Below are 55,883 nucleotides of genomic sequence, written 5' to 3'. Positions count from 1 at the left end.
AGGTCGAGGTCGGCGAGGGCGCCGACGCCACTGCCGTGAAGGCGGAGTCGTGACCGCACGCGTCGGAGTCATCACCTTCCCCGGCACGCTCGACGACCGCGACACCCAGCGCGCGGTCCGCACCGCCGGGCTGGAAGCCGTCCCGCTGTGGCACCGCGACAAGGACCTCAAGCAGGTCGACGCGGTGATCCTGCCGGGCGGCTTCTCCTATGGCGACTATCTGCGGGCCGGAGCGATCTCCCGCTTCTCCCCGGTAATGGAGTCGGTGATCGGCCAGGCGAAGGCCGGTATGCCGGTGCTTGGCATCTGCAATGGCTTCCAGGTACTCACCGAGACCCATCTCCTCCCCGGTGCGATGCTGCGGAACAACCACCTGCACTTCATCTGCCGTGATCAGAAGTTGCGAGTGGAAAACGCGGAGACCGCCTGGACCCGCTCCTATGAGCAGGGTCAGGAGATCAACATCCCGCTGAAGAACATCGACGGCCGCTATGTCGCCGATGAGCGCGTCCTCGATGAACTCGAGGCCGAGGGACGCGTCGTCTTCCGCTATCAGGAGCTCAACCCCAACGGCTCGCTCCGCGACATCGCCGGTATCTGCAATGCGGCGGGCAATGTCGTCGGCCTCATGCCCCACCCCGAGCACGCCGTCGAACCCCTGATCGGCACCGGTCGCACCGACGGTCTCGGATTCTTCACCTCGATCCTCAAGAGGCTGGTCAGCGCATGACCCTGGACACCACCAAGCACGCGGCGCAGACCCCGGAGGCCGAGCAGCCCTGGGCCGAGCTCGGTCTCAAGCAGGACGAGTACGAGCGCGTCCGCGCCATCCTGGGCCGCCGCCCCACCGGCGCCGAACTCGCGATGTACTCCGTCATGTGGTCCGAGCACTGCTCGTACAAGTCGAGCAAGGTCCATCTGCGGCAGTTCGGCGAGAAGGCCCCCGAGAGCGACGCCCTGCTCGTCGGCATCGGCGAGAACGCGGGCGTGGTCGACGTCGGCCAGGGCTACGCGGTCACCTTCAAGGTCGAGTCGCACAACCACCCCTCGTACGTCGAGCCCTACCAGGGCGCGGCCACCGGCGTCGGCGGCATCGTCCGCGACATCCTCGCCATGGGCGCCCGCCCGGTGGCCGTGATGGACCCGCTGCGCTTCGGTGCCGCCGACCACCCCGACACCAAGCGGGTGCTGCCCGGTGTGGTCGCGGGCATCGGCGGTTACGGCAACTGCCTGGGCCTGCCCAACATCGGCGGCGAGGTCGTCTTCGACCCGTGCTACCAGGGCAATCCGCTGGTCAACGCGTTGTGCGTGGGCGTGATGAAGCATGAGGACATCCACCTCGCCAAGGCGTCCGGCACCGGCAACAAGGTGATCCTCTACGGCGCCCGCACCGGTGGCGACGGCATCGGCGGCGTCTCCGTGCTGGCCTCGGAAACGTTCGATGACAGCAAGCCCACCAAGCGTCCCGCCGTCCAGGTCGGCGACCCCTTCCAGGAGAAGCTGCTCATCGAGTGCACCCTGGAGGTCTTCAAGGAGGACCTGGTCGAGGGCATCCAGGACCTCGGCGGCGCGGGCCTGTCCTGCGCCACCAGTGAGCTCGCCAGCGCCGGCTCCGGCGGCATGCGGGTCGAGCTCGACACCGTGCCGCTGCGCGACTCCTCGCTCTCCCCCGAGGAGATCCTGATGAGCGAGTCGCAGGAGCGCATGTGCGCGATCGTGAAGCCCGAGAAGGTCGACCGCTTCCTGGAGATCTGCGAGAAGTGGGACGTCATCGCCACCGTCATCGGTGAGGTCACCGACGGCGAGCGGCTGGAGATCTACTGGCACGGCGAGCAGATCGTGGACGTCCCGCCGCGCACCGTCGCCCACGAGGGCCCGGTCTACGAGCGCCCCTATGCCCGCCCCACGTGGCAGGACGCGCTCCAGGCCGACGACGCGGGCAAGCTGCCGCGCCCGGCCACGGCCGAGGAACTGCGCGAGCAGGTCCTCAAGGTGATCGGCTCCCCGAACCAGTCGTCCAAGTCCTGGATCACGGATCAGTACGACCGCTTCGTGCAGGGCAACACGGTCCTCGCCCAGCCCGAGGACTCCGGCATGGTCCGGGTGGACGAGGAGACGGGCCTCGGCGTGGCCGTCGCCACGGACGGCAACGGCCGCTACGCCAAGCTGGACCCGTACGCGGGGGCGCAGCTCGCGCTCGCCGAGTCGTACCGCAATGTGGCCGCGTCCGGCGCCAAGCCGCTGGCCATCTCCAACTGCCTCAACTTCGGCTCGCCGGAGGACCCCGCGGTCATGTGGCAGTTCGCGGAGGCCACCCGCGGCCTCGCGGACGGCTGTCTGACCCTGGGCACCCCGGTCACCGGCGGCAATGTGTCGCTGTACAACCAGACCGGGGAGGTGGCCATCCACCCGACGCCGGTCGTCGCCGTCCTCGGTGTGATCGACGATGTGGCCCGCCGCACCCCGATCGCCTTCGCGGAGGAGGGCCAGCTCCTTTACCTGCTGGGCGACACCGCGGCGGAACTGGGCGGCTCGGCCTGGTCCCAGGTGATCCACGACCACCTGGGCGGACTGCCGCCGAAGGTGGACCTGGAGCGGGAGCGGCTGCTCGCCGAGATCCTGATCTCGGCCTCGCGCGACGGCATGGTGGACGCGGCCCACGACCTGTCCGACGGCGGTCTGATCCAGGCGCTCGCCGAGTCGTGTCTGCGTGGGGACAAGGGCGCCCGGATCGTCGTCCCCGACGGTCTGGACCCCTTCGTCCTGCTGTTCTCCGAGTCCGCGGGCCGGGCGATCGTCGCCGTACCGCGCAGCGAGGAGGTCCGCTTCAACGACATGTGCGGGGCCCGGGGGCTTCCGGCCGCCCGTATCGGCGTGGTCGACGGCGACGCGATCGACGTCCAGGGGCAGTTCTCCATCCCGCTGGCCGAGCTGAGGGAGTCGTACGAGGCGACGATCCCGGGTCTGCTGGCCTGAGGACGCATGCCGTACGGCCCGCTCCCCGACGCCGGGGAGCGGGCCGTACGGTCCGTTCGGGCCTGGTGGGGCTCACTTCCCCCAGAAGGCATCGGTGGCGTCGATGTCCTCGACGCACTGGTCGATGTCGCTGATCTTCCCGCCGACGATGGTGAAGAACAGCCCGGTCTTCATGTCCAGCGTACGGTTGCCGCGCTCGGCGCGGACGCGGTGGCCGGAGATCACATGCCCGCGCCCGTCGGGCATCACCGTCTCCAGATCGACCCGCAGGGTGCCACCGGTCTCCTCGAACTCGGTGCGGTACAGCCGCATGCACGCGTCCCGGCCCTTGTGGTGTCCGGAGATCATGTTGTCACCGGGCACATGCTGCATGACGTCCGCCGTCAGCAGCGTGGAGAGGGTGTCCAGGTCGCCCTGCTGGAACGCGGTGCACGCCCGGCGCACCACGGCGGCATCGGGGTGCTCGCCCATGGTCAGTCACACCTTTCGTGCTGATTGGTGCCTCTCTATCCCCTTCCTCCATCCTCCGTCCGCCCCGCCGGGCTGTCGACATTCTTTGGGCTCGGTTCTCCCCCAGCTACCGCTGGGAGGTTCCCCCGGCCGGAAGTAGGCTCGGCGCCATGCCGCCTCGTGCCCGTGCCCGCAGCTATGACCCCGCCAAGACCAGGACCGCCGTGATCGCGCAGCTCCGGCAGGTGCGGAAGGTGGCCGGGGGGCTGGACGAGACCGCCCTGGGCGCCCCCACCCGGCTCGGCGACTGGACGGTCCGGGAGCTGATCGCGCATCTGGCGATGGCCGTGACGTCCGTCGTACGGCTCCTGGAGCGGCCCGCGCCGCCCGCGCGCGAGGTCACCGTCACCGGCTGGGCCTCGGCGGTGGCCGGGCATTCGGGGCCGATCGACGAGGAGACGCGGGCTCTCACGGCGGACGCGAAACCGGGCGAGCTGCTGGAGCGCGCCGAGGCCCGGTTCGCCGAGGTGGCCGCCGTCGCGCCCGCCGACCGGCTGCTGGCCGCCCGTGTCGGGGCGATGCGGCTGGACGACTACCTCGTCACCCGCTGTGTGGAGCTGGTGGTCCACGCCGACGATCTGGCGGCCGCCACCGGCGTCCCCGTGTCGCACGACCGCCAGGCGCTGGCCACCGCCACCCGCGTGCTCGCCGACGCCCTCGCGGCGCAGGCGCCCGGCGGCTCGGTCGAGGTCCGGATCCCGCCGTTCGCCGTGATCCAGTGCGTCGAGGGCCCCCGGCACACCCGTGGCACCCCGCCGAACGTCGTCGAGACCGATCCGCCGACCTGGATCCGCCTCGCCACGGGCCGTCTGACCTGGGCCGAGGCCCTGGAGTCCGCGCCGCTGACCGCGAGCGGCGACCGCGCCGACCTCTCCGCCCACCTTCCGGTGCTCGGCTGACGGGCCCGAGATGTGATCCTTGCCTCGGACAGGCATCCCCGCCCCCGGCCGTGCGCAGGTCGGGTGCGGGTCCCGGGGGTTCGCGAGCGGCGCCGAGAATGTGACTTACGCCCTCCTGACGGGTCCCTCGTTCGGAGGCACCGCTGAACTGGCCTAGACTCGATGACGTGCCACGTGGTGACGGACGACTCAGCCACGACCTGCTCCCCGGTGAGAAGGGCCCCCAGGACGCTTGCGGCGTCTTCGGAGTCTGGGCACCGGGAGAAGAGGTCGCCAAACTCACCTATTTCGGGCTGTACGCACTGCAGCACCGTGGACAGGAGTCCGCGGGCATCGCGGTGAGCAACGGCTCCCAGATTCTCGTCTTCAAGGACATGGGCCTGGTCTCACAGGTCTTCGACGAGACCTCCCTCGGCTCCCTCACGGGCCATATCGCGGTCGGTCACGCCCGCTACTCCACCACCGGAGCCTCGGTGTGGGAGAACGCGCAGCCGACGTTCCGGGCGACCGCCCACGGCTCGATCGCGCTGGGCCACAACGGGAACCTGGTCAACACCGCCGAGCTGGCGGAGCTGGTCGCGGCCCTGCCCCGCGACGGCGGCCGGGCCACCCAGGTGGCGGCCACCAACGACACCGACCTGATCACCGCCCTGCTCGCGGGCCAGGTGGACGAGGACGGCAAGCCGCTGACCGTCGAGCAGGCGGCCCCCATCGTCCTGCCCAAGGTCAAGGGCGCTTTCAGCCTCGTCTACATGGACGAGCACACGCTGTACGCGGCGCGCGACCCCCAGGGCATCCGCCCGCTGGTCCTCGGCCGCCTCGAGCGCGGCTGGGTGGTGGCCTCCGAGACCGCCGCCCTGGACATCGTGGGCGCGTCCTTCATCCGTGAGATCGAGCCCGGCGAGATGGTCGCCATCGACGAGAACGGGCTGCGCTCCACCGTCTTCGCCGAGGCCCGCCCCAAGGGCTGTGTCTTCGAGTACGTGTACCTGGCCCGCCCCGACACCGACATCGCGGGGCGGAACGTGTACCTCTCCCGGGTCGAGATGGGCCGCCGGCTGGCCAAGGAGGCCCCGGCCGAGGCCGACCTGGTCATAGCGACGCCCGAGTCCGGCACCCCGGCCGCCGTCGGCTACGCCGAGGCCAGCGGGATTCCGTACGGCTCCGGGCTGGTCAAGAACAGCTATGTGGGCCGGACCTTCATCCAGCCCTCGCAGACCATCCGGCAGCTCGGCATCCGGCTCAAGCTGAACCCCCTCAAGGAGGTCATCCGGGGCAAGCGCCTGGTGGTCGTCGACGACTCGATCGTCCGCGGCAACACCCAGCGCGCCCTGGTGCGGATGCTCCGCGAGGCCGGGGCCGCCGAGGTCCACATCCGGATCTCGTCCCCGCCGATCAAATGGCCGTGCTTCTTCGGCATAGATTTCGCCACCCGCGCCGAGCTGATCGCCAACGGTCTCTCGGTCGAGGAGATCGGCAAGTCGCTGGGCGCCGACTCGCTGGCGTACATCTCCACCGACGGCATGATCGAGGCGACCACGATCGCCAAGCCGAATCTGTGCCGGGCCTGCTTCGACGGTGAGTACCCGATGGACCTGCCGGATCCGGAGCTGCTGGGCAAGCACCTCCTGGAGTCCGAGACGCAAGGGCAGAGCAGCGGTGACGCCGACGGTGTGACGACGCTGACCGCCGGTGTCGGCGGCGCCGACGCCCTGCGCCGTCCCTGAGCGCCGCCTGCCCGTCATCCCCGATACGAAAGATCTCAACGTCATGTCCGAGTCCGGGTCCACCTACGCCGCCGCGGGCGTCGACATCGAGGCGGGCGACCGCGCCGTCGAGCTGATGAAGGAGTGGGTCAAGAAGGCGAGCCGGCCCGAGGTCGTGGGCGGCCTCGGCGGTTTCGCCGGGCTCTTCGACGCCTCCGCCCTGGCCCGCTACCAGCGTCCGCTGCTCGCCTCCGCCACCGACGGGGTCGGTACCAAGGTGGACATCGCCCGGCGGATGGGCGTGTACGACACCATCGGCCGCGACCTGGTCGGCATGGTCGTGGACGACCTGGTGGTCTGCGGTGCCGAGCCGCTGTTCATGACCGACTACATCTGCGTCGGCAAGGTCTACCCGGAGCGCGTCGCCGCCATCGTCAAGGGCATCGCCGAGGGCTGCACCCTCGCCGGCTGCGCCCTGGTGGGCGGCGAGACCGCCGAGCACCCGGGGCTGCTGGGCGCGGATGACTTCGATGTGGCCGGGGCCGGTACGGGCGTGGTCGAGGCCGATCGGGTACTGGGCGCGGATCGTATCCGAACGGGTGATGTGGTGATCGCCATGGCATCGTCCGGACTTCACTCGAACGGGTACTCACTCGTCCGCCATGTGCTCTTCGACCGGGCCGGCTGGGCGCTGGACCGCGAGGTACCGGAGCTCGGCCGGACGCTGGGGGAGGAGCTGCTGGAGCCCACCCGGATCTACTCGCTGGACTGCCTGGCCCTCACCCGCACCACCGATGTGCACGCCTTCTCGCACATCACCGGCGGCGGGCTCGCCAACAACCTCGCGCGGGTCATCCCCGACGGGCTGCGCGCGGTCGTGGACCGCTCGACCTGGACCCCCGGCGCGATCTTCGAGCTGGTCGGCGAGGCCGGCTCGGTCGAGCGCCTGGAGCTGGAGAAGACCCTCAACATGGGCGTTGGCATGATGGCCGTGGTCCCGGCGGACTCCGTGGATGTGGCGCTCACCACGCTCGCCGACCGCGGCGTCGATGCCTGGGTCAGCGGTGAGATCACCGCGCGCACGGCCGGGGACGCGGAGGCGGTGACGCTGACCGGTGACCATGCGGGCTGAGGCGGCCGCGCCGCCCGCGCGGACAGCACAGAAGCCGGCCCGAGGCGGGTGCCCCGGACCGGTGGAGGTGTGCGGCGATAAGCCGAGCGCCTGGAACGAGTGGTTCAGGCGCGGCGACGCTGCGGGGACGGATCGGACTGTTCGTCGTCCTCGTCCTCATCGTCGTTGTACAGATCCGCGTACTGTGCGTACGGGTCGTCGTCCAGCTCATCGTCCTCGAACCGCTCGCCATTCGGCGGCTGGTTCGATGTCGATGCGCCCAGCTCCTCGGCCAGGCGTGAGAGATCCGTCCCACCGCTGTTGTACTTCAGCTGGCGGGCGACCTTCGTCTGCTTGGCCTTGGCCCGGCCGCGCCCCATGGCTCGACCCCCTCAACGACGGGGCTCGACGGCCCCAGAGTCTTGACACGCGTTCACGTTCATAAATCGGAGCGGACTCTCAGAAGAGAGACCGGTCCGTAGGGCTTCAACGGTACCTGCTTCTGTGGCCATACGGTACGTCGCCCACACGACGTGCCACGAGGCAGAACCCGCGAGGAGCCCGTTCCTCGCTGGTCAGCTGCGATTTTAACGTGTCTTGTGCGCCGACCCGCCGACGGGCCGTGAGGGATCTCTCCCCGATGGCTCCCAGGGGGCTCTCATGTCCCCCGTACGCGGCCTCCGGCAAAGGATCCCGCACGGCCCGTCCGCACGGCCTCACATCGCTCCTCAGACGCTCTCAGGCGCTTCCCAAGGCCCTCGGGCGCCCCGTGGCCCATGCCGGTGGCATCTGCCCGGCCACGGCTCAGACCTCATGGCCCTCCGCCATCCGGTGCTCGGCCAGCCGGTCGGCGGCCGCGGCCGGCGGGATGCCGTCGGTCCGTGCCCGATCGAATATGGCCAACGTCGTGTCGAAGATCTTCGCCGCTTTGGCCTTGGCCCGGTCGAAGTCGAAACCGTGCAGCTCATCGGCCACCTGGATGACACCACCGGCGTTCACCACGTAGTCCGGCGCGTAGAGGATGCCGCGGCCGTCCAGGTCCTTCTCGACGCCCGGGTGGGCCAACTGGTTGTTGGCCGCGCCACACACCACCTTCGCGGTCAGGACGGGCACCGTGGCATCGTCCAGGGCGCCACCCAGCGCACACGGGGCGTAGACGTCCAGGTCGGCGCGGATCAGCGCCTCGGTGTCCCGGACCGCCTGGACGCGGGGGTGGCGGGCCAGCACGCGGTCCACCGACTCGGTGCGCACATCCGTGACCACGACCTCGGCGCCGTCCTCCAGCAGGTGCTCCACCAGGTGGTGGCCGACCTTGCCGACCCCCGCGATGCCGACCCGGCGGCCGCGCAGCGTGGGCGCGCCCCAGGACGCCTGGGCGCTCGCCCGCATCCCCTGGAAGACGCCGAAGGCGGTCAGCACCGAGGAGTCCCCGGCGCCGCCGTTCTCCGGGGAGCGGCCGGTGGTCCAGGGGCACTCCCGGGCGACGACGTCCATGTCGGCCACATAGGTGCCCACGTCACAGGCGGTGACGTAGCGACCGCCGAGGGAGGCCACGAAGCGGCCGTAGGCGAGCAGCAGCTTCTCGGTCTTGATCTCCTCGGGATCGCCGAGGATCACGGCCTTGCCACCACCGTGGTCGAGCCCGGCGAGCGCGTTCTTGTAGGACATGCCGCGGGCGAGGTTGAGCGCGTCGAGGAGCGCCGCTTCTTCGGGGTGCTCCTCGGAGGCGTAGGCGTGGAAGCGGGTGCCGCCGAGCGCCGGGCCCAGGGCGGTGGAGTGGATGGCGATGACGGCCTTCAGGCCGCTCTCCCGGTCCTGGCAGAGCAGCACCTGCTCATGCCCGCCGAGATCGGAGCGGAAGAGTGTCGAAAGCGGTGAGAGAGGGTTCGGCACGCGACTCTCCGTCGGACCGTCGGCGCTGACGGTGTGACGTACGTCGGTCACGGTGGTGACTCCCATAGGTCGGGGTAGACGCCCTCCTGGCTGGTGGGGAGGGCCGTGGGCAAGAGGGTAAGCCCTGGGGGCCCGGCGGATCGGCCATGTCCCCGACGAGTCCGTATGCCGAGCATGGGACGATGCCCTCAGGTGGGGGTAAGGGAGCCCCTGGCGGTGGTCTCAGCCTTGAGGGAGCGCGTGTGACCTTGGCGTCTTCGGTGATTGTCCCGTACGCGGCGTATCTCCGGGTCTATGAGCCACTGGCAGCGTTTCCGGAGCCGGAGAGATCGCACTGGGCGCGGTATGCCAAGCGCGATGACCTGCCGGGTGCGCAGGACGAGCTGCGCCGCTCGCTCGCGGACCTCCTGCCGGTCCCCCCGGTGGCGGTTCCGGTGCACGAGAGCGCGGACGCCTTCGTGGCGCTCGTGGACGGCGTCACCTGCGTCTGCCCGTGGCGCACCCGGCTGAGGGGCTGGCTGGCCCTGGAGGAGCTGCCGGAGCGCCTTCCCGGGCCCCTTCTGGACGCGGCCCTGCCCCCGGTGGTGCGCCGGCAGGCGGTGGCCGACTTCGAGCGGTGGCTGGAGCGCAACCCGGACGCCCGGCCGTGGATCCGCTCGGCCACCTGGCATGTGCCGGTGCGCTGGTTCGTGCTCTTCGGGGACGAGGAGCGCGAATTCACCAAGGGTGACGACGGTCTCATCCTCCGTTACCGCACCCCAATGGTCCAGGCCAGGCGCCGGGTGGCGCGTGGCCTTAAAGTGCTCAAGGAGTCTCTCGGCGAGGGGCCGCTGATCGACGGGCTGGTGGACGTCGGCCGGTGGCTCGAGGAGTTCCACCCCCGGTCGTTGGTCGAGCTGGACTACGGCGGTCTGGTGCACACGCTGCCGGCCGGGCAGCTGGAGGACGACCACTCGGCCGCGGATGTGGCGGAGGGCCTGGCGGCGCTGCGCGACGGGGACGGGGAGCGGGCGGGCGTCGCGTACGAGCGGCTGACCGACCGCTGGAGCGTGGTCCGCGGGCGGCAGAACGCGAGCTGAGCGCCCGGCCGGACGGGCGCCGGGCGACCGGTTGAGCGGTCCACCGGAACAGAGGGGACGTAGGTCCCGATCCGGGCCATTGCCTCAATCGTGACCTAAAGCACTGACTTCGGGCCTTGCGGTAATCACCCATCCTCGTGTCAAAATAGGACAAGGAGTCCGGTAGGGGCTCCTTCCGCCCAACTATGGGCGGATTCTTCGGTATTGCACTCCTTGACGGATCTGGTGACCCCTGATCCTGTTGTGACTGATCGTCACGGCCGTGTGACAGTCCGTTATGGCATGGTCCATCGGCTTCCGTCGAGGTTGGTCACCTGAGAGGGCAATTCCATCGGTTTGGCCGACGGGGCTGGACAGATGGTGTAGTTGTAGTGCCGAGGACAAGCCGTTCGTCCTATAACCGACTCGGCCCGCGTCCGCCATTTCGGGCAACGTGGGTCAAGGTGCAGAATTTAGAGGAAAGAACCGTGATGGTTCGGTTCTCCCGAGGAGGCCGCTCATGACCGCTCGCACCCCTGATGCCGAGCCGCTGCTGACCCCGGCTGAGGTTGCCACGATGTTCCGCGTGGACCCGAAGACGGTCACTCGCTGGGCGAAGGCAGGCAAGCTCACGTCGATCCGCACGCTCGGAGGGCATCGGCGCTACCGCGAAGCGGAGGTCCGTGCTCTTCTTGCGGGCATCCCGCAGCAGCGCAGCGAGGGCTGAACAACCGCATAACCGGGCATTTCCGGGCCCCCCAGCCCGGCTTTCGCCTGTATAGCTCCACCACGACGGGTGCCTGCCCCAACAGGCCCTCCACCGCTCGACATGGGTGCGTCGTTGATCGCGCTGGACTCCGCCGGGTCCGGCGCGATCTTTTTATGCCCTGGGGGCGGTCTTCCGGAGGGTGCCTCCAGGGGGTCCTCAAGTGCCTCTGGAAGCGCAATCGTTCGGGTTGTGCGGGGTGGTCCGCAAGGGGCTCGAGGAAGCTCGCGGAGAGCTTTCGGGGGGCTCGTGAGGGTCACGGACAGAGGGTGCAATTGCACATATTAAATTGACCCATGGTGAGCGGGGTGTAAGTTCCCTCACTCTGGAAACTCATTCGGTGACTCCCGTCACACTCCCCAACCCTTGCCCGGTGCCCAGTGATTGCGCTAAAAGGCAACTGCGGTAAGGGCTTACCGATTTGACGGTGGCGAGGCCGCCGTCGTCTCCTCGCGATCCTCGGGTCCGGCCCCGTCGCCCGCCTCGTCGGCCGCCGGGTGCTCCATCGCCAGCCGCAGCAGGCGATGGCAGATCGGACAGTGCCGGGTGAAGTGGCGGTTGCCCGCGGCGGCCGCCAGATGGGCGCGCAGCAGCGCCCTGGTCTCATGCTTCGCGGACGTCGTCATACGCCGCACCTCCCGCGCACCCCCGCGCACACCTTTTAGTTTGGGTACCTCTGTGTGTGGTGTGCCGTCAAGACGCGAAAGGCCCGGATCCATATCTGGATCCGGGCCTTCCGGTAAGCGGTCCTGACGGGATTTGAACCCGCGGCCTCCACCTTGACAGGGTGGCGAGCACTCCAAACTGCTCCACAGGACCAACAGTGACGCCTGCGGCTCCGCCGCCGGGCGCCGCGCCGTTGTGCGCTGCGATGCAGACTCTACAGCAGGTCAGGGGGTGCGGTCGAACTCGCGCCCGGCGGGGCCCCGGCGGTCCGCCGGAGCCTCCGGGACACCCTTACGGCGCCGCCGCGTCGATGGCCTTCACGATGCGCTTGTCGGACACCGGATAGGCCGTGCCGAGGGCGTGCGCGAAGTAGCTGACCCGCAGCTCCTCGATCATCCAGCGGATCTCCAGCGCCTCCTGGGGCACCGGGCGCCCCGCCGGGAACTGCTCCAGCAGCCACGCGTACTCGTCCCGCATCTCCCGCACCTTCGCCATCCGGGCGCGGTCCCGGTCGGCGTTGCCCGGAAGCTGCTGGAGCCGCCGGTCCACGGCCACCAGATAGCGCATGAGGTCCGGAAGCCGCCGTACGCCGTGCGCGGTCACGAAACCCGGCGTGATGAGCTCCGAGAGCTGCTCCCTGATGTCCGTGAGGGACGGCAGTAGCACCGGGCTGCTGGTGGCCTTGAGCCGCCGCTCGCACGACTGCCAGGCCGCCAGCACCTCCTGGACCTTGCGCACGGTGTCCAGCGTGGCGTCCATGATGTCGCCGCGGACGGCGTCGAAGAGCTTGCGGAACGATTCCTCGTCCCAGACCGGGCCGCCACGGGCCGCGATCAGCCGGTCGGCCGCCGCGGCCACGCAGTCGTCGAACAGCGCCCGCACACTGCCGTGCGGGCTGCTGGAGAGCGCCAGCTTGGCCTGGTTGGAGAGCTTGCCCTGGACGAACTTCGCGGGGTTGGACGGCAGCTGGAGCAGGATCAGCCGGCGCGTCCCCCGCCACATCGCCTCCCGCTGCTCGGCCTCGGTGTCGAAGAGCCGTACGGCCACCGACGCGCCCTCGTCCACGAGCGCCGGATACGCCTTCACCGGCTGGCCGCCGCGGCGCGTCTCGAAGGTGCGCGGCAGCGTGCCGACCGTCCACCGGGTCAGCCCGCCGCGCTGCTCGATCCCCTCGGCCTCCTTGGAGGACTCGAACGCCTTGGAGATCGCGGCCCGCGTCTTGGGCCGCAGCCGCTGCCGCAGCGCCTCCAGGTCCTTGTCCTCGGCCAGCTTGCGGCGCCGCTCGTCCACCACCCGGAAGGTGATCTTCAGGTGGTCGGGCACCTTCGTCAGGTCCCAGTCCTCCGGCTCGATCCGTACCCCCACCATCCGCGGGAGCTCCCGCCCCAGCGCCGCCGTCAGCGGCTCCTGGAGGGGGACAGCGCTTTCCAGGAAGCGCTTGGCGTAGTTGGGCGCCGGTACGTAGTGACGGCGGACCGGCTTGGGCAGCGAGCGGATCAGCTCGGTGACCAGATCCTCGCGCAGCCCCGGGATCTGCCAGTCGAAGCCGTCCGGGGTGACCTGGTTGAGCACCTGGAGCGGGATGTGGACGGTCACACCGTCCGCGTCCGCCCCCGGCTCGAACTGATAGGTCACCTTGAACTTGAGCCTCCCCTGGCGCCAGGAGTCCGGGTAGGCGTCCTTGGTGACGTTCTGCGCCTGCTCGTTGATGAGCATCGACTTCTCGAAGTTGAGAAGCTCCGGCTCCTCGCGCCGCTTGTGCTTCCACCACGAGTCGAAGTGCGCGCCGGAGACCACATGCTCGGGGATCCGCTGGTCGTAGAAGTCGAAGAGTGTCTCGTCGTCCACGAGGATGTCGCGGCGCCGGGCGCGGTGCTCCAGCTCCTCGACCTCGCCCAGCAGCTTGCGGTTGTCGTGGAAGAACTGGTGGTGGGTGCGCCAGTCGCCCTCCACCAGGGCGTTGCGGATGAACAGGTCGCGGCTGGTCTCGGGGTCGATCCGGCCGTAGTTGACCTTCCGCTGGGCGACGATCGGCACCCCGTAGAGCGTGACCCGCTCATAGGCCATCACCGCGGCCTGCTTCTGCTCCCAGTGCGGTTCGCTGTAGGTGCGCTTGACCAGGTGCTGGGCGAGCGGCTCGATCCACTCGGGCTCGATCCTCGCGTTGACCCGCGCCCACAGCCGGGACGTCTCCACCAGCTCCGCCGACATCACCCAGCGCGGCGGCTTCTTGAACAGCGCCGAGCCGGGGAAGACCGCGAACTTGGCGCTGCGCGCGCCCAGGTACTCGTTCTTGTCGGTGTCCTTGAGACCCACATGGGAGAGGAGCCCCGCCAGCAGCGACGTGTGGACGCGGTCGGGCGCCGCGTCCTGCTCGGACATGTGGATGTCCATGGTCCTGGCGACCGTGCGCAACTGGCTGTAGATGTCCTGCCATTCGCGTATGCGCAGGTAGTTGAGGTATTCATGGCGGCACATCCGGCGGAAGGCGGAGGAGGACAGCTCCTTCTGCCGCTCCCGGACGTAACGCCACAGATTGAGGAAGGCCAGGAAGTCGCTGGACTCGTCCTTGAAGCGGGCGTGGCTCTGGTCCGCCTGCTGCTGCTTGTCCGAGGGGCGCTCGCGCGGGTCCTGGATGGACAGCGCCGCCGCGATCACCATGACCTCGCGGACACAGCCGTTGCGATCCGCCTCCAGCACCATCCGGGCCAGCCGCGGGTCCACCGGCAGCTGGGCCAGCTTCCGGCCGACCTGGGTGAGCCGCTTGCGCGGGTCCTTCTGCTTGCTGTCCAGGGCGTGCAGCTCCTCCAGGAGCTGGATGCCGTCCTTGATGTTGCGGCGGTCCGGCGGGTCGATGAAGGGGAACTTCTCGATGTCGCCGAGGCCGGCGGCGGTCATCTGGAGGATGACGGAGGCCAGGTTGGTCCGCAGGATCTCGGCGTCGGTGAACTCCGGGCGGGTGACGAAGTCGTCCTCGGAGTACAGCCGGATACAGATGCCGTCGCTGGTCCGGCCGCAGCGGCCCTTGCGCTGATTGGCGCTGGCCTGGGAGATCGGCTCGATGGGCAGCCGCTGGACCTTGGTGCGATGGCTGTAGCGGGAGATCCGGGCGGTGCCCGGGTCGATCACATAGCGGATGCCGGGGACGGTCAGCGAGGTCTCGGCCACGTTCGTCGCCAGCACGATTCTGCGGCCGGTGTGTCTCTGGAAGACCCGGTGCTGCTCGGCGTGCGACAGCCGCGCGTACAGCGGGAGCACCTCGGTGACCGGGAGCTTCTTCTTGTTGAGCGCGTCGGCGGTGTCGCGGATCTCCCGCTCACCGGAGAGGAAGACCAGGATGTCGCCCGGCCCCTCGGCCTGGAGCTCGTCGACCGCGTCGCAGATCGCGGTGATCTGGTCCCGGTCGCTGTCCTCGCCGCCCTCCTCGAGCAGCGGGCGGTACCGCACCTCGACCGGATACGTACGCCCGCTGACCTCGACGATCGGCGCGTCGCCGAAATGGCGGGAGAAGCGCTCGGGGTCGATGGTGGCGGAGGTGATCACGACCTTGAGGTCGGGGCGGCGGGGCAGCAGCTGGGCCAGATAGCCGAGCAGGAAGTCGATGTTGAGGCTGCGCTCATGGGCCTCGTCGATGATGATCGTGTCGTACTGGCGCAGCTCGCGGTCGGTCTGGATCTCGGCGAGCAGAATGCCGTCGGTCATCAGCTTGACGTGGGTGTTCTGACCCACCTGATCGGTGAAGCGGACCTTCCAGCCGACGGACTCGCCGAGCGGCGACCGCATCTCCTCGGCGATGCGCTCGGCCACGGTGCGGGCCGCGATCCGGCGCGGCTGCGTATGGCCGATGAGGCCCTTGACGCCGCGCCCCAGCTCCAGGCAGATCTTGGGAATCTGGGTGGTCTTCCCGGAGCCGGTCTCACCCGCGACGATCACCACCTGGTGATCCCGGACGGCCTCGAGGATCGCGTCCTTCTTCTGGCTGACCGGCAGCTCTTCCGGATAGGTGATGGCCGGCACCGCGGCGCGGCGGTCCGCGACCCGCAGCTCGGCACGCGTCATCTCCTCGGCGATCTCGTCGAGCACGGCCGCACGGGCCTCGGGTTTACGGATCCGGCGCACACCGTCGAGCCGGCGTCCCAGCCGCTGCTGGTCGCGCAGCATCAGCTCGGGCAGCCGCTCCAGCAGGGCGGGCAGGGCGGGGGCAGGCGTGGTGGACATACGGACCCCAGGATCTCACCTCCGGAAAACGGCTGGCGAACCATTTCCGTCCGCGCCGCGTCGCGGGATATGTGCGATATGTACGGGCTCATCGCTTTAGCGTGATCTCATGGCCGATGACTTGGCGCAGCGCCCCGACCCCGAGCCCGAACGCCGATCACCGCGATTTGGGTGGAGGGCCTTCAAGCGCTCCCCCTACTTCCCCGCGACCGTCATCGTGCTGATCGTCTCCGCGGGCGCGGGGCTCTTCGCGGGCTCGTACACCTACGCCTTCGCGAACCCCACCCCCCGGAACGTCCCCACCGCCGTCGTGGTCCCCGATCACGGCGCCGCCCCGCTGAACCGGTTCCTCGCCGGGATGGAGCAGGCCCTCAACGCCTCCCTCCGGCTGCATCCCTACCCGACCTACGCCGAGGCCCGCCGGTCCCTGGAGGAGCAGCGGGTCTTCGCGGTCCTCCAGGTGCGCGGCCGCGGCGTGCGGATGGACGTGGCGAGCGCGGCCGGGGCGACCGTCGCCCAGGTGCTCGGCCAGGCCGCGGGCAAGGTCGGCCGGGTCTCCGGGGTGCCGGTCACGGTCAAGGACGTGAAACCGCTGCAGCCCGGCGATCCGCGCGGCCTCGCGGTCTTCTACATCTCGCTGGCCGCCACGATCATCGGCTTCCTCGGCGCCATCCAGCTCAGCGTGAACGCCTCCGCGCTCAACCCGGCCGAGCGGATCGCCTTCATGATCGCGTACGCCCTGCTCGGCGGGTTCACCATCGCGGCGATCGTCGACCAGGGGCTGGGCGCGCTCCAGCTCCCCTTCCCGGAGTCCTGGGCGATCCTGGCGCTGACGATGTTCACCTCGGGGCTGGTGTTCTCCATGTTCAACGTCCTCTTCGGGCGCTGGGCGCTCATCCCCACCTGGGGTCTGATGGTGCTCCTCGGCAACCCCTCCTCCGGCGGCGCCGTCTCCTGGCCCCTGCTCCCCTCCCTCCTCGGCACCATCGGCCGCTGGCTCCCGCCGGGCGCCTCGGTCAACGCCCAGCACACGGCGATCTACTTCCGCGCCCACCAGCACGCCTTTCCGTTCCTGGTGCTGGCGGCCTGGTGTCTGCTGTCCGCCGTGGTCTTCTGGACCTGGCGCCACCGCCACCCGGGCGGACGGCCGCCGAGGGCGACGCCGACGCGGTGCTGAGGGGGTTCCGGGGTCTGGGGGTCTGGGGGTGTCCGGCCGATCGTGACGCCTGCGGCGGGCTGCTCCCCTCCCGCCCCTCCCCGAAACCGGGGCGAAGCCCCAGGCCCCAGCCTGGGTTCCGCCCCAGGCCCGGGCGCGGGGTTTCGTCCCTGGCCCCGGTGCGGGGTTTCGTCCCTGGCCCCGGTGCGGGGCTCCTTCGCCCCTTCCCGCAGGGTCGATATGCGGTTCCGCCGCGTGGCGGGGCTTCGCCCCGGGCTCCAGGGTCCAGGGGCGGAGCCCCCCCCCGCGGCGGAGCCGCATATCGATAGGTGTCGGGAAGGGGCGGGGAGGGGAAAGATCCGCCGGACACCCCGGCACGCGGACACACGAAAAAGTCCCTCCCCTGCGATCAGGGGAGGGACTTCTCTACGGAGCGCCGAGCAGGCCTTGCACCTACATCCCTCGTTTGGAGACGAGTATCTTTCCTTAGACGACCGACGCATCAACTCCCGCCCGCTGGGGCGGCGTTGCGAGATCAACTATACCCCATCCGGGGGATCACAGCCGCCACAGCGGGGCGTCGTACCGCTCGGGCTGAGTCCCGATCAGCAGGGCTCGCAGATCGGTGCGTTGGACACCGCTCAGCCCGAGGACCTCGGTGAGACGGCGGAACGTGGTGTGGCTGACCCCGCGGGCGCGGGCCTCCTCCGCGAAGCGGGCGACCCCGGCGAGTACGGCCCTGGGCCGGAACGGACCCTCGGGCGCCACCCCGAACCGCGCGGCCTTCTCCCGCTCGTAGTCGATCTCCGAGGAGCCGCAGATCTCCCGGCAGTGCCGCTCCGCCTCGGCGAGTCCGGTCGTGTCGGCGATGGCCCCGGCCAGCCGGTTCCGGCGGAACGCGGTGTCGAGATCCGCCTCATGGACCACGGCCCCGTCGTCCGTCAGGGGAATGGTGAGCCCCGCGTCCCGTACCTCGCACAGCCCGCGCACCCCCCGCGCCGCGGCCGTGAGCATGCCGGTGGCCTCCGACGGATGCCACTCCATGACGGGCCCGATGGGCGCGACATCGTCGGCGGTCAGGGTGTGGACCACCGCCTCCAGCCGTTCGTGCAACAGCTCCACCGGAATCTCCCCGTCCAGCCCGGGCCCGGTGACCAGCAGCCGGACCTCCGCGTTCACCTGCGCACACGCGGCGAGCGACAGCGCGTCCCCGAGCGGGCTCCGCAGCGTCGGCTCATCGCCGTGCGCGAGGATGTCGCCGCCCACGTCCAGCAGGTCGATCGACGCCGGGGCCAGGTGCTCGATCAGCTCCTCCAACTGCCGGACCATGCCCTCCACGCCGTGGTGGGGGTCGAGCAGGGCGAAGGTGTGCGGCAGCGCGGCGGCCAGACGGGGCAGCGTGGACCCGGCGGGCGCCACCGGCTTCGCGTCCTCGGGCACGGCGTACACGCTCGGCGTCAGCGCCCGCAGACCGGTGAAGTCGGCCGCTGCCCGGGGCCCGGGGACGGGGTCGACGAGCAGCCGGTCCCAGGCGTACGTCAGGACCACCGCCCGGTCATCGCCCGTCCCGCGCCCGTACAGAGCCCGGTCGAGCACCGCGGCGGCAACGGCGTCCCCGCCTCCTCCGCCCGCCACGATCAGCCGCGTCATCCGCCCAGCGTACGGCGGGACCGGACGATACCGTCGGACGAGACGCGGCGGTCGTCAGTGCGCGGTGAGCCCGCCGTCGACCACGAGCTCCGAGCCGGTGACGAACGACGACTCGTCGCTCGCGAGGAAGAGCATCGCCGGCGCGATCTCGTCCGCCCGGCCCGCGCGGGCCATCGGCGTCCGTACGATGTCCGGCTGCTGATCGCCCTGCTCGTCCAGGAGGTCCTGGATCATCGGAGTGGTGATCACCCCCGGGTGCACCGAGTTGACCCGGACGTTGTCGCGCGCGTACTCGACCGCAGCGGTCTTCGACAGCAGCCGGACGGCGCCCTTCGACGCCTGGTACGCGGCCGCCGCACCGCTGCCCACCAGCCCCAGCACCGAGGACGTGTTGATCACCGACCCCCTGCCGCTCGCGCGCAGCAGCGGCATGGCCGCCTTCATCCCCAGCCAGGTGCCCTTCTGGTTCACCTCGATGACGCGGTCCCAGGACGCCTCATCGGTGCCCTCGATGCCCGGCCAGTCCAGGATCCCGGCGATGTTGACCAGCACGTCCAGGCGGCCGAAGCGCTCCCGTACGGTGGCGATCACATCGCCCCACGCCTCCGCCGAGGAGACGTCCAGCACGGCCGAGGTCACGTCGGTGCCACCGCGCTCCTCGATCCGTTCCTCCAGGGCCTTCAGCGGCCCCCGGGCCACATCGGTGAGGAGCAGCCGTGCTCCCTCCTGTGCGAAGAGTTCGGCGGTCGCCGCGCCGATCCCTCCCGTCGCTCCGGTGATCAGGGCGACTTTGCCGTGCAGACGTCCAGACATTCCAGCTATTCCAGACATGGGTGCTCCGTTCCTCGTCTCGCTCTCGACCTGAGATCCGACCCGCGTATCGACCCGAATCCCGACCAAGTCTGCGCAGGTCAGCGAGGGTCAACCAGGACGCACGCCGCCTGGGTGCGGCACACCCAGGCGGCGATACGGGAACGAGGCCGACGGGCCTGTCAGACGGTCTGGGATTTCACCTCGGCCTCCTCCGGTCCCTCCGGTTCCTCCGGTTCCTCCGGAGGCTCGCGGTCTTTGCGGACGGCCGGGTTGGTCTCGGGAGCGGCCGCCACGGCGAAGACCGTGACCGCTCCCATGCCGATGAGGAACAGCGCGATCGGCCAGGACGCGCCCGCCCAGGCGAGCAGCGCGGTGGCGATGATGGGGGAGAACCCGCCGACGATCATCGACGCGAGCTCATGCCCCAGGGCGAGCCCGCTGTAGGCCACCCGGCTGGCGAAGAGTTCGGTGAAGAACGCCGGCTGGGTGCCGATCATCGCCCCATGGCCGATGACGACCGCCACGAAGATCGCCACGAAGATCAGCACCGGATTGCGCGTGTCGAACATCGCGAAGAACGGATAAGCCCAGACGATCACCGCGATCGCGCCCCCGATATACACCGGGCGGCGCCCGACGCGGTCGGAGAGCGCCCCGAACATCGGCATCGCGAACGACTCGAACAGCATCCCCACCACGAGCGCGGCCAGCACCACCCCCTTGCCCACCCCGACCTCGGCGGCGTAGGAGAGGCTGAAGGTGAGGAAGAGATAGCTCGCACCGGTTTCGGCGACCCGCGCCCCGAAGGCGATCAGTATCGACTTGGGGTGGGTGCGGATGACGTCGAGGAGCGGCGGGGTGGACTTCTTCGGCTCCGACTCCTTCTCCCGGAACGCGGGCGTCTCCATGATCCGGAGCCGGATCAGCAGCCCGACGGCGGTGAGCAGGATGCCGACCACGAACGGAACGCGCCATCCCCAGGCGAGGAAGGACTCCTTGGTGGTCACCGCCTGGGCGAGCGCGTAGGCGGAGGCGGAGAGGACGAATCCGAGCCCCACACCGGTCTGGCTCCAGGCCGAGTAGAAGCCGCGGCGGTGGCTCGGCGCGTGTTCGCTGACGATCAGCACCCCGCCGCCCCACTCACCGCCGACGGCGATGCCCTGCACGATCCGCAGCGCTATCAGCAGCACCGGAGCCCAGACCCCGATGGTGGCGTAGGTGGGCAGCAGGCCGATCAGACAGGTCGCGACGCCCATGATCACCAGCGTGGTCACCAGCATCGACTTACGGCCGATCCGGTCACCGAAGTGCCCGAAGACGATGCCGCCGAGCGGCCGGGCGAGGAACCCCACCGCGTTGGTGCCGAAGGCGGCGATCGTTCCCACGAGCGGATCGAAGGTCGGGAAGAAGAGGGAGTTGAAGACGAGCGCGGCGGCCGTGCCGTAGAGGAAGAAGTCGTACCACTCCAATGCGCTACCGAACAAACTTGCGATCGCTGCCTTGCGTACTTCGCGCGGGGTGCCCTTCACGTCTGCCATGTCGGCTCTCCAATGGCCGCTTCGAATGGGATCAAGACCTGCGGCTCGGGTGTGTTGGGGGATTGTTCGCCGCTGGTTCTCGTGGCGGGAATGGCGGCGTTCCGCTCACCGGGACAGGGCGCGAACCGACGGCCTTCCGCTACTCAGGAGAGCTGCGCCCGTACGCCTCTCGCACGTCCCACGTTCGTGGGATTGGCATACTTTCATGCCTTACTCTCCGCTTTGCCTGGTCACGCTCGTCTCGGTGTCGGTCCCGTCCAGGGGCCCGTGACGAAGGAGAAGCAGAGCTCAGAGGCGCCCGCTTCCCACGAAGCCACCCGCGCCGACGAGGGCGTGCCCGGCTACGAGGTGGTCGCCCTGCCCAATGAGAACGTCCCGAACTTCCAGCGGCGCACGGTGTACTGCCCGCCGGGGAAGAAGGTCATCGGCGACGGTGCCGGGGCCCGGGGCGAGAGCGCCGTCCTCGTCGGCAGCTTCCCCACCGATGACGCGAGGGGCTGGATCGGGCTGGGCCGCCAGACCACCACCGGCAACGTGGGCATCAGCGTCTTCGCGATCTGCGCCTACGCCTGATCGTTCATACGGGACAAGAGCGCCCCGCGGGCGTCGCAGGCAATGAAGAAGCCCCCTCCGGATGGACGGGAGGGGGCGGTGCCCTGGTGGGGGCGGCGGTGGCCGTGGCCGACCGTCCGCCCCGAGGCTCACTCCGGCGTGCTGACCGGGCCGACGAAGGTGCCCGGGTGGGTGGCGCCCGACTGGTCCTGCAGCGCGCCGCCGTACGGCCACTGCAGCGAGAGGTTCCCGCGCTCGTTCGGCGGGGTGATCACGACCTGGTCCGGCGCGAACTTCTTGTCGTCGTCGCGGGTCGACGCCAGGAAGGTGATGTCGAAGCCGACCCGCCCGCCGGCGTCGACCCGGACCGGCTTCGGCTTGGCGTCGGTGCGCCGCAGGTCCCAGGTCTCGCCGTGCTCGGTCTGGAGCTGGACGCCCGGGAAGCCGACCATGGTGCAGTCGGTGCTGCCGGTGTTCTTCAACACCACCCGGGCGGTCTGCTGCCCGTCGTAGTCCATGTCCGGACCGCCCTCGAAGTTCGACCACGCGGCCTCCAGGTGGTCGCTGGTGCAGCGGCTCGCCGACGAGGAGCCGCCCGAGGCGCCCGCCTTGGTGTCGATGCCCTCACCGGAGCCGCCGGCCGAGTTCGAGCCACCGCCCGAGCCCCCCGACGTACCGTTCGTCGCGCTCGCCGACGCCGAGCCCCCCTTGGCGCCGCTGTCGGATTCGCCGCCTCCGCAGGCCGTGAGCGAGAACGCGGCAGCGGCGATCAGCGAGGCGACGGCGACGGTACGGGTGCGGCGGAGAACGGTCGTGCGCGACATGGGATCCCCCCGGGGATGCTTGACGTGTGGGCCGAGGCCGCGGTGCGTTGTCCACGGTACGTTCCGCGTCCTGGGAACAACCCTGTTCGTCACCGCTGCTGATCGGCTAACCCACGGCTAACACGCCGCTGCCGCGCTTGACGCGGCGTTCCCCCGCGGCCACGAAGAAACCCCCTCCGGATGCACCGGGAGGGGGCTTTGCCCTGGTGAGGGCTGCGGTGGCTGGGGCCGGGGTCGAACCGGCGACCTTCCGCTTTTCAGGCGGGGCGGGGTGCTTCCTGGGGGCCGTTTCGCCTGGCTCGGCGGTCCGCTGACGTCCGCTGCTGGCGTCGGCGTACGCGCCCGTTGGCGTCAGACGGGGCCATCTGACCAGAGCCGTAGCCGCTTCAACACGCATACGATCTCCCTGTTCGGACCTGCACTCGCCGACACGTCTACGGGCGGTCACCCACGGCGGTGGTGCCGCCATTTCATTGCGGCCGAACGTAGGCGCGCTGTCCAGACGTCTGGGGAGTCCCCCGCGATCTCATTCCACAGCGCTGCGTTCGCGTCGGCGAAAAGATCCACGGCTGTGGGAGGTGCTGTGGCCCAGGCGGGGATGCCTTGTCCAATTTCTTCGGCTTGGGCCGGGCTGTGTCCGGAGGCGATGAGCCAGATGATCCAGTAGGCGGTGTCGAGCCAGGCGGCTCCTCGGGTGGCCCATCCCCAGTCGACAAGGCGGGCTCGGTCACCGGTGATGAGGACGTTGTGGTTGTTCCAGTCAGTGTGGAGCAGGGCATCGCCTGCGAACGCTTCTGCATCGGCAGGGTGGGTGACGTACTTGGACAGGCGCTGTTCCGCTTGGCGGAGATCGACGTTGGGGCAGGGCATGTCGTCAAGCCTGCGTAGGGCTTGGACGACCTTCGGGATGTCCGGTGAGCCGGGAGAGTAGTCGGCGTGATGGCCGTCGAGTAGTTCGAAGCCGAGGATGTCCCAACCTTCGACGACGAGGTGGAAGAGCATGCGGGGCGCCAGGGGTGTGACATACGGGTTGATATCCGCCTCGCGTCGCTGGGTCCAGACCCAACGGTGATCGCTTTCCAGTCCCTTGAGAAAGACGGTCCCGCCGGTGGTGTGGACGCGTGCCGAAAGAGCGCTGTTCCTGCCGGCGGTAACCGCCTCGGCCTCAAGGACCGTGCCCGTCTCGGCCTCAATCGCGCTACGGACCGAGCGGGGAAGGTCGTCGAAGGCAACGGGGGTCGGGGCCATGACGGAAAGGCTTCCAGACGGGACGTGCGCACGGGGCCTTCCGGCGCACGAACACGTCGGAAGGCCCCGCCACGGGTGATCAGTTGTAGGGGTTGTCGTCGCCGCAGCCAGGAGTGGCGGCCCGGGCGAAGGTGTCGACGTCGTCGAGGATCACGATGTCCTCTTTGAAGTCAGCATCTCTGGGGCGGGGCGGCGTGATCTCGACCATCACCGTTGTCATGGTTCAGCTTCCTTTCGCGGTGTGTTGGCAGTAGATGTGCAGTGGTGCCTTCGCCTCCTGGTAGACCTTGGCCAGCGGCCTGCATACCCGGCAGGTGCCGGAGAGCTGGCAGCCGGAGCAGCCACCGGTGCGAAGCATCAGGGAATCGGCGATTCCGCTAAGGCGGCTGAGGCCCTCGACTCCTTCGGTCAGCAAAGGAATCACGTTGTCGCGGCCGACCTTGCAGATGGACGCCATGCCGTGTGGGTCGACGTGGAAGAAGGTGTGGCCGGCGTTGCAGCCGCGGAACGGTTCACGGTCGGTGAGGAAGTCGGGTGCCTGGGAAGCGAGGGTCTCGGCACCGCCGTAGATGGTCGGGGACATATGGGTGTACTCGCGGTACGGCAGGGCGTACTGGTCCGCGAAGGCACGCATTCGGTCGTGCTCGTGGGCGTTGTGCCGTGTGATGATCAGCGCCAGATCGAGTGGCAGCCCGGCCTCACGGGCGGCGTTCAGGCCCTTCATGAACATCCGGTACGCACCCTTGCGGCGGGTGAGTCCGTCGTAAGACTCCTCTGTGGCGCCGTAGAGGCTGAGCGTGATCCGATTCGGGCGGCGCTCCGTGAGCAAGGCGAGGTTCTTCCGGGCCGCGAGACGGGAGCCGTTGGTGAGGATCTCGACCATCATGCCCAGTTCGTGCGCCCGCCGGTATGTCTCGGGGAACAGCTTGTCGATCATTGGCTCGCCGCCGGTGAGCTGAAGCCACAGCACGCCGGCGTCATGGATGACCTGCGGCAGCCGTTCTCGCTCGGACCATTCGAGCCCCGAGAACCGCTTGAGACCTAGGTAGCAATGCTCGCAGTCGTAGTTGCAGCCCAGGTTCAGCTCGTACGACGCACGTCCGTAGCCGTGCGGCGAGGAGGAGCGGACGAGGACGGTATCGCGCGGCAGCCGTTCGTCGAGGCTTAGACCCCATACCTTCCGGGACACGTCCACCAGCCAACCGGGCGATGCCGCACCGGAGGCTACGGCCGTCTCCAACTCCCGGTACGCGGTGGCCGGGAGCCGGGCGGCTTTGGCGCTGCCGGGACGTACGAGGAGGTGATGGTCGAGGAATGGAGCGGCGATCAGCTCATGCACGGGTTTCCTCCTTCGGCGTGACGAGAGCCAGGCGGGCCCAGACGGTTTTGCCGATGGGGTTGCGGGCGCGGTGTCCCATCTCCTTGGCAAGCGCGGAGACGAGTTGGAGACCTCGGCCGTGCTCGTCCTCATCGCTGGTCTCCATGAGGCGGGGCAACCGACGGCTGAGGGCGTCGGAGACCTCAACCAGGCACGTGGCGCCTTCGCCGCTCAGGCGCACTTCGAAGCGGTGACCGTGCCTGTGGCCGTGCCGCACGGCATTGGTCGCCAACTCGCTGCAGACCAGGACCGTACGGTCGATGTCTTCGCGTCCGTAGCCCCAGCTCAGCAGGGTTTTGTCGACCAGGCTCCGGACGAGGCGGACGCACCTGGGCGTGGAGGTGAATTGCATCGCCCAGCGCTGGGCGGTGGTGTGCTGCTGGTTGTCGTTGGTCATCGGGAGCATTGCGTCCCCTCGTCGCGGGTGGTTCCAGGGGGCCAGCTCATCGCAACGGTCGTCACTGAAACAGGTCATGGTGATTACCCAACGTGGGTAAAATCGTCAGCGCTTGACCGCTCGGACAGCCCGCTGCCGCGGGGCGAGGGAGAGGGGCACGAGTGTCAGCACCGCAGCCTCATCGACTGCTGCCACCAGCCTTGTTGGCCAGCCCTGAGTGGCAGGACGCATGGCCAGAAGCGCGACTTCACCCGCATCTTCCAGCTGGTCAAGCTCAAGGCAGGGATCTATCCCTCGCGCATCGCCGCCCTTTGCGGCATGACGCCCAGCAGAGTCGGCGAGATCATGGCTGGACGTCGTGGTCTGGCCCACATCGATGTGATCGAGAGAGTCGCCGATGGGCTGCGCATCCCCGGCGCGATGTTGGGCCTGGCACATCGGCCCTGGGAGATTCCCGCATCGACTCCGGAGGGCGAGCGGATCCAGGTATCCGAGCCACGGCTTGCACAGGGGACAACGGCTACCGGTCCTGCTGCTGGGGAGAGCCTGGATGACCTACTGCCTCTGGCCGACTCACAGGTCACCCGCTCCACGCTCGCCGCGCTGCGCTCCTCAGTGGAGGACTACTGGCGTCGCGACGACCAACACGGTGGTGCACCACTGCGGCCTGCGGTCGTCGGAAGTCTGACCTACGTAACGCAGGTGATGCGGCACGCGGGGGAGGCACTGGGCCGGGACCTGCGGTCCCTCGCCGCAGAGCTGGCGCGCCTCGCGGGCTGGGCGTATTTCGACGCCTGCCAGTACAGCACGGCGCGTATCTACTTCAGCCAGGCCCTCAGCCTCTCGCGGGAGCAGGAAGATCGCCTCTTCGTGGCCAATGTGCTGTCCTGCATGAGCCTGCAGGCCACTTATGACGGCAACCCGTCAGAGGCCATCGCTCTCGCCTGCAAGGCTCAGGACGTCACTCGGGCAGTGGGTGACCAGCCTCTGGTGATGTCCATGCTGCACATGCGCGAAGCGTTCGCCCACGCCACCCTTCGCGACGCCTCCGCCTGCAACCAGGCCATCGACCGTTCCCGCGACTCCTTCGAATGCGCACGCGGCCGGACGGACGAGGCGCCCTCCTGGGTGCGCTATTTCGACGAGACCAAGCTCATCGTCGACACCGGAATCGCCCTGGCCCGTCTTGGCGAGGCACCACGAGCCGAACCTCTCATCGCCGAGGGACTGCGCCGGGAAACATCCGGACAGCAGCGCGGACGGGCCCTGCACGCCTTCTGGCTCGCCAGCACCCAACTCGAGCAGGGCAAGCTCGGCGACGCGTGTCACAGCGCCGGACTCGCACTCGAGCTGAGCACCGTGATCGACTCTCCTAGGGTCGCTGGGCATGTCCATGAATTCCACCGCCGTCTGGCTCCGTATGCCCGCGAGGCGCCGGTGATCAGGTTCGAGCAGCGGATGCGAGAGTCACTTGGCTAGCCGGCGCTCTTGGTGGCCTCGTCCAGCAGCAGATACAGCAGACCGACCAGACTGCCGCTGCTGACGATCTCGCGGCGGTCGATCATCCCCCTTATCTCCGAGAGGGGGATCCACTCGATCCGGTCCGATTCGTTCAGCTCTGTCGGCGGCCCGGTGTAGGTGGCCCCATCGGCGCGGAAGACATGGTGCTCGGAGTCGGTGATCCCGTTCGCGGGCTGCGCGTACACCAGGGGCTTCATCGCCTCGACCCGCCAGCCGGTCTCTTCTTCGACCTCGCGGGCGGCGGCCTGCTCCGGGGTCTCGCCGGGCTCGATGAGTCCCATGGGCAGTTCCCAGCCCCAGGCGTCCGTGATGAACCGGTGGCGCCACATCATCAGGACGCGTTTGTGGTCATCGACCACGGCGGCGACGGCGAGGTGTCGCATGCGTACGACGTGGTGTTCCCAGCGGCGCCCGTCGGGCTGCTGTACGTCGACCAGCCACAGGTTGACCCAAGGGTTGCTGTAGATCTGCCGTTCGCCGTGGACGGTCCACCGCATGAACCCACTCCCCTTCGTCGATGCGGTGCCCAGCATGTCACTCCCTGGGCCTGTGCTCTTACGGTGCGTGCCGTGGGTGTTACGGGGCAACGAAGAAGCCCCTCCGGATGGACCGGGAGGGGGCTATGCCCTGATGGTGGATGGGGCCGGGGTCGAACCGGCGACCTTCCGCTTTTCAGGTCGAGCAGGGCCGCTGCCGGTGCCCGTTTCGCCTGGCTAGGCGGTCCGCTGACATCCGCTGCTGGCGTCGGCGTACGCGGCCGTTGGCGTCACGGCTGGCGTCAGACGATCTCTTCGTCCCGAACTACAGGCGGGGCGGTCGTTGAGGTCTGGTGGGCTGGTCGGTCGGCTGTCTGGAGCGGCTGATAGTCGGTCGCGGTCTCGCTGGTTGCTGCACTTCGATGCTGTACAGCCTGGCCACCGCCTTACAAGTTCGGGCACAGACGCGTGGCCACCCATGGCCGCCAAGGTCGTAGACGCCGGTTGGGCTCGCCCGATGCCGCTGCGGTCCGTGGACGTCGATGTCAACTGTTGATGTAAGCTGCGATGTTGCAGCAACGCGCAAACGGCTCCGGAGGGCCCGTCGGTTCCAGGCGTCTGCGCAGGTCATGAAACTTTGGCTGATCGATTAGCAGTGGCCCGTCCACAGATGGTCCACGGACGTGGCCGCCCAGCGTCTCCTTGACACGACCTACGGGCGTGACGGTCGCTGAGATCTGCCAAGCACTTCAGGGCAGGCGTCTGAGCCTGTGGGCCGTCATCTGCCGCAGCGCCCGGCAAGGTGGTCCAGGGCAGCAGCCAAGCACCACCCGAGCCGGAACAACCTCAATTTCTGCTCTGAAAAAGCGAGTTCACAGCATCGCTTGAAGGTCCGCGGGACATTATGCGCGGCATGAAGGCGGAGATAAAGCGGAAGTTGGCCTTGGGGAGCGGCGCGTTCGGCGTGGTGTTCTTCGTCGCGGTTCTCATCTGGGGGCCGTGGATCTTCGAGGGCCATCACGTCCGGGACAGCGGGCTCGCTCCTTCGGCAGGGATCATCGTGACGGGGTTCCGGACCATGCTCGTCGCCACGGCGGCTGGCGGGATCGCCGGGCTCGGACTGTACTACACGCACCGCAACCACCGGCATGCCGAGAAATTGTACGAGCACAGCCAGGAGCAGTTCGCGCATGTGCGCGAGAAGGACCGTGAGCAGGCGGAGCTGGCTCGTGAAGGGCAGGTCGCCGAGAGATATGTAGAGGCGATCAAGTTGTTGGGGTCGGAGGACATGACCGAGCGGCTCGGTGGTATCTACTCGCTGGAGCGGATCATGCGGGACTCCGAGAAGGACCACGACGCCGTGGTGAAAGTCCTCGCCGCCTTTGTTCGCCTTCGCGCTCCGCTACCTTCGGACGAGGAGGCGGAAGAGGCCGGCGCAGCCCCGTGCCCTGCCGATGACGTTCAGGCGGTCATGACCGTTCTAGGGAATCGACCCGTCCGTCGCGAAGAATTCAGGATCAACTTGGCGTCGACGGATCTTCGCGGCGCGAATCTCGACGACTGTCACTTCAAGCGCGCTGTTTTCAAAGGTTCCAGATTGGACGGAATTCATGCGATCCGTGTGGATCTAGAAAACGCGTGGATTCAGGGGGCGAGTCTTTGTGATGCCTATCTGCTTGAAGGGAATCTGGACGATGCGTCCGGCTATCACACGCTGTTCACAGGGGCGAACCTGCTTCGGTCCACTCTGCGTGGAGCCATGCTCCTGCACTCCCAGTTCACCGACGCAGGCTTGACGTGGGCGAACATGGACGGCGCAAATTTCAGTTACTCAGAGATGTGGCGCGTCAATCTCTATCGCAGTACTTCCAGCGCCGCCGATTTCATGGGAGTCGACCTCTGGGAAGCCGATCTCAATGAGGCGGACCTGCGAGGTTCGCAGCTCTGGTTCGCTCATAATTTGACGACAGGGCAGCTGGAACACGCGCTCATCGACGATTCCACCCGACTTCCTCAAGCCCTGAATAAAGCCGCTTGGATGCAGGAGATGCTGTTTGTCCAGGGCTCACCTGAGGAGCAATGCGAGAGTGTCGAGTAGGAGGTGCATCGACGGCAATGGGGAAGCCGCCTACAGCCTCAGCGCTCTCATGCACGAACAGGGGAGAACGACAGAAGCCGAGACGTGGCTTCGCTCGGCGGCCGAAAGCGGCGAAGGTGAAGCTCTCTACACGCTGGGTGCTGCTCGCGAAGAGAAAACAGCACAGGGAAGCCGAACTCTGGCTGTGGGAGGCGTCCCGTGAACGAGTCGACGACGCAGACAAACTCCTCGACGCGGTCATCCGGCTGCGTGAGACTGGTCGGGACGTCGAAGAGCTGAGGCAGGAGGCGGAGAACGATCGCAGTGATGCAGCCTTCGCCCTGGGGGAACTCCTCAAGTCCCTCGATGAGACGAAAGAAGCTGATATCTGGTGGCGTCGGGCTGCTACCAAGGACTGTCCAACAAGTGATCGGAGGAGTTAGGGCAGTGTTACGCGCTTATAGCGCAGTTTGCGAAAACGCTACGCCCGAGCTGTCGCTTAAGGATAAACTCGCGAAGTCGACACTGCGGCTAGTCCTCCGCAAGACGTGGCCTTCCGAGCGCACCATCTCTCTCCCGCCCCTCGCCGTCTCCGACCTCCGCGCCCACCAGGAGCGTCAGGCGCAGGAGTGGGCGGCGGTCGGCATGGCCTGGCAGGAAAACGGGCTGGTCTTCCCGTCCCGGATCGGGACCCCGTACGAGCCGGACAACCTGCGCCGGAGCTGGGACTCGGTAAGGAAGCGGCTCGGCCTGGATCTGCGCTTCCATGATCTCCGCCACACCTGTATCACGCTGCTGCTGGATCTTGGCGTCCCCGTGCACGTCGTCCAGCAGATCGGCGGGCATAGTGATCACGGGGTGACCATGCAGGTCTACGCCCATGCCTCGCTAGACGAGCAGCGGAAGGCGCTCGGCCGCCTGGAGGGCATGCTTTCGTAGCCCCACGGTGATTAGGCGGACCAGCTTTCGCAGCACAAGCCCCCGCGTTACGAACGGGAGCTTGTGCTGCGGATCGGCATGCGTCAGGCCGACGGGAGACTTGGGGCTTCTACACGTCGCCATCCTGTTGACGCATCCCAGCAGACGGCCGTCCGCCACTCGCCGATCTTGCCCAGCCATACGGTCGTAACCTCCGATGGCAGGTCCGGAGCCGTCGTAGGGAGTTCGCCGTCTCTCCACAGGGAGAGGAAAGGGCCTAAGGAACTCCGGTGTAGCCAAACGAACGCATGGCGGCGGCCTGCGCCCGAGCGAGCCAGCTTGTCCAGAACGTCTCTTTGCGGGGCATCTGTGAGAAAGTCGGTCAGCAAGCTGACCATGTCAGCGTCGCCCGGGACCGTGAAACCGCGCAGCGCGGACAGCAAGATCTCTGGAGGCTGTGTCGACGGCATGGTCTTGGCCTGGTGCACCCCAAGTGAGATGAGCTTGTGTCGCGGGTTCTCCGTCGGCGCGAACGGGTAGCTGAAGTCTCGATGTGCGTCAACTCGGTGCACGCCCATGGCTTCCAACTCCAGCAGCGCAGGACCAACGGCCTGGCGCAGCAACTTGTAGGGGCCCCGACGAGTTCGCCTACCGTCTTCTCTCCGCTGGCCCCAGATGGCGCTGTCTTCGTCAACCAAGAGCGCCCAAGTCTCTTGCAAGCCGTCATGGACGCGGGAGGAGGATGCCGAGAAGAACCGAGTGCGCGCAGCCTCGTCTGCTATCGCGTCCCGATCAGCCCACTGCACAACCTCTACGGCTTCTCGTCCTGAAGCGGGTAGCACCCAGAAGTCGTGTACTTTCTCCAGCGCACCAACGTCGTAACGCTCGGTCGGTGCCCCCAGGGCCGTGCCGACGATGTTCCTGGCCATTCGCTCTTCGTAGCGTTCCGGACGCTCTCCGTCCTGGTTTCCCATTTTGCTTGTCTATCGGAGGATCAATGGTGACTGCCACCGGTTTCCGGTAAGGGACCAACGCGGTGCGTAACGGGAAGCACTCAGTATTGACAGGTCTAGGCCCATGCCTCGCTCGACGAGCAGCGGAAGGCGCTCGGCCGCCTGGAGGACCGGCTGGCGTAGATCCGGTGATCCGGCGCCGTTGGCGTCAGCCGTAGGTGTCACAGGCAACGAAGAAGCCCCCTGCCGGACGGACCGGGAGGGGGCTTTGCCCAGTTCAGGGCTGCGGTGGCTGGGGCCGGGGTCGAACCGGCGACCTTCCGCTTTTCAGGCGGACGCTCGTACCAACTGAGCTACCCAGCCGCAGCGGTCCTGACGGGATTTGAACCCGCGGCCTCCACCTTGACAGGGTGGCGAGCACTCCAAACTGCTCCACAGGACCTTGCGTGTACGAGCACGAGTCTCGCACATGTGGGGTGCGCTCCCAACGGGATTCCCCGTCGTGGATTCGCACTCCTTGCGATCTTCGAACCGGGGCCTTGATTTTTCTCCGCCGCGTCGATGTCGCTGGATCAGCGTATCAGACCTCCGGCCGTGTTCTGACCGCTCACCGGGCGGGCCGGGCCTCGGCCGGGCGCGGCTGATCTCCGCCGGTCTCGGCCCGGGTCAGGGGCGGCCGCCGCGTTCCAGGGGGATCTTTTCGCCCGCCTCGATCGCGACCGGCAGCCGGTTCTCGGTGGGGGGCAGGGGGCAGGTCGCGAGGTCGGTGTAGGCGCAGGGGAGGTTGGTGGCGCGGTTGAAGTCGAGGGTGACGCGGCCGGCCTCGTCGGGGGCGTCGAACTGGAGGGAGCGGTTCGCGGCGTACGTGGTCACGCCCGAGGTCGCGTCGGTGAGGAGCACCATCAGGCTGCCGGGCCGCTTGCCGTTGAAGGCGGTGAGCCGGAACGTCTCGCCGTCCAGTTCGAACTCGACCTGCCCTGGCGCGTCGTAGACGTGCTCGAGACCCTCCGCCACGGCGCCCACGGTGATCGCGCGCGGCTCGTCGAAGGGGAGGTAGCGGCCGGCGCGGACCCAGCGGGGGTCGGGGGCGTAGGCGGGGGTGCGGGTGAAGGCGGTGCGGAGGGGGTTGCCGGGGTGGCGGGGGCGGACGATGTCGTGGCCGCCGCGCTTGGCGACCTCGATCACCGCGTCGCCGTACCCCGCGTACACGCTGGCCCGCTCGGCGAGCACCCCGAAGACGTACCGCCCGTGCACCGCCGTGCCGTCGATCGTCAGCTCCTCGCCGTCGGCGAGCTCGACCACCACGCCCTCCGGGCCGCTGGACCAGGCCCCGGGGGCGTCCTCGAAGCGGGTCGGCTCCGGGCTCAGCCAGCGCAGGCTGGTGATGGCGAGAAATCCATGGGGGTCGGCGAGCGCCCGCTCATGGGCGCGGTGCCAGCGCTCCCATTCCTCGGCGAAGCTCACCCGGTCGACGTCCTGGACGGTCATCTGCGCTCCCTCGCGTGGGGCCTGCGGCGGGTCCGGTGCCGTTGCGTACGTACAACCGCGTGGGGGAGGGAGACATTCCGGGAGGCGCGGGAGGCGCGGGAGGTGCGGGGCCGCCGTGCGGCGCGCAGAAGAAAAGTCACCGGCAGGTACGTTCCGACCTGCGGTGACTCAAAGAAGGTGGTGCCCCCAACGGGATTCGAACCCGTGCTACCGCCTTGAAAGGGCGGCGTCCTGGGCCACTAGACGATGAGGGCCGATGGCCCACCTGGGCGCCTTGCGGCGCTTTCGGGGACGCGAGAAGCATATGGGATGCCGGTGAGGTTCGCCAAAACGGTTTACGGAGTGGTGGGCGTCGGTGTCGCCCCCGGGCGGTTCTCGGCCGGCAGATGACGGCTGACCTCGGCCTTCGCCAGGCCCAGACCGCCCAGATCGATCTCGTCCCACGCTTGGAGCCGTCGCGTGTCCCGGTCCAGATAGAGGACCGACGCCTGCACCGTGTCCGGTGTGCCGTCGTCCACCGCGCGCAGCCCGCTGCCGCCCGTCGACCCCTCCGTCATCAGCCGGGTGCCGCCGGGGAGCACCTCCGTACGGCGGTGATGGACATGGCCGGTGAGGGCGAGCGGCACGGTGCCGTCGGTCTCGCGGGCGGCGATCGGGTTGTGGGCGAGGGCGATGTCGACCGGGGCGCCGGCGGCCCCGCGGTCCCGGATCGCCTCGGCGAGCCGCCGTCCGGCGCTGTGCTCGGCCGCGTCACCGGCAGCCGCGGCGGAGCGGTCGGGGGTGAACTGCGGATCGCCGATGCCCGCGAACCGCAGCCCGGCGACGGTGGTCACATCGCCGTTGTCCACGACGTGCGCCCCCTTGCGCTTGGCCAGGTAGCGCTGGGTCGACGCCGAGTCGTGGTTGCCGCGCACCCAGACGTAGGGGGCGCCGAGGTCGGAGACGGGATCGAGGAAGCCGTTCTCGGCGGAGGTGCCGTGGTCCATCGTGTCGCCCGTGTCGATGATCACGCTGACCTTGTACTGCCGCACCAGCGATTGCACGATGTGCCACGCGGCCGGATTGAGGTGGACGTCCGAGATGTGCAGCACCCGCATGGTGGTCGGATCGGGCTGGTACGCGGGGAGCGTCGAGGTCGCCTCGTAGAGCTGGGTGACATTGGTCACCAGCCGGGCCAACTCCCGCTGGTAGACGTCGAAGTCGGTCACGATGCTGCGCGCGTTGCCCACCACCGAGGGGGCGCTGGAGAGCAGCCCGGAGTAGCGCGGCTCCAGGACGGAATTCGGGTTCCACGTGGCGTAGACGGCGCCGCCGGAGGCGGTCAGCAGCGTGAGCGCGAGCCCTCCGGCGGCCAGCGCCCGGCGCGGGCGGCGGTAGACCGCCAGGCCCAGCGCGGTGGCGCCGAAGACCACGGCGACGCAGGAGCGGACCGCGAGGCCGAGGGTGCCGCGGGTGACGTCGCTCGCGACCTCGTCCTGCAGGCCGGAGAGCCGCTCGGGGTGGTCGACGAGGGCCTGGGACCGTATGGGGTCGAGCCGGTCCACGTCCACGTCCAGGCGGAGCGGGGCGTGGTGGCTTTTCAGCTCGAGCGCGCCCAGCGGGGCCACGTTGATCTTGGTGCCGCCGGTGAGGGACGGCCGCAGCGCCATCCGCGTGTCCATCGGGCCCACGGAGATGTGGACGCTGCCGACCACCAGGAGTCCGATCCAGGCGCCGAGGACGGTCACGGCGGCCAGCCCGGCGGCGCGGACGAGGGGGCGGGGGCGCGCGGTGGGGTCGAGCGCCGTGGGGTCGAACGGCGCGGGGTCGAACGGCGTGGAGGCGACCGCCGTGCGATCGGGGGAAGCGGCGGGGGAGGAGGTCTGCGAAGGGCGGCGGAAGCGGCGAAGAAGCGGGGAGACGGCCACGGTGCCCGCGCGCTGAGCGGTGGCACGGAGCAGCCGGAGCGGTTCGCGGGCCATTGGTCCCGTATGCCCGTCCGCGCGGGGGCGTATGCCTGGGCGGCGCGGGGGTGGGTCCGCGCCGGGTGGTGGGTGCGCCGGGCGGTGGTGCGCCGGGCGGCCGGAGGCGTCCGGCGCGGATACCTCGGCGCCGACGGCTCCTTTCCGGGCCCGGCTGCCCGACAATGGCCTCGTGCTGGAGATGACGCGCGAGGAGTTCGAGGAACTGGTCGCCGAGGCGCTGGACCGGATCCCGCCGGAGCTGACACGGCTCATGGACAACGTCGCCGTGTTCGTGGAGGACGAGCCACCGGCGGACGATCCCGAGCTGCTCGGGCTCTACGAGGGGACGCCGCTCACCGACCGGGGTGAGTGGTACGCGGGCGTCCTGCCGGACCGGATCACGGTCTACCGGGGTCCGACGCTGCGACTGAGCGAGACGCGGGAGGACGTCGTCCAGGAGACCGAGGTGACCGTGGTCCACGAGATCGCGCACCACTTCGGGATCGACGACGCGCGGCTGCACGCGCTCGGGTACGGCTGATCCTCGGCTACGGCCTGATGCGGGCTCCCGCGGGCTCCAGCGGGCTCCGGCGGGCTCCTGCGGGCTCCTGTGGACCCCGGGCCCGCCGGCCGATGTCCGCCCCCTGCTACGCCTGACGCCGGACCCGCGGTCTACGCGAGGGGCCGGGTCCGTACCGCATGCGTGTCCTGGGCGGGGCGGGGCCAGTTGGGCAGGGCGTCACATCCCTGCCGTCTGGAGGTGTCCCGCGCATGCCCGGATCCCCCGTGCCCGGATCCCCCGCTCCTCGCACCGCCCGTTCTCCCCGGGCCCCCCGTCCTCCCCGGAACCCCCGGTCTTCCCGGAACCCCCGGCGCGCTCCCCGCGCCGCCGTGCGCGGGGCGGCGGTCGCGGCGCTCGTGGCCGCCGCCATGGCGCTGGGCGGCTGCATGAGCATCTCCGACGACCCCGAGCGGCCGGACAAACACCGCGGATCCCACCAGAAGGGCGAGGCGGCGGACACCGGCGGCGCCGTGGTGCGGTCGGACGGCAAGGGGCGTGCGTACGCGGACTCCGACCGGGACGAGAAGGACGGGAAGGGGAAGAAGGGCGGGAAGGGGAAGAAGAAGGACGGCGAGGACCGGTCGGCCTCGGCCTCCGCGACCGACCCCGAGGCCGAGCCCTCGGCCCCGCCCGGTAAGAAGGGCGCCCCGCACCACCGCCCGGCCCCCTCCGCCCCGCCGCAGCCGGGCGGCGCCACCCCGTCCGACGCGCCGCCCGCGCCCCGGCCGTCGAGCCCGCCGCCGAGCGCGCCGGACCCGAAGCCGACCGATCCCGAGCCCCCGACCGCGCCCGCCTCTCCGTCGGACCAGCCCGCGGGATAGGGCCCGTACGCACAGGGCCCGTACTCACAGGCCCGTACTCATCGGGCACGTACTCATCGGACCCGTACGCACAGGGCCCGTACTCATCGGACCCGGCCGACCCGACACAGCCACCGACCAGGGCCCCAGCCGCCGCCGACCGGCGCGGACGGAGTGAATTTGCTCTTGAGGGGTGAGGGTGCGTATGGTGGTAGATCGTTTGATCCCATTTGCCCGGCGCCTCGTAGAAGTGCGCCGCGAGGCGCGTTCCTTGCCATCCCGTGGCTGACCGCATAGAGGCGGTCGTTTGCGACAACACACGGAGTTTGGGCGCGTGCCGAGACTCCGGAAGGTTTCGCATTTCGCATGTCCGTTTCCACTGATCACGCCGTCATGCCCGCCCTCGACGAGACGAGCGAGCTGACCGCCCCGGCCGAGCCGTCTCAGCAGGACGCGCAGGCAGAGCAGGCCAGCCAGACGGCGTCCACGGTCTCAACGGCGTCAACAGCGTCATCCGAGCAAGCCGCCACGGAAGCCCCCGACACCCCTAAGGCGCCCGACATCACATTCGCCGACCTCGGCCTCTCCGAGCAGATCGTCCGCAAGCTGGCGCAGAACGGCGTCACCACGCCCTTCCCGATCCAGGCCGCGACGATCCCCGACGCCCTCGCCGGACGCGACATCCTCGGCCGCGGCCGTACCGGCTCCGGCAAGACCCTCTCGTTCGGCCTTCCGCTGCTGACCACGCTGGCCGGCGGCCACACCGAGAAGAAGCGCCCCCGTGGGCTGATCCTCACGCCGACCCGCGAGCTCGCGATGCAGGTGAGCGACGCGCTCCAGCCTTACGGCGATGTCCTCGGCCTCAAGCTCAAGGTCGTCTGCGGCGGCACCTCGATGGGCAATCAGATCTACGCGCTGGAGCGCGGCGTGGACATCCTCGTCGCCACCCCGGGCCGACTGCGCGACATCATCGAGCGCGGTGCCGCGTCCCTGGACAAGGTGCAGATCGCGGTCCTCGACGAGGCCGACCAGATGGCGGACATGGGCTTCCTGCCCGAGGTCACCGAGATCCTCGACCTGGTGCCGCGGGGCGGGCAGCGGCTGCTGTTCTCCGCGACGCTGGAGAACGAGATCGACTCCCTGGTCAAGCGCTACCTGGTCGACCCGGTCACCCACGAGGTCGACCCGTCCCAGGGCGCCGTCACGACCATGACCCACCACGTGCTCGTGGTGAAGCCGAAGGACAAGGCCCCGGTCACCGCCGCCATCGCGGCGCGCAAGGGCCGCACCATCATCTTCGTCCGCACCCAGCTGGGCTGCGACCGCGTCGCCGAGCAGCTGTGCGACGCGGGCGTACGCGCCGACGCGCTGCACGGCGGTATGACGCAGGGCGCGCGCACCCGCACCCTGGCCGACTTCAAGGACGGGTACGTCAATGTGCTCGTCGCCACGGACGTCGCCGCGCGCGGTATCCACGTGGACGGCATCGACCTGGTGCTGAACGTGGACCCGGCCGGTGACCACAAGGACTACCTGCACCGCTCCGGCCGTACGGCCCGGGCGGGCCAGAGCGGCACCGTCGTCTCGCTGGCCCTGCCGCACCAGCGCCGCCAGATCTTCCGGCTGATGGAGGACGCGGGCGTCGACGCCTCGCGTCACATCGTCGGCGGCGGCGGAGCCTTCGACGAGGACGTGGCCCGGATCACGGGCGCGCGTTCGCTCACCGAGGTGCAGGCGGAGGCGGCCTCGAACGCGGCCAAGCAGGCCGAGCGCGAGGCGCAGGACCTCACCCGGGAGCTGGAGCGCGTGCAGCGGCGCGCGGCCGAGCTCCGCGAGGAGGCCGACCGGCTGTCCGCGCGGGTGGCGCGCGAGCGCGGCGAGACGGTGGCACCGGCGGAGTCCGCGGCCGCGACCGCGGCCGAGGCCGGGGCGGACACGGTGGCCGAGGCCGCCGCTGTGACGCTGCCCGCGCAGCGCACGGCGGAGCCCGCGACCGTGCCCGCCGTGAAGGGCGCGGGGGCCGCGGAGGCCGCCGAGGGCCTGGGTGACGGCGAGGCGCCGCGTCGCTCCTCGTACGACCGCCGGGACAACGACCGGGGCCGGGACGACCGGGGTGGGCGTTCGTACGACCGCCGGGACGGCGACCGCGACCGCGGCTTCAACCGCGACCGGCGGGATGACCGCCGGGACGACCGTGGCGGCTTCAACCGCCGGGACGACCGGGGTGGGCGTTCGTACGACCGCCGGGACGGCGACCGCGACCGCGGCTTCAACCGCGACCGGCGCGATGACCGCCGGGACGACCGTCGCGACGACCGCTTCGGCCGCGACCGGGACCGTGACCGGGACCGCCGGGACAACGACCGCGGCTTCGGCCGGGACCGCCGCGACGACCGCTCGTTCGGCCGCGACCGCCGGGATGACCGTGGCGGCTTCAACCGCCGTGACGACCGTGGCGGCAACCGTCCGTACGAGCGCCGCGACGACCGCGGCTTCGGCCGGGACCGCCGGGAGAACGACCGTGGTGGCCGCTCCTTCGAGCGCCGCGACCACACCAACCACCGTGGCGGGGACCGTCCGTTCAACCGGGACCGTCGTGACGACCGTCCGGCCCGCCGTGACGACCACCGGGGCGGTGCCACCGGCGGCGGCCGTTCGTACGAGCGCTCCCACAGCTCGCACGACAGGTCCTTCGACCGCCGCGCCGACAAGCCGCGCTGGAAGCGCAACGGCTGATCGGGCAGTGCGGAGGGCCGTGCAACACCACGCTGTTGCACGGCCTTTCGCTCCCGGAGGGTATTGGCTCGGGTGTTGGCCCCTGGCCGAGCTATGCTGCGGGGGTGCGGGTCATTAGCTCAATTGGCAGAGCAGTGGACTTTTAATCCATTGGTTCAGGGTTCGAGCCCCTGATGACCCACCTCGGAAACCGCAGGCGCCACCGGCGACCTGCGGTTTCCTCGTTCCTGAGGATCCCGCCGCGCAGCCTTCCGCGGCCCGGGGCCGGGGGTTCTCACCCCCGTCGTACAGAAGATCGAGTCTCACTCGACCGGCGCTTGAGCAGATGCCGAACGGTACTCGAGCGCAGAGCCTGAACCTGCTGCGTCTGGCCCGCTGCTCGGTAACGCGTAAGGAGACTCCTCGTGCGACTCGCGACAACGATCCGGGGTTTGATCCCCGTCATGGCGCTGGCGGTATCGGCATGGGCGGTCTCCGCTCCGGCGTCCGCCGAAGGAAAGGGAGGCGGCGGAGGGGAGGGCGAGAAGGCGGCCCCGGTACCTTGCGGGGACGCGGCGGCGCTGGTCACCGCGGTGGGCGAGGCCAACAGCTCGGCCTCGGGAGGGTCCGTCGTCCTGTCCACGGGGTGTGTGTACACGCTGGGGTCCGCGGCGTACACCGGCCCCAACGGCGCTGATGGGCTGCCGCTCATCACCCGTGACGTGACCATCACCGGGACCCTGGCGACCATCAGACGCAGTGCGTCCGCGGCGGACTTCCGGATCGCGGAGATCGCGCCCGGCGGAAGCCTCACGGTCAACGGCGTGACCTTCTCGGGCGGCCGGGCGACCTCGGGGGCGGGCACCGACGGCGGTGGCATCCTCGACGGGGGCTCGCTGCGGCTGATCCAGTCCACGGTCACGGGCAACACCGCGAGCAACGTCGGCGGGGGTATCGAGATCGCCTCGGGCGGCTCGGCGGTGCTTTCGGCCACGGATGTGACGCAAAATTCCGCGGGGGACGGCGGCGGTATTCACATCAGTACGTCGGCCACTCTCAGCGTCTCGGGCGGCAACATTTCCGACAATACCGCGGACAGCTCGGGTGGCGGCGTCAGTAACTGGGGAACGACGCTGTTGAGTGCCGTCACGGTCGCGCGGAACAGGACCACCAACTTCGAGGGCGGCGGCATCTCCACCTCGATCGGAGATCTCACGATCAACGGCAGCCGGGTGACCGAGAACACCGCCGGCAGTTTCGGCGGCGGTATCGCCAATATGGGCAGCGCACTGCGCGTGCAGGCCACCACCGTATCCGGGAATACCGCCACGCTGAACGGCGGCGGTTTGTTTCAGCACGCGGGCACCACACAAATGACCGGCGACACCGTCACCGGTAATACGGCCAATGGCGGCCAGGGCGGTGGGATCTTCACCGACGGCGGCTCGATCGCGCTCTCCGCGACCACGGTCACCGGGAACAACCCGAACCAGTGCGTACCGGCCCTCGCGGGATGCTGAAAGAAGCATGACAAGACCGCTGAAACGACACGGCTGAACGCCGCGGCGCCCCCGGATGACCTGCTTCCGGGGGCGCCATGTGCTCGACCGCGAGACCGACCGTCAGTGCTTGCAGTCCTTCTTCGCCTTGGCCTTGTGGTGCTTCTTGGCCTTGTGCTGGTCCTTGGCCTTGTGCTGTTCCTTGGCCTTGTGGTGCTTCTTGGCCTTGTGCTGTTCCTTGGCCTTGTGCTGCTTCTTCGGCTCCTCCTTGTGCACGACCACGACCGGGCTCGGCTCGGCGATGGCGATGTTCGCGCAGTCGGAGCCGATGTTGGTCTCGCCCGTCGGGGCGGCCACGGCGCTGATCACGGTGACGCCGGTGGCCGTGTCGCAGTCGTTGGCCTGGATCGGCGTGGCGTTGTAACCGCTGGCGAAGTTGACGCAGTCCGAGCCGATGTTGAGTTCGCCGGTGGGCGCGGTGCCGGCGACGTTGGTGGTCGCGCCGGTGGCCGTGTCACAGAGGTTTCGCTGAGCCCCGCTGGACTGCGGGAAGAGGCCATGGGCACTCGCGCTAGCGGCGCCGCCGACCACCATTGTGCCCGCGGCCGCCGCGGCCATGAGAGCTGCCTTCTTGCCGATCTGCATTGTTCTGGTGCCTCCATATCGGGTTCTCCGCGAAAATTCCGCAGACATCTCTTGAACGAGATTTCCGCAATCCGGGATCCGGGAGTATCGGAAGCATCACCCATCCGCCACAGTAAAGGTATATTCAGCCGGTGCGGAAGTCGGTGGAGTTCTTTGCGCCGAGTCGTGCGACGTTCGTGAAAAAGAAAAGATGAACGCGGCCCCGAAGAAATGTCTCCAAGGCCGCGTTCATGTCGAGCAGGTGTTTCCGGAGCTCGCTGGCGAGTTCTGGGGTTCGATGCTTCAGGGCCGTTGATTCTTTCCCTGGCCACTGCTCTTGGCGCTCTTCGTGCCGTTCGCGCTCTTCCCCTGACTTCCGTTCTGGGGGTCGGCGCCGGCCGCATTGACGCAGGTGGTCTCGTTGGTGACCTCGGAGCCGGGACCGATCGTGATCGGGCCGGTCACGGAGGTGGTCTGGCAGTCGTTCGTCTGCCTCGTCACGCCACCCGACTCACTGACGTTGACGCAGTTGGTCCCGTTCTTGATTTCGGATCCGGGGGCCAGCGCGACGGTGATCGGACCGATGACGGAGTGGGTACGGCAGCGGTTCTCCTGCGTCGTCACACCCGATTCGGCGGTGTTGACACAGTCGGTCTGGTTGCTGATCTCGGTCGGGCCGGCCACCACGGTGACGGTGCCGATGACGGAGCTGGTGGTGCAGCGATTGCTCTGTGTCCCGCCGTTGGCGCCGGCCGAGCGGCTGGGACCGGGTTCGGTGGCGTCGGCTCCGCCCGCACCGCCGATGAGCAGCGCGCCCACGGTCGCCGCAAGAAGCGCCGTCCTTTTGCGCTTGTGCATAAAGAGCCTCCAATCGGGCTTCGGGTGTGGCGCGCTCGGCGCCGTCACCGAAAGCCACTTTCATGGCAGCGGCCCTGGAAGGGAGGCTTCCAGGGCCGCGATTCCCAACGGGGGGGATGCCTCATGGTGTTACCGCGGGCGGGAACACCATGAAAGGGTCAGCGACTCACGGGTTGTCGTTGACGGCGATGTTCGCGCACTTGGAGCCGATGTTGGTCTCACCCGTCGGAGCGGCCACGGCGCTGATAATGGTGGGACCGGTGGCCGTGTCGCAGTCGTTGGCCTGGACCACCGTAGTGGCGCTGCTGTTGGTGAAGTTGAGGCAGTCCGAGCCGATGTTGAGTTCGCCGGTGGGCGCGGTGCCGGCGACGTCGGTGGTCGCGCCGGTGGCTGTGTCACAGCTGTTGAGCTGCGCGATGAAGTCGTCGTTGTTGTTGGCCAGGGCACCGCCCGCACCACCGATGACCAGAGCGCCGGCGGCCGCGGTCAGGAGAACTGCCTTCTTGCCGATGTTCACTTAATTCCTCCGTCTGGGTTGCTCCGCGAATTCACGGACGCATGACACAACGAAGCTCATCACTTAAGGCTTCGGGCCGCCAGTCAGCTTCACCCGTCCGGCATAGTGCGGCTCTTCCGGTGCGTGTTATCCGAGAATCCCGCTAAAGGGGACCAATGCGAGCTCCATTTGGCCCAGCGGAATCTGAATCCCTTTTATGAGGAGGGGAGGAGGGTGGCTGCCGGGCCGTGGTGGGGCGGGGGCGAGGCGGGGACGCGGGGGTGGCTCCCGGAGGCTCGGCTGCCGGGCAACGGCCGTCCAACGTCCGGACGGGGGCGGCGTGGTGACGGGGTGGTGGCGGGGCGGTGGATCGCCGATGACCGCGTGGCGGCCGGATGACGGCCGGGAGACGGCCCCGCGCCGGCCCACCGGGGCGCCCTGCCCCCGGCCCCCGGACTTGTTCGACCGGTCGGACGAGTGATACATCCAGGCTCTACGACGCAGGAGTGAGTGAGGCACGGTCACACCGACAGCTTCGCCGAACCGCAGCGCGGCGTGTGTTCACGCCGCTACGCTAAGTGCGCGAAGTGGTCGCCCGGGGGGCGCGGCGAATCAACGCCGGGAGGCGGGAGGAGAGACATGGGGCACTCACGAGGGGAAGGGACCCCGGCCGAGCTGATGGACGGGCTGCTCGCCCGTGCGCAGAACGGCTTCGAGATCGGCGAGGCGGTGCTGGCCCAGGCGCGCAGCGCCCTGATGCACCAGTCCGAGCTGCGGTCCTGCCGGCAGTGCAATGAGCGGTGCGGCCGGCTCGGGTACAGCACCTACCGGCATGTCTTCCTGCTCCCCGACGGCAGCAGCCTGCTGCTGTGGGAACTGGAGCACAACACGGGCGAGGGCAACCGCCCGCTGTACGAGCTCTACGCGGACGAGGACGCCCTGACGCTGGCCGAGCGCCGCGTCCATGAGCGCCTCGGTGGCGCCCGCTGGGAGGAGCTCGACGGGTTACCGCTGTGGCTCCCGGACCAGCTGCTGCACACGGCCGAGCCGGTGGAGAGCTCCCGTGCGTATGTGGCCGACAATTCGGCCGACCACGCCCGTCGCGTCCTGCGCCGCGCGGAGAACCCCGACCGTCCGGGCGAGGAGACCGAGCGGCTGCTGGCCACCGCGTTCGCCCATGACATCGCCCTCGCGCCCAAGCCCCGGCGCCGCTCCGGCGGTCCCGACGCGACCTGGTGCCGCTTCTACGAGCACGCCTTCCTGCTCGTAGGAGGGGACGAGATCGTGCTGTGGGAGCTGGAGCACAATCTGACCCGGGACGGCCGACTGGTGTGCGAGGTGTACCTCGACGAGGTTTCGGCGGAGCTCGCGGCGGACCGCCACGCCCGCGCGCTGGGCGTCGACCTCTGACGTACGCGGCACCTCCGACGCACGCGGTCTCGGGCGTCGACCTTTTTGACGTACGCGGTACCTCCGACGCACGCGATACCTGACGCTTCCGTAGCCCGCCTGTCGCGGCCCTGACGTGCACCCCACCCGCCCAGCACCCGCTTGGCCGACACCGGCTCGCCTGGCGGCCCGTCAGCCGGAAGCCTGGTGACGACGGTGACCGCCGTGACGACGGTGACGCCGTGACGCTGTGACGACGGCGGGACGCGGACCAGGGAAGCGAGAGAAGCCGGTGCGGGTGCGAGGGAGCAGGGCTCGTACAGGCGCCCGTACGGAGGGCCGTACGGAGCGGCGTACGGTCTGGCCCCGGCTGAGCCGCCCGCTCGCCCGCCGCCGCCCCGCCACCCGCCTCCGTACGCTCATCGACACCGGCGCCGCGGCCGGTGCCGCCGCCAACGCGTCCGCCGGGTCCGCCGGGGGGTCCGCTCCGGCCGAGGAGAGCGGTAAGGAGCCCCCGGGCCGCCGTATGGCCCGCTGGGTCCCCGCCGTCCTCGTCCTCGGCGGCATCGCCTTCGACCTGGCCGCCCCGCCCGGCTACACCGCCTCGCCCTTCTTCGCCGCCGCCCCCTTGGTCGCCGCGGCGCTCTTACCGCTGCGTCAGACCATCGTCACGGCCGTCGTCGCGGTCCTCACCACCTGTCTGCTGGCGGAGTTGCACGGGGTGAGGGACCCGACCCAGGCGGCCACCGAGATCATCACGGTGGCGACCGTGACCGCGCTGGCGGTGGTGATCAACCGCGTCGTACGCCGCAGCTACCACCGGCTCGCCTCGGCGCGCGGTGTCGCGGAGGCGGCCCAGCGCGCCGTCCTGCCCGCGCCGCCCGCCCGGCTCGCCGGGCTGGAGATCGCCGCGCGCTATGTACCGGCGGAGAAGTACGCGGCGATCGGCGGTGACCTGTACGCGGTCCAGGACACCCCGCACGGCGTACGGCTGACCGTCGGGGACGTACGCGGCAAGGGGCTGGGGGCCGTGGAGGTCGTGGCGATCCTCCTGGGCTGCTTCCGGGAGGCGGCGGAGCAGGAGACGACCCTGGAGGCGCTCGTGGGCCGCCTGGAGCGGGCGCTGCGGCGCGAGGGTGCCCGGCGGGCCGACCTGGAGGTGGTCGAGGGGTTCACGACGGCCGTGGTGGCCGAAATTCCGCGCGGCGACTCCACCCTGCGGCTGATCAACCGAGGTCATCCGGCGCCGCTGCTCCTGGAGGAGGGTGGCGCGGTGCGCGCCCTGGAGCCGGAGGCGCCGGCGCTTCCGATGGGGATGGGGGAGTTGGCGGGCTGGCCGGACCGGGTGATGGAGCTGGCGTTCGCGGAGGGCGAGACGCTGCTGCTGTTCACGGACGGGGTGACGGAGGCCCGGGACCGCCATGGCGAGTTCTATGACCCGGAGGAGCGGTTGCGCGGCCGCCGCTTCGCCGATCCGCAGGAGCTGCTGGACGCGTTGGTGGCCGATGTCGAGCGCCATACGGGTGGCGGGACGCCGGACGACATGGCGCTGCTGGCGGTCCGTCGGACCCCGGCCCGCGGCAACGGGCGGGACGGCGGCGGGGGGAACGACAGGGCGAAACCCACGCCGTCGTAGCCGACCGCGCCGAGCACCGTGGGTAACCGGTCGAGCCCCCTCCGCATAACAATTGACGCACGATCGATCCGTCTGTGGTTTTGCCAACTCTTGCCCAGCATGTCGACTCGCCCCCATCTGTCCCTTCTTGGGAGCTAAGTTCATGCCAAAGGTGTGCGGATTCCTCAGAACAGCTTGGAATCACATCGCGCTCTCTATTAACGTTCGATAACGCAGCGCGGTCGTCACAACCGTCGCAAGGGCGGCACCGTGCGCCGTCGCCGAATCCCGTACGCACAGCGGCAGCACCGCATCACCAGCAGCACCAAGGGAACCGGGGAACCAACAACCTTGGGGTGAATCGGGTCGAACCTGACCCGTAGGAGACCTTCCTGCTCCGAACCCGTCAGCTAACCCGGTAGGCGAGAGGGAAGGAAAGGAGTGCGCCTCCGTGGCGTCCAACAGGTCTGTCCTGGACGAGGCTCCGTATCGCACGCGGGGAGGCGGTTTGGGGACCGCCACCGCCTACGGCCCCGGCTTCGACGCCGGCGGCGGGATGAGCTCAGGGGACGGCCGATTCGCCCCCGACGACCGATACGCGTTCGGCCCCGACGACCGTTACACGTTCGGTCCCGACGACCGCTACGCGGATGAGGGCGCCTCCGAGGGCCCGGGTGCCGGATTCGAGGCCGAGAGCTGGGAGGAGTGGAATCCCACCGAGGAGTCCATCGCTCCCGTACGCGGCCGGCACCGCGTGGCCAAGCAGCGGGGTGGAACCATGGCGCGCAGCGGCGCCGTTCTGGGGGTCGGTGTGATCGCGGCGGTCGGTGCGGGCGGTATGGCCAGCGCCAAGGACCGTCCCGCGCTCCCCATATCCATGCCCGACCTCGGCCATGTCGCCGATGAGGTCAAGGCCAGTCTGCCCGCCGCCAAGGACCTGCCGGGCATCGGCTCCTGGGCGTCGGACTCGGACGACGGCGGTTCGCAGACCGTCGCCGCCCCGCTCTCCCAGGCCGGTCTGACCACCGAGGACGAGCAGCGCGGCACCACCGACGCGGGCGAGGCGCTCCGCGCCCGCATCCTCCAGCAGGCCGAGAACCAGCAGAACGCGGCGGACGAGGACAGTCGCACCGCCGCGGCGCAGGCCGCCGCCAAGGACGCCAGGGCCGCCGCGGACAAGGCCGCCGACCAGGCCGCGGAGGCGGCCGCCAAGCGGAAGGCCGAGGCCGAGGCGGAGAAGCGGGCCGCCGAGCAGCGGGCTAAGGAGGCGGCCGAGAAGAAGGCCGCGGCCGAGCGCCAGGCCAGGCTCGCCGCCGCGTACACCCTCCCCGTCGGCTCGTACACCCTGACCGCCAGCTTCGGCCAGGCGGGCGACATGTGGTCGGCCGACCACACCGGCCAGGACTTCGCCGCCCCGACCGGCACCCCGGTCAAGGCGCTGCACGGCGGCACCATCACCCAGGCGGGCTGGGCCGGTTCGTACGGCTACCGCATCGTGCTGACCCTCGACGACGGCACCGAGCTCTGGTTCTGCCACCTGTCCTCGATGGTGGTCACCTCCGGCAAGGTGTCGACGGGAGACGTCATCGCCCGCGTCGGCGCCACCGGCAATGTGACCGGCCCGCACCTCCACCTCGAGGTCCGGCCGGGCGGCGGCTCGCCGATCGACCCGATGCCCTGGCTGCGCCAGCACGGGCTGAACCCCTGATACCCCGGCGGTCCTGGCGCTCTCTCCCCCCTTGACGCCAGGGCCGCCGGCTTTACGCCCTTTGCGCCCTTTACGCCATTTACGTTCCCACGGGGCCGACCTTCACGAACGCACGCTGGAACAACCCCGTCCAGCCAACCGTTGTAAAGATGTATGGCTGACAACACACAGAAGATCGGTGACCTTTCCGTCTTCCCACTCTCCCTCGGCGGGAACGTCTTCGGCTGGACCGCGAACGAGGCCGAGTCCTTCCGGGTGCTCGACGCCTATGTGGCGGCCGGCGGCAACTTCATCGACACCGCCGATGTCTACTCCGCCTGGGTGCCGGGTAACGAGGGCGGCGAGTCCGAGACCATCCTCGGCAACTGGTTCGCCTCCCGCGGCAACCGCTCCGACATCGTCCTCGCCACCAAGGTGGGCGCCGGCTCCCCGGAGCCGCGCGGGCTGACCTCGTCCGCCATCAAATCGGGCGTCGAGGAATCCCTCCAGCGGCTGCGCACCGACTACATCGACCTCTACTACACCCACTACGACGACCAGTCGGTGCCGGTGGAGGAGATCATCACCACCCTGGACGAGCTGGTCCGGGAGGGCAAGGTCCGTGAGATCGCCGCGTCCAACGTCGGCGCGGACCGCCTGGAGGCCCAGCTGACCTTCTCCACCCGGGAGAACCTCGCCCGCTACGTGGCCCTCCAGCCGCACTACAACCTGGTCTCGCGCGACGCCTTCGAGGGCGAGCTCTCCGAGGTCGCCGCCCGCCACGACCTGGCGACGATCCCGTACTACTCCCTGGCGTCCGGCTTCCTCACCGGCAAGTACCGCCCGGGCGCGGCCGTCGACAGCCCCCGCTCCACGGGCGCGGCCAAGCACCTGGAGACCGAGCGCGGCCAGAAGGTCCTCGCCGCCCTGGACGACGTCGCCGCCAACCACCGCACCGAGCCCGCCACGGTCGCCCTGGCCTGGCTCCTCGCCCAGCCCACGGTCGTGGCCCCCCTGGCCAGCGCCAGCTCCGTCGACCAGCTCCCCGCCCTCCTGGCCTCGGTCGACCTCAAGCTGACCCAGCCGGAACTGGACCTGCTGACGTCGGCATCGGACTGAGCGGAAGACGGCGGGACGGGGCGCGGACCGCCGGGCGGCGGCAGGACGGCGGGCGGCGGTAGGACGGCGGGCGGCGGTAGGACGGCGGGCGGCGGTAGGACGGCGGGCGGGCAGCGAACCCGCCCACCGGCCCACCGTCCGAGTCACCCCGAGTAAGGCATACGCCAGCACCGCTACATACGGCCTACGACCCCGACGACCCCGACCGCCGATCGGCGAGGGCCCAGGACGCGAGGGCGAGGCCACCGGCGACGGCGAAGACGGACGGCCAGGCCCCGATCTTCTTCGCCAGCGGATGCGACCCGGCGAACGCGGCAACGTACGCCGCACTGAGCGCGGCGGCGGTCCCGTTCCCCGCCTTCTCCCGCCACCCCCGAGCGGCCACCGCCCCCGCAGCCGCGAGGGCAACACCACCCAGGGGCCGCCTCTTGGTCCACCGAGCCACCGAATACCCCCCGACCAACCCACCCGCAGCCACGACGCCCGCCGGCACTCCAGCCATCCCGCTACCTCCGCGCTCCAAGGGTCACCTTGCCCCCGACCCTACGCAGGCCCCACGGCGCACATCCCGCAGTGTGCCGCTCGCGTCGCATTAGCCGACTATTAGCAGAACGCCAAGCCGTTCTTCGAAGCTGGTTGTCGTCCGGGAACGAGACGCGAGAACAGAGCAACGGGAGACCCACGATGACCACCGCCACCAACCGTTTCCGTGGCCGCGCCGGCCGCCGCATCGCCGCCGCCATCGTCGCCGCCGCGGCACTGGGCCTGGGGGCCACGGCCTGCGGGCAGGGCGGGTCGGCAGACGCTGCCGGCTCGCAGCACGCCTCGGCCTCGACTCAGTCCAAGAGCGGCTCGCAGGGCCAGGACAGCGGCAAGTCCGCCAAGGCGATGTCCGCCCCTGACGGAAGCGGCGTCGCCAACGCGGGTAACCACAAGACGATCGAGGGCACGCTGAAGTACCTCGCGCCCGGCAAGCTGACCGTCAAGCCCGAGAGCGGCGGCATGGAGCAGGCATTCTTTGTCGCCAACGCCACGCGGATCCTCGGCGCGGCCGCGATCTGCGCCGAGGACGACGGCGCCGAAGGCGCGTCCATCGGCGACGACGGCTACGGCACCGCGAAGTGCACCGTGGACCAGTTGGAGAAGGCCGCGAAGACCAACAGCGTGACCGTCCGCGTCACCATGAACCCCAAGTCCGGCGCCGCCGAGACGGTCGAGGAGAAGTACCACCCGTAAACCCCCGCACCCCCGCCCCGCGCGCCCGGTGAGCCCTCCGCCCACCGGGCGCGGGCCCGCGCCCCGCCGGGCCGCCGTGCCGCGCGGTTCCTGCATTGGGCGCTCAGCCCAACTCCCCGCCCCGCACGGCCGTGACGAAGTCCGCCCACGCGCGGCCGGAGAACCCGAGCACGCCCCGCCCCGGCTCCTTCGAGTCCCGCACGGCGGCCCTGCCCGGTCCGAAGGACGCTTCTACGCATTCAGTGTTACCGGCACCGCTGTACGAGGACTTGAACCAACCGGCATCTCTCTCGGGTATGCATCCTTCGCGCATCAGATCTCCTCGCGGACACGTTCGATGAGGGCTGAGGACGCGGACATGTCCAGCGCCTGAGCACGAAGGTAATCGAACGCCAGCCGGTAGCGCTCCAGTTCCTCGTCCTTCTCCATGAAGAGTGAGCCGACGTGGATGTCGACGTAGACGACGTCCAGCGAGGGCTCGGCACCCCCGAGGATCACGAAACTCCCCATGGCCGCTGAGTGCGCGCCCTTGGCGAACGGCAGGACCTGGAGCGTGATGTCAGGCGACTCGTTGGCGCGCGACAAGTGACCCAGTTGCTCCCGCATCACCTCACGCGAACCGACCACGCGCCGGATCACCGACTCATCGAGGATGGCCCACAGATGGGGCGGCTTCGGACGGCTCAGGATCTCCTGCCGCTTCATCCGAAGGTCGACCAACCGCTCGATCTCCTCCGCGGTCAGCCGCATCTCCGACGCATGCTGCACCGCCTCCGTATAGCCACGCGTCTGCAAAAGGCCGGGCACATACAGACAGGCGAAGTGGTCCTCCCGAACCGCCTCGTCCTCCAGCGTGAACAGCAGATTCATGCTCTCCGGGAGCGAATCCGAGAAGGAGGTCCACCACCCCTGCCGCTTGGCGTCCTTGGCGAGGCCGACCGCGGCCTTCCGCTCCGCCTCACTCGCTCCGTACTCACGGCACAAGGCATCCACGATGGGCCACTTCACGGGCCCTTCCTGCGTCTCGTACCGGCTGACGGTCGCTTTCGAGACCCCGACGAGCCGGCCTGCCTCCTCCAGGGTCATCCCTTTGCGGGCCCGGAACTTGCGCATCATGACGCCGAGCTGGCGTCGACGGGTAGTGGCCCGCGCTGGCATGACGCTACCTCTCCCTCCGAGCTGGCCCCGACGGGACCAGCGGCAACAAGGCTATGGGCGGCTGAAGTTGCCACACCACCGGATTCACCCTTCCGAGGGTCTGTGAGAAGTTACATGGAGAGACTTCTCAGTGTCATACTCGCATCAGCGAGACTACGCAGCGCGGTCGTACGGACACGACTGGGCACAGCGCTGACGTAGCGCCCAAGGAGTGTGGCCATGCACCGCTACTCAGTCACCGACCCCCAACCATGCCGCTGCATCCTTCCGTTTGCCGCTGAAGCCCCTCAAGTGGCTGGCCTGCGCCGAGCAGTGAGAGCAGAACTCGTCGCCTGGGGGATGTCGGCCCTCGCCGACGAAGCGCAACTGATCGTCACGGAGCTGGCGTCGAACGTGATCAAACATGTCGGCCGGGGCACCGCGGCCACGCTCGTCCTCGACGCCGAAGCGGATCAGCTACGCGTAGAACTGCACGACAGCAGCCACAAGGAACCCCAGAACCTCCACCCGGCATCCGAGGAAGAGTCCGGCCGCGGCCTGCAACTCCTCGCCGGCCTCTCAGCGGCATGGGGCACGACCCGCACGGCGGCCGGCAAAGCGGTCTGGTGTGAGCTTCCCCTGGCCCCGGACGAATCTCGCCGCCGCATCCAGCGCGCAACGACCGTCATGGAGGCGTACGGCCTCGCAGTCGGCAGCCCGACTGCGAGGCTCACCCATCGCCCAGTTCTGGAAGAGTCGGTGGCCAGTCTCATCCTGGACCTGCTCCACTGGCTGACCGCACACGGCCTGGATCCCGACGACATCCTCGACCGCGCCCAGACCCACTTCGAGGCATGTTCGTCGTCGGTGACGGGGCCCGTGCTCCTCCCTTAGCCAGCTATCACTGGGTGCTGAGCTTCTCGAGCTTCACATGGCTGTTGCTCCTTCGGCGTTGAATCCGCAGTCCTGGGATGTCCCCGGTGGTGGGGCGGGTTACCCTCGGCAAGCCGTCTCCAGGCTGGGCCGGGCAGTTGTCTGGCGCGCAGCCGTGACCGACACGCGCAGTGTCGTCGTCGAGCCGGAGGAGCACAGCGAGTACGCAACCGTCATCGACCTCGAGTTCTAGCGCGTGGCGGCGAAGGCTGGAGAGCTGGGCCCCGCTGGTGCCGCGGCGGACGATAAGGGGCTGGTGGTCGCCGGGGACGGCGAATGTGCGGCTCATGGGAGCCTGACGCAGTCCGAGTCGCCAGGTTAGCCACGTGTGTACGTTGATGCCGCTGCCGCGCAAAACGTCTCGAGTGACGGGGATCCGGACCCCTAGAACGTCGCCCTCGATGGCCATCGAGTCGGGCTGAGCTGGTTCCTCGTCCTCGATGGGGCGGGCACCGCGGGAGACGAGATCGATGAGGCCGTCCGGAGTCTCGCCCAGCTGGTCGCTGATCAAGCACTGCGTCAGACGCCACGGGGTGACGGGGTGCAGCTCCGTCACTCGGGCGAAGAGCTGTGCTCGGGAGAGGGGACCCGACTCGGTGACTACCGAGACCATCGCCTCTACCGCTGTGGCGTATGGGGAAGCGCGCAGGTGAGTCCACTCAGCGAGGGCCCAGGTCCCCTCAGGGCGGATTCGCCGGAACCGGTTGTCACGGCGCAGTGCCTCCCGTACGGCAGCGACGGTCGTCACAGCCATCGGGGCGAGTAGTTCGTCGGGTTGGCAAGGACGCCCGACTTCCAATAGCCACAGGTACGCGGCGTCGCGTCCCCGCGCCTTGCGGCGGACCCAGTGCCCGTCGGGGCTCAAGGCTAGCCGCGATTCTGAGTGGGTCAGCAGCTCGGCCAGAGGAAGGCCTGCCGGCAGTCCGGCCTCGGAAGCCGCCCAGTCGAGGTCGTCGCCACGGAAGGGAGCGGTGTCGACGAGACGACGCAGAGCGCTATCCAGCGCGCCGGGTTCGGCACTCCACCAGCCACGCAAGGGCCCCGCCCATGTCCGTGGTGTGTCCAGCCCTGCTGCGGCCAGCAGTTCCTCCAGCGCCACGTGGTCGACGAATCCGAGCGCGGCGGCGAAGGCCTTTCGCGGGGCGGCCGGGCCCGCGCCTGCAGCGCGGGCAGACTCTCGCCAGCCGTCCTTGACGATGTCCGCCATATCCGTGAGCTGCTTTCGCACCCGGTTCTGGATTTGGCGCGGGCGCTCGCGGCTCAACCCGAGTGCCGCCCCGACTTCGTCCAGCGTCCGACCCTCAGACCGGAGCGTCACGACGGCGCGCTCACGCTCGTCGAAGACCTCGGTCTCCCACGCCCTGATCAGCCAATCGCCCATCGACCATTGGTCCCCCATCGCCCCCCCTACATCTCGTTGAAATAGACGAACCGCACGCCGAGGAACTCGGCCATGCGCCGGTGCTCCTCTTTCTTCTCAGGCGATACGGGATCGCGGAACGGATCGACGACGCAGATCGTCCAGGGCCAGGTCTCCCCAGTGGACCGATCGAGAATGGCGGGCCATACGAGGTGCTTGAGGTTCGCCGCCGTGCCGGCCACGAAGTGCTGCTCCTCGTCCTCAGTCCCGACCTCGCGGATTCTCGCGCGCATCGGCTTCTGCTGGGTGGTCCCCGGGATGACCTCCCAACCGGGGCCGAGCGCCGCCACAACCATCTGCTCGAGCGTCGCGGCCGGCCGCGTCACGTACTTGGCGTACTTGCCCTCGCCGCGCCGTGCTCGCTCGTACTCCTTCATAGGACAGTCCTTCAGCCACGGACGGATGTTGGCCCGCTGCCCCACGAAGTCGAGGAGGCGACCGCCGATCTCCGGATCCTCCGTCCAATCACGGTACAGACGGGTGCGGTCCGCGTCCTGGAGATGCGGCCACCGGGCCTCGTCGGCCTGGGCGTAGATCCGTGTGACTACGGCCTTTTCGACGGCGGGCGGGATTTTGTAGTCGGTCACAGGATTCCTTTCGGTAGGGGAAACTGGAGGCGGACTTCGTCCGCCGCGGTCTCGAGGTTGGCCGCGTCCTGGATCCACATGTCCATCAGCGAGCCGACCGTCTTGTCCTGGAACTCGATTCGGGAGACGTGTGGAAGTTCCAGGTGCTCGGTTTCCTCAGCCTCCAGCGTTCGCCGCAGGTTCAGTACCGCCGCAGCGCGGCGGATATCGGTCACGAAGTCGAGGACATGAAGAGCCTTCTTGCCGGGGCTCAGCCGCAGCCCGCGGCCGAGCTGTTGGACGAAAATCCTTCGGCTGTGGGTGACGCGCAGGAACGCGATCAAGTTCACGTCTGGTACGTCGACACCCTCGTTGAACACATCCACACAGGTGATCACCGGAACACGGCCGAGGCGGAACTCATTGAGCAACACATCACGGTGACGCTTCGGCAGGCCACTGTGGAGGTACGAGGCGTTGACCCACGCCGGGTCCGAGACGGTGATGAGGCTCGCCATGTGCTCGGCGTGCTCGATGGTTTGGCAGAACACGATGGCACGTGGCTCAGCGGTCTCCCGCCACGCTGTCCGCAGGTGCTCGACGATCTCCTCGTCCCTCTGGGGGAGGAATAGGCGCCGGTTCAGATCCTTGATGGAGTAGCCGTGACGGCTGATGTCTTGAACGGTGTCCCAGTCGACACCGTCCGCGTACAGCTTGTAGTCGACGGCCGACAGATAGCCCGCCGCCATGCCCTCAGCGATGCCCATCTTGAAGCTGGGGCGGCCGAAGCGGGCAGTGATGTCGAACTTGTCGCCACGCCAAGGGGTGGCGGTGACTCCGAATCTTCCAGCAGTCCCGCACAGATCGAGGAGCTCCGCAAACCTGCCGGTCTCGGCCACGTGATGGGTCTCGTCGATCATGACGAGGTCGGGTTTGTAGCCTCCGCACACGGCGGACAGTGCCGATTCGACGGTCGCGACGACAACGCCGTCGAGGGCCCGGGGCTTGCTCTCGCCGGTGAGGAGGCGGGTGGGCACGCTCTTCGGCAGGTGACGCCACAGCGCCTTCTCCAGCTGGCTGACCAGGTCGCGCATGTGGGCGACGACCAGGACGCGTGCATCGGGACGCGAGATGAGGAGATTGCCGATGACCTCGCCGCCGACGACCGTCTTACCCAGTCCCGTCGCCAGGACCAACAGCGCTGTCCCTTCGCAGTCGAGGTCTCGCTTGATCGCGGCCACGGCCCGTTCCTGGTACGGCCGCAGGGCGTAGGAGGTCGGCACGCGATCAGGCATCCTCTGACCGATCGCGTGCAGGGTGGCCCCGTGCCACAGGGCTATGTCGACGCCGATCCCCGCCAGCGCCTTGCGCCGCGCCTCAGCTGACGTGCTGATGTTCGTGTTGGTCACCAGCACCGCTTTGTCGGCCCGGTAGTAGGTGCGAGCGCGTTCGAGGTCGTCGACGCCTGCGTGGTCGGCCGTACCGTGCGCCTTCCACTTGCACTGGAACACCCACTGTTCGCGGGCGCGGACCGCGAGCACGTCGGCGCCGTGGTCGTGAGCGCCATCGATGATGCGGACGTCCTGGAACCCCAGGTGCCATAGGGCTCGTTCGAGTGCCTTGGTCAGCCCCTCCGGGCCGCCGTCGCGCAGCTCGGAGGCCGTCAGGAATACGGCGCTCATTCCTCGCCAGCCAGCTCGTCGCGTAGCAAGGTGATGCTCAGGCGAGCTCGTTGCAGCTGTGGGACGGTCGCCCCATCCGCGAACATGCCGAGCGTCGCTACGTCCGCGAGGCAGCCCGTGACTCGGGCCAGGCTCAGCGCCTTCCCGGATGGCGACGACACCCCGGCGTACGGACCACGGAAGACGGCGCCGTCCATGAACGACTCCGGCATCGCCTGCACGAGCCGGACCAAGGCCAGTGCGGGCATGTGGAGAACGAAACTGGAATCTTGCCCGTGACGGCCGACGAGTCCGACACGGCCGGCCGCGATCATCGCCTCCTCGGTCGCGATCTTTTCCTCGTCAGAGAGGTGACCGTAGGCGGCGGCGCAGCCGTCACTCCGGTCGAGGGCTCCGGCCACACGTTCGCGGATCTCCGCAAGGAGGTCGCGAGCCTCCGCGCCAACCGTGGTTCCGTCGAGCACGCTGTCCTGCAGGGACTCGGCGCGGATCGCGGCGACAAGTTGGGACGGGCTCCAGTCGGAGCGCGCCCGAACCTTAAGGAGGGCGGCCAGTTCGACCAAGAGGAGATCGGCGTAGTCCGCACCGAAGCGCCGGAACGCGGAGTGCTCAGAATTGATAAGGGCGGTGACCTCGTTGCCGGACCGCTGGTCGAGGAGGACTGGGACGGGTAGTCCGTGGTCATCGAGAAGTGACTCGCCCGGCCTCAGCAGCAGGGTCCGGACCTTCACGTGACCAAGTTCGGGATGACCGAAGGGCCGGCTCAGGTAGGCGTGGGGCGTCGCGGCATCCTCATAGCGGGCCAAGCGC

At 69.2% G+C, this 55,883-nt stretch carries 51 protein-coding genes, 5 tRNA genes and 1 riboswitch (2 of these 57 only partly in view); of the genes, 25 read left to right on the top strand and 31 right to left on the bottom strand.

What is annotated here, in order from left to right; genetic code table 11:
• The 3 genes in view from purS to purL are tightly spaced (each overlapping or abutting the next) and all read left to right on the top strand, a layout consistent with a single transcriptional unit that may run on beyond the window.
• On the top strand, window positions 1-53 hold the final stretch of the coding sequence (purS, locus tag ACZ6TD_RS23245; RefSeq protein ID WP_471357066.1) for a phosphoribosylformylglycinamidine synthase subunit PurS. Its footprint begins 232 nt before the window's first position; 53 of the gene's 285 nt are visible here — the last part of the coding sequence; its start codon lies beyond the left edge, outside the window; its stop codon occupies window positions 51-53.
• Window positions 50-730 carry a phosphoribosylformylglycinamidine synthase subunit PurQ gene (purQ, locus tag ACZ6TD_RS23240; protein ID WP_471357063.1) on the top strand — a complete coding sequence of 227 codons (681 nt, stop codon included), beginning with the start codon at window positions 50-52 and terminating at the stop codon, window positions 728-730. The genes purS and purQ overlap by 4 nt, the downstream gene beginning before the upstream one ends.
• Window positions 727-2,976 carry a phosphoribosylformylglycinamidine synthase subunit PurL gene (purL, locus tag ACZ6TD_RS23235; RefSeq protein ID WP_471357060.1) on the top strand — a complete coding sequence of 750 codons (2,250 nt, stop codon included), beginning with the start codon at window positions 727-729 and terminating at the stop codon, window positions 2,974-2,976. The genes purQ and purL overlap by 4 nt, the downstream gene beginning before the upstream one ends.
• 72 nt (window positions 2,977-3,048) lie before the next feature.
• On the opposite strand, the gene ACZ6TD_RS23230 is transcribed toward purL, so the two are convergent.
• Window positions 3,049-3,447 (bottom strand): nuclear transport factor 2 family protein, encoded by a 399-nt coding sequence (locus ACZ6TD_RS23230; RefSeq protein WP_471357057.1) that lies wholly within the window; start codon window positions 3,445-3,447, stop codon window positions 3,049-3,051.
• A 149-nt stretch (window positions 3,448-3,596) separates the two neighbouring features.
• On the opposite strand from ACZ6TD_RS23230, the gene ACZ6TD_RS23225 reads away from it, so the two are divergent.
• From ACZ6TD_RS23225 to purM, 3 genes are all read left to right on the top strand, one after another.
• Window positions 3,597-4,385, top strand: coding sequence for a maleylpyruvate isomerase family mycothiol-dependent enzyme (locus ACZ6TD_RS23225; RefSeq protein ID WP_471357055.1), 789 nt, complete (start codon window positions 3,597-3,599; stop codon window positions 4,383-4,385).
• A 167-nt stretch (window positions 4,386-4,552) separates the two neighbouring features.
• Complete coding sequence (purF, locus tag ACZ6TD_RS23220; RefSeq protein WP_471357052.1) at window positions 4,553-6,112, top strand: amidophosphoribosyltransferase; 1,560 nt, start codon at window positions 4,553-4,555, stop codon at window positions 6,110-6,112.
• A gap of 43 nt (window positions 6,113-6,155) precedes the next feature.
• A complete protein-coding gene (gene purM, locus ACZ6TD_RS23215) occupies window positions 6,156-7,223 on the top strand; it encodes a phosphoribosylformylglycinamidine cyclo-ligase (RefSeq protein ID WP_471357050.1) in 1,068 nt (355 codons plus the stop codon).
• Between the two features lie 104 nt (window positions 7,224-7,327).
• Here the strand turns inward: purM and ACZ6TD_RS23210 are convergent, their stop codons facing one another.
• Window positions 7,328-7,582, bottom strand: a complete 255-nt coding sequence (locus tag ACZ6TD_RS23210) for a DUF3073 domain-containing protein (RefSeq protein WP_046086494.1) — start codon at window positions 7,580-7,582, stop codon at window positions 7,328-7,330.
• A gap of 424 nt (window positions 7,583-8,006) precedes the next feature.
• On the bottom strand, window positions 8,007-9,161 hold the full coding sequence (locus ACZ6TD_RS23205; RefSeq protein ID WP_471357046.1) for a Leu/Phe/Val dehydrogenase: 1,155 nt from the start codon (window positions 9,159-9,161) through the stop codon (window positions 8,007-8,009).
• Between the two features lie 176 nt (window positions 9,162-9,337).
• Between ACZ6TD_RS23205 and ACZ6TD_RS23200 the strand changes: the two genes are divergently transcribed.
• On the top strand, window positions 9,338-10,174 hold the full coding sequence (locus ACZ6TD_RS23200; RefSeq protein ID WP_471357044.1) for a DUF8083 family protein: 837 nt from the start codon (window positions 9,338-9,340) through the stop codon (window positions 10,172-10,174).
• A 499-nt stretch (window positions 10,175-10,673) separates the two neighbouring features.
• Complete coding sequence (bldC, locus tag ACZ6TD_RS23195; RefSeq protein WP_020869672.1) at window positions 10,674-10,880, top strand: developmental transcriptional regulator BldC; 207 nt, start codon at window positions 10,674-10,676, stop codon at window positions 10,878-10,880.
• Window positions 10,881-11,332: 452 nt separating this feature from the next.
• Here the strand turns inward: bldC and ACZ6TD_RS23190 are convergent, their stop codons facing one another.
• The 3 genes from ACZ6TD_RS23190 to hrpA all read right to left on the bottom strand — a co-directional run bounded on the left by ACZ6TD_RS23190 (window position 11,333) and on the right by hrpA (window position 15,803).
• Window positions 11,333-11,545 carry a DUF6274 family protein gene (locus ACZ6TD_RS23190; RefSeq protein WP_471357040.1) on the bottom strand — a complete coding sequence of 71 codons (213 nt, stop codon included), beginning with the start codon at window positions 11,543-11,545 and terminating at the stop codon, window positions 11,333-11,335.
• A gap of 118 nt (window positions 11,546-11,663) precedes the next feature.
• A tRNA-Asp gene (locus tag ACZ6TD_RS23185) sits at window positions 11,664-11,738 on the bottom strand.
• Between the two features lie 138 nt (window positions 11,739-11,876).
• The gene (gene hrpA / locus ACZ6TD_RS23180; RefSeq protein ID WP_471357037.1) at window positions 11,877-15,803 is read right to left on the bottom strand and encodes an ATP-dependent RNA helicase HrpA; all 3,927 of its coding nucleotides are present in this window, start codon (window positions 15,801-15,803) and stop codon (window positions 11,877-11,879) included.
• A gap of 109 nt (window positions 15,804-15,912) precedes the next feature.
• Here hrpA and ACZ6TD_RS23175 point away from each other — a divergent pair, with 109 nt between their 5' ends.
• Window positions 15,913-16,980 carry an ABC transporter permease gene (locus ACZ6TD_RS23175; protein WP_471357034.1) on the top strand — a complete coding sequence of 356 codons (1,068 nt, stop codon included), beginning with the start codon at window positions 15,913-15,915 and terminating at the stop codon, window positions 16,978-16,980.
• A 537-nt stretch (window positions 16,981-17,517) separates the two neighbouring features.
• On the opposite strand, the gene ACZ6TD_RS23170 is transcribed toward ACZ6TD_RS23175, so the two are convergent.
• From ACZ6TD_RS23170 to ACZ6TD_RS23160, 3 genes are all read right to left on the bottom strand, one after another.
• Window positions 17,518-18,609, bottom strand: a complete 1,092-nt coding sequence (locus ACZ6TD_RS23170) for a DUF1152 domain-containing protein (protein WP_471357031.1) — start codon at window positions 18,607-18,609, stop codon at window positions 17,518-17,520.
• Window positions 18,610-18,663: 54 nt separating this feature from the next.
• Complete coding sequence (locus tag ACZ6TD_RS23165; protein WP_471357028.1) at window positions 18,664-19,422, bottom strand: SDR family NAD(P)-dependent oxidoreductase; 759 nt, start codon at window positions 19,420-19,422, stop codon at window positions 18,664-18,666.
• 179 nt (window positions 19,423-19,601) lie between these two features.
• Window positions 19,602-20,960, bottom strand: a complete 1,359-nt coding sequence (locus ACZ6TD_RS23160; protein ID WP_471357025.1) for an MFS transporter — start codon at window positions 20,958-20,960, stop codon at window positions 19,602-19,604.
• 267 nt (window positions 20,961-21,227) lie between these two features.
• Here ACZ6TD_RS23160 and ACZ6TD_RS23155 point away from each other — a divergent pair, with 267 nt between their 5' ends.
• Window positions 21,228-21,533, top strand: a complete 306-nt coding sequence (locus ACZ6TD_RS23155) for a hypothetical protein (protein WP_471357023.1) — start codon at window positions 21,228-21,230, stop codon at window positions 21,531-21,533.
• A gap of 128 nt (window positions 21,534-21,661) precedes the next feature.
• Here the strand turns inward: ACZ6TD_RS23155 and ACZ6TD_RS23150 are convergent, their stop codons facing one another.
• The 5 genes from ACZ6TD_RS23150 to ACZ6TD_RS23130 all read right to left on the bottom strand — a co-directional run bounded on the left by ACZ6TD_RS23150 (window position 21,662) and on the right by ACZ6TD_RS23130 (window position 25,359).
• Window positions 21,662-22,336 carry a DUF4232 domain-containing protein gene (locus ACZ6TD_RS23150; protein WP_471357020.1) on the bottom strand — a complete coding sequence of 225 codons (675 nt, stop codon included), beginning with the start codon at window positions 22,334-22,336 and terminating at the stop codon, window positions 21,662-21,664.
• A gap of 444 nt (window positions 22,337-22,780) precedes the next feature.
• Entirely contained in the window at window positions 22,781-23,584 is an 804-nt protein-coding gene (locus tag ACZ6TD_RS23145) for an aminoglycoside phosphotransferase (RefSeq protein ID WP_471357017.1), read from the bottom strand.
• Window positions 23,585-23,663: 79 nt separating this feature from the next.
• Window positions 23,664-23,804 (bottom strand): hypothetical protein, encoded by a 141-nt coding sequence (locus tag ACZ6TD_RS23140; protein WP_471357015.1) that lies wholly within the window; start codon window positions 23,802-23,804, stop codon window positions 23,664-23,666.
• Window positions 23,805-23,807: 3 nt separating this feature from the next.
• Entirely contained in the window at window positions 23,808-24,923 is a 1,116-nt protein-coding gene (locus ACZ6TD_RS23135) for a radical SAM protein (protein WP_471357013.1), read from the bottom strand.
• Window positions 24,916-25,359 (bottom strand): ATP-binding protein, encoded by a 444-nt coding sequence (locus ACZ6TD_RS23130; protein ID WP_471357011.1) that lies wholly within the window; start codon window positions 25,357-25,359, stop codon window positions 24,916-24,918. The genes ACZ6TD_RS23135 and ACZ6TD_RS23130 overlap by 8 nt, the downstream gene beginning before the upstream one ends.
• On the opposite strand from ACZ6TD_RS23130, the gene ACZ6TD_RS23125 reads away from it, so the two are divergent.
• Entirely contained in the window at window positions 25,336-26,838 is a 1,503-nt protein-coding gene (locus tag ACZ6TD_RS23125) for a hypothetical protein (protein ID WP_471357009.1), read from the top strand. The genes ACZ6TD_RS23130 and ACZ6TD_RS23125 overlap by 24 nt on opposite strands.
• On the opposite strand, the gene ACZ6TD_RS23120 is transcribed toward ACZ6TD_RS23125, so the two are convergent.
• Window positions 26,835-27,377, bottom strand: coding sequence for an NUDIX hydrolase (locus tag ACZ6TD_RS23120; protein ID WP_191068555.1), 543 nt, complete (start codon window positions 27,375-27,377; stop codon window positions 26,835-26,837). The genes ACZ6TD_RS23125 and ACZ6TD_RS23120 overlap by 4 nt on opposite strands.
• Before the next feature lie 892 nt (window positions 27,378-28,269).
• Between ACZ6TD_RS23120 and ACZ6TD_RS23115 the strand changes: the two genes are divergently transcribed.
• The 3 genes from ACZ6TD_RS23115 to ACZ6TD_RS23105 all read left to right on the top strand — a co-directional run bounded on the left by ACZ6TD_RS23115 (window position 28,270) and on the right by ACZ6TD_RS23105 (window position 30,372).
• Complete coding sequence (locus ACZ6TD_RS23115) at window positions 28,270-29,454, top strand: pentapeptide repeat-containing protein (protein ID WP_471357006.1); 1,185 nt, start codon at window positions 28,270-28,272, stop codon at window positions 29,452-29,454.
• A gap of 137 nt (window positions 29,455-29,591) precedes the next feature.
• Complete coding sequence (locus tag ACZ6TD_RS23110; RefSeq protein WP_471357004.1) at window positions 29,592-29,876, top strand: hypothetical protein; 285 nt, start codon at window positions 29,592-29,594, stop codon at window positions 29,874-29,876.
• Window positions 29,877-29,880: 4 nt separating this feature from the next.
• Window positions 29,881-30,372 carry a tyrosine-type recombinase/integrase gene (locus ACZ6TD_RS23105; RefSeq protein ID WP_471357002.1) on the top strand — a complete coding sequence of 164 codons (492 nt, stop codon included), beginning with the start codon at window positions 29,881-29,883 and terminating at the stop codon, window positions 30,370-30,372.
• 83 nt (window positions 30,373-30,455) lie between these two features.
• Here the strand turns inward: ACZ6TD_RS23105 and ACZ6TD_RS23100 are convergent, their stop codons facing one another.
• From ACZ6TD_RS23100 to ACZ6TD_RS23075, 6 genes are all read right to left on the bottom strand, one after another.
• On the bottom strand, window positions 30,456-31,280 hold the full coding sequence (locus ACZ6TD_RS23100) for a hypothetical protein (protein ID WP_471356999.1): 825 nt from the start codon (window positions 31,278-31,280) through the stop codon (window positions 30,456-30,458).
• Window positions 31,281-31,593: 313 nt separating this feature from the next.
• Window positions 31,594-31,667 (bottom strand) — tRNA-Phe (locus tag ACZ6TD_RS23095).
• Window positions 31,668-31,671: 4 nt separating this feature from the next.
• A tRNA-Asp gene (locus ACZ6TD_RS23090) sits at window positions 31,672-31,746 on the bottom strand.
• A 224-nt stretch (window positions 31,747-31,970) separates the two neighbouring features.
• Window positions 31,971-32,792: a DUF1684 domain-containing protein gene (locus ACZ6TD_RS23085; protein WP_471356997.1), complete on the bottom strand. Its 822-nt coding sequence runs from the start codon at window positions 32,790-32,792 to the stop codon at window positions 31,971-31,973.
• A gap of 178 nt (window positions 32,793-32,970) precedes the next feature.
• Window positions 32,971-33,046: transfer RNA gene (locus ACZ6TD_RS23080), tRNA-Glu, on the bottom strand.
• Between the two features lie 81 nt (window positions 33,047-33,127).
• Window positions 33,128-34,753: a metallophosphoesterase family protein gene (locus ACZ6TD_RS23075; RefSeq protein WP_471356995.1), complete on the bottom strand. Its 1,626-nt coding sequence runs from the start codon at window positions 34,751-34,753 to the stop codon at window positions 33,128-33,130.
• Between the two features lie 172 nt (window positions 34,754-34,925).
• Between ACZ6TD_RS23075 and ACZ6TD_RS23070 the strand changes: the two genes are divergently transcribed.
• The 5 genes from ACZ6TD_RS23070 to ACZ6TD_RS23050 all read left to right on the top strand — a co-directional run bounded on the left by ACZ6TD_RS23070 (window position 34,926) and on the right by ACZ6TD_RS23050 (window position 40,332).
• Complete coding sequence (locus tag ACZ6TD_RS23070) at window positions 34,926-35,276, top strand: metallopeptidase family protein (RefSeq protein WP_198274534.1); 351 nt, start codon at window positions 34,926-34,928, stop codon at window positions 35,274-35,276.
• 350 nt (window positions 35,277-35,626) lie between these two features.
• On the top strand, window positions 35,627-36,118 hold the full coding sequence (locus ACZ6TD_RS23065) for a hypothetical protein (protein ID WP_471356992.1): 492 nt from the start codon (window positions 35,627-35,629) through the stop codon (window positions 36,116-36,118).
• Window positions 36,119-36,463: 345 nt separating this feature from the next.
• Window positions 36,464-38,833 (top strand): DEAD/DEAH box helicase, encoded by a 2,370-nt coding sequence (locus ACZ6TD_RS23060; RefSeq protein WP_471356990.1) that lies wholly within the window; start codon window positions 36,464-36,466, stop codon window positions 38,831-38,833.
• Window positions 38,834-38,941: 108 nt separating this feature from the next.
• Window positions 38,942-39,014 (top strand) — tRNA-Lys (locus tag ACZ6TD_RS23055).
• A 520-nt stretch (window positions 39,015-39,534) separates the two neighbouring features.
• Window positions 39,535-40,332 (top strand): right-handed parallel beta-helix repeat-containing protein, encoded by a 798-nt coding sequence (locus ACZ6TD_RS23050; protein ID WP_471356986.1) that lies wholly within the window; start codon window positions 39,535-39,537, stop codon window positions 40,330-40,332.
• Between the two features lie 102 nt (window positions 40,333-40,434).
• On the opposite strand, the gene ACZ6TD_RS23045 is transcribed toward ACZ6TD_RS23050, so the two are convergent.
• From ACZ6TD_RS23045 to ACZ6TD_RS23035, 3 genes are all read right to left on the bottom strand, one after another.
• A complete protein-coding gene (locus ACZ6TD_RS23045; RefSeq protein ID WP_471356984.1) occupies window positions 40,435-40,956 on the bottom strand; it encodes a hypothetical protein in 522 nt (173 codons plus the stop codon).
• A 282-nt stretch (window positions 40,957-41,238) separates the two neighbouring features.
• Window positions 41,239-41,841, bottom strand: a complete 603-nt coding sequence (locus ACZ6TD_RS23040) for a hypothetical protein (RefSeq protein ID WP_471356981.1) — start codon at window positions 41,839-41,841, stop codon at window positions 41,239-41,241.
• Between the two features lie 118 nt (window positions 41,842-41,959).
• A complete protein-coding gene (locus ACZ6TD_RS23035; RefSeq protein WP_471356978.1) occupies window positions 41,960-42,310 on the bottom strand; it encodes a hypothetical protein in 351 nt (116 codons plus the stop codon).
• A gap of 618 nt (window positions 42,311-42,928) precedes the next feature.
• Between ACZ6TD_RS23035 and ACZ6TD_RS23030 the strand changes: the two genes are divergently transcribed.
• The 4 genes from ACZ6TD_RS23030 to ACZ6TD_RS23015 all read left to right on the top strand — a co-directional run bounded on the left by ACZ6TD_RS23030 (window position 42,929) and on the right by ACZ6TD_RS23015 (window position 48,099).
• On the top strand, window positions 42,929-43,699 hold the full coding sequence (locus tag ACZ6TD_RS23030) for a DUF6227 family protein (protein ID WP_471356976.1): 771 nt from the start codon (window positions 42,929-42,931) through the stop codon (window positions 43,697-43,699).
• 505 nt (window positions 43,700-44,204) lie between these two features.
• On the top strand, window positions 44,205-45,314 hold the full coding sequence (locus tag ACZ6TD_RS23025; RefSeq protein ID WP_471357964.1) for a PP2C family protein-serine/threonine phosphatase: 1,110 nt from the start codon (window positions 44,205-44,207) through the stop codon (window positions 45,312-45,314).
• Window positions 45,315-45,589: 275 nt separating this feature from the next.
• Window positions 45,590-45,733, top strand: a riboswitch (cyclic di-AMP (ydaO/yuaA leader).
• Between the two features lie 11 nt (window positions 45,734-45,744).
• Entirely contained in the window at window positions 45,745-47,001 is a 1,257-nt protein-coding gene (locus ACZ6TD_RS23020; RefSeq protein WP_471356973.1) for a M23 family metallopeptidase, read from the top strand.
• A 153-nt stretch (window positions 47,002-47,154) separates the two neighbouring features.
• Window positions 47,155-48,099, top strand: a complete 945-nt coding sequence (locus tag ACZ6TD_RS23015) for an aldo/keto reductase (protein WP_471356970.1) — start codon at window positions 47,155-47,157, stop codon at window positions 48,097-48,099.
• Window positions 48,100-48,283: 184 nt separating this feature from the next.
• On the opposite strand, the gene ACZ6TD_RS23010 is transcribed toward ACZ6TD_RS23015, so the two are convergent.
• Window positions 48,284-48,601 carry a hypothetical protein gene (locus ACZ6TD_RS23010; protein WP_471356969.1) on the bottom strand — a complete coding sequence of 106 codons (318 nt, stop codon included), beginning with the start codon at window positions 48,599-48,601 and terminating at the stop codon, window positions 48,284-48,286.
• Between the two features lie 182 nt (window positions 48,602-48,783).
• Here ACZ6TD_RS23010 and ACZ6TD_RS23005 point away from each other — a divergent pair, with 182 nt between their 5' ends.
• A complete protein-coding gene (locus ACZ6TD_RS23005; protein ID WP_471356966.1) occupies window positions 48,784-49,335 on the top strand; it encodes a hypothetical protein in 552 nt (183 codons plus the stop codon).
• A 103-nt stretch (window positions 49,336-49,438) separates the two neighbouring features.
• On the opposite strand, the gene ACZ6TD_RS23000 is transcribed toward ACZ6TD_RS23005, so the two are convergent.
• Window positions 49,439-49,648, bottom strand: coding sequence for a DUF397 domain-containing protein (locus ACZ6TD_RS23000; protein ID WP_471356962.1), 210 nt, complete (start codon window positions 49,646-49,648; stop codon window positions 49,439-49,441).
• Window positions 49,648-50,493 (bottom strand): helix-turn-helix domain-containing protein, encoded by an 846-nt coding sequence (locus ACZ6TD_RS22995; RefSeq protein ID WP_471356960.1) that lies wholly within the window; start codon window positions 50,491-50,493, stop codon window positions 49,648-49,650. Before ACZ6TD_RS22995 ends, ACZ6TD_RS23000 begins: the two co-directional genes overlap by 1 nt.
• A 219-nt stretch (window positions 50,494-50,712) precedes the next feature.
• Here ACZ6TD_RS22995 and ACZ6TD_RS22990 point away from each other — a divergent pair, with 219 nt between their 5' ends.
• On the top strand, window positions 50,713-51,366 hold the full coding sequence (locus ACZ6TD_RS22990; protein ID WP_471356956.1) for an ATP-binding protein: 654 nt from the start codon (window positions 50,713-50,715) through the stop codon (window positions 51,364-51,366).
• Between the two features lie 7 nt (window positions 51,367-51,373).
• Here ACZ6TD_RS22990 and ACZ6TD_RS22985 read toward each other — a convergent pair whose 3' ends face one another.
• The 4 genes in view from ACZ6TD_RS22985 to ACZ6TD_RS22970 are tightly spaced (at most 26 nt apart) and all read right to left on the bottom strand, a layout consistent with a single transcriptional unit that may run on beyond the window.
• A complete protein-coding gene (locus tag ACZ6TD_RS22985) occupies window positions 51,374-52,786 on the bottom strand; it encodes a sigma factor-like helix-turn-helix DNA-binding protein (RefSeq protein WP_471356951.1) in 1,413 nt (470 codons plus the stop codon).
• A gap of 26 nt (window positions 52,787-52,812) precedes the next feature.
• A complete protein-coding gene (locus ACZ6TD_RS22980; RefSeq protein WP_471356949.1) occupies window positions 52,813-53,412 on the bottom strand; it encodes a hypothetical protein in 600 nt (199 codons plus the stop codon).
• Window positions 53,409-55,073, bottom strand: coding sequence for a DEAD/DEAH box helicase family protein (locus ACZ6TD_RS22975; protein ID WP_471356947.1), 1,665 nt, complete (start codon window positions 55,071-55,073; stop codon window positions 53,409-53,411). Before ACZ6TD_RS22975 ends, ACZ6TD_RS22980 begins: the two co-directional genes overlap by 4 nt.
• Window positions 55,070-55,883, bottom strand: the 3' end of a protein-coding gene (locus ACZ6TD_RS22970; RefSeq protein ID WP_471356944.1) for an ATP-binding protein. Its footprint extends 1,538 nt past the window's final position; the window shows 814 of its 2,352 coding nt (coding positions 1,539-2,352); its start codon lies beyond the right edge, outside the window — the gene reads right to left on this strand; its stop codon occupies window positions 55,070-55,072. The genes ACZ6TD_RS22975 and ACZ6TD_RS22970 overlap by 4 nt, the downstream gene beginning before the upstream one ends.

It is taken from the genome of Streptomyces yongxingensis, from assembly GCF_055597465.1.
Note: the sequence above shows the minus strand (reverse complement) of the source record. Positions and strands in the feature narration are given on the sequence as shown.

Bases quoted from the DNA above. Each gene is read 5' to 3' on its own strand.
- ACZ6TD_RS23230 (WP_471357057.1), bottom strand. From the start codon at position 3,447: ATGGGCGAGCACCCCGATGCCGCCGTGGTGCGCCGGGCGTGCACCGCG.
- ACZ6TD_RS23060 (WP_471356990.1), top strand. From the start codon at position 36,464: ATGTCCGTTTCCACTGATCACGCCGTCATGCCCGCCCTCGACGAGACG.
- ACZ6TD_RS23170 (WP_471357031.1), bottom strand. From the start codon at position 18,609: ATGACGCGGCTGATCGTGGCGGGCGGAGGAGGCGGGGACGCCGTTGCC.
- ACZ6TD_RS22995 (WP_471356960.1), bottom strand. From the start codon at position 50,493: ATGCCAGCGCGGGCCACTACCCGTCGACGCCAGCTCGGCGTCATGATG.
- ACZ6TD_RS22985 (WP_471356951.1), bottom strand. From the start codon at position 52,786: ATGGGCGATTGGCTGATCAGGGCGTGGGAGACCGAGGTCTTCGACGAG.
- ACZ6TD_RS23010 (WP_471356969.1), bottom strand. From the start codon at position 48,601: ATGGCTGGAGTGCCGGCGGGCGTCGTGGCTGCGGGTGGGTTGGTCGGG.
- ACZ6TD_RS23140 (WP_471357015.1), bottom strand. From the start codon at position 23,804: ATGACAACGGTGATGGTCGAGATCACGCCGCCCCGCCCCAGAGATGCT.
- ACZ6TD_RS23205 (WP_471357046.1), bottom strand. From the start codon at position 9,161: ATGGGAGTCACCACCGTGACCGACGTACGTCACACCGTCAGCGCCGAC.
- ACZ6TD_RS23160 (WP_471357025.1), bottom strand. From the start codon at position 20,960: ATGGCAGACGTGAAGGGCACCCCGCGCGAAGTACGCAAGGCAGCGATC.
- ACZ6TD_RS23175 (WP_471357034.1), top strand. From the start codon at position 15,913: ATGGCCGATGACTTGGCGCAGCGCCCCGACCCCGAGCCCGAACGCCGA.
- ACZ6TD_RS23005 (WP_471356966.1), top strand. From the start codon at position 48,784: ATGACCACCGCCACCAACCGTTTCCGTGGCCGCGCCGGCCGCCGCATC.
- ACZ6TD_RS23130 (WP_471357011.1), bottom strand. From the start codon at position 25,359: ATGACCAACGACAACCAGCAGCACACCACCGCCCAGCGCTGGGCGATG.
- ACZ6TD_RS23210 (WP_046086494.1), bottom strand. From the start codon at position 7,582: ATGGGGCGCGGCCGGGCCAAGGCCAAGCAGACGAAGGTCGCCCGCCAG.
- ACZ6TD_RS23015 (WP_471356970.1), top strand. From the start codon at position 47,155: ATGGCTGACAACACACAGAAGATCGGTGACCTTTCCGTCTTCCCACTC.
- bldC (WP_020869672.1), top strand. From the start codon at position 10,674: ATGACCGCTCGCACCCCTGATGCCGAGCCGCTGCTGACCCCGGCTGAG.
- ACZ6TD_RS23115 (WP_471357006.1), top strand. From the start codon at position 28,270: ATGAAGGCGGAGATAAAGCGGAAGTTGGCCTTGGGGAGCGGCGCGTTC.
- purM (WP_471357050.1), top strand. From the start codon at position 6,156: ATGTCCGAGTCCGGGTCCACCTACGCCGCCGCGGGCGTCGACATCGAG.
- ACZ6TD_RS23075 (WP_471356995.1), bottom strand. From the start codon at position 34,753: ATGGCCCGCGAACCGCTCCGGCTGCTCCGTGCCACCGCTCAGCGCGCG.
- ACZ6TD_RS23165 (WP_471357028.1), bottom strand. From the start codon at position 19,422: ATGTCTGGACGTCTGCACGGCAAAGTCGCCCTGATCACCGGAGCGACG.
- ACZ6TD_RS23025 (WP_471357964.1), top strand. From the start codon at position 44,205: ATGGCCCGCTGGGTCCCCGCCGTCCTCGTCCTCGGCGGCATCGCCTTC.
- ACZ6TD_RS23100 (WP_471356999.1), bottom strand. From the start codon at position 31,280: ATGGCCAGGAACATCGTCGGCACGGCCCTGGGGGCACCGACCGAGCGT.
- ACZ6TD_RS23145 (WP_471357017.1), bottom strand. From the start codon at position 23,584: ATGGCCCCGACCCCCGTTGCCTTCGACGACCTTCCCCGCTCGGTCCGT.
- hrpA (WP_471357037.1), bottom strand. From the start codon at position 15,803: ATGTCCACCACGCCTGCCCCCGCCCTGCCCGCCCTGCTGGAGCGGCTG.
- ACZ6TD_RS23085 (WP_471356997.1), bottom strand. From the start codon at position 32,792: ATGACCGTCCAGGACGTCGACCGGGTGAGCTTCGCCGAGGAATGGGAG.
- ACZ6TD_RS23225 (WP_471357055.1), top strand. From the start codon at position 3,597: ATGCCGCCTCGTGCCCGTGCCCGCAGCTATGACCCCGCCAAGACCAGG.
- ACZ6TD_RS22975 (WP_471356947.1), bottom strand. From the start codon at position 55,073: ATGAGCGCCGTATTCCTGACGGCCTCCGAGCTGCGCGACGGCGGCCCG.
- ACZ6TD_RS22990 (WP_471356956.1), top strand. From the start codon at position 50,713: ATGCACCGCTACTCAGTCACCGACCCCCAACCATGCCGCTGCATCCTT.
- ACZ6TD_RS23120 (WP_191068555.1), bottom strand. From the start codon at position 27,377: ATGCGGTGGACCGTCCACGGCGAACGGCAGATCTACAGCAACCCTTGG.
- purL (WP_471357060.1), top strand. From the start codon at position 727: ATGACCCTGGACACCACCAAGCACGCGGCGCAGACCCCGGAGGCCGAG.
- ACZ6TD_RS23190 (WP_471357040.1), bottom strand. From the start codon at position 11,545: ATGACGACGTCCGCGAAGCATGAGACCAGGGCGCTGCTGCGCGCCCAT.
- ACZ6TD_RS23150 (WP_471357020.1), bottom strand. From the start codon at position 22,336: ATGTCGCGCACGACCGTTCTCCGCCGCACCCGTACCGTCGCCGTCGCC.
- ACZ6TD_RS23030 (WP_471356976.1), top strand. From the start codon at position 42,929: ATGGGGCACTCACGAGGGGAAGGGACCCCGGCCGAGCTGATGGACGGG.
- ACZ6TD_RS23000 (WP_471356962.1), bottom strand. From the start codon at position 49,648: ATGCGCGAAGGATGCATACCCGAGAGAGATGCCGGTTGGTTCAAGTCC.
- ACZ6TD_RS23045 (WP_471356984.1), bottom strand. From the start codon at position 40,956: ATGCAGATCGGCAAGAAGGCAGCTCTCATGGCCGCGGCGGCCGCGGGC.